This is a genomic window from Actinokineospora sp. NBRC 105648, from assembly GCF_030269645.1.
Lineage (GTDB): Bacteria > Actinomycetota > Actinomycetes > Mycobacteriales > Pseudonocardiaceae > Actinokineospora.
Genome location: NZ_BSTR01000005.1, coordinates 120,601 through 178,271 on the forward strand (window position 1 = coordinate 120,601; position 57,671 = coordinate 178,271).

Below are 57,671 nucleotides of genomic sequence, written 5' to 3' on the forward strand. Positions count from 1 at the left end.
AGTCGGCCCGCCAGACCGCCACGCTCCTGCCCGGCCAGCCGCGGACCCACCGGTCCCAGCGGCGTCCGGCACCTCGGGCTCAGCGGGCGATTCCGCCTCGGCCACCCACGCCTCGTCGGAGTTCGCCCACCGGGGCGAGCGCTCGGGAGCCCACGGCGGCACCCCCTCGGCATCCACCGCCGCTTCTCCCGCTGCCGTCCGATCCCCCGCTGCCTTCGGTTCCGCGTCCACCGCCGGTTCCGGCGCCCACCGCGACCTGCTCGCCGGTTCGGGGACCGCCTCGTCGGCGGTGTCCGCGTCGAGGGTCCACCCCGAGGCGGGCCCCGCGGACGCCTCGGCCTCCACCGTCCACCGGGCGGCTGGGCCGGAGGTCACCTCCGGCTCCCCCGTCCACCGGGAAGCCGGACCCGCGGTCACCTCGGGTTCAGCAGCCCATCTCGACCCGGAGAGGTCCGAATCGGACCACTCGCCATCAGCCAGCCGCCTGGCGAACGCGCTCGACCGCCGGTTCGCCGGCCGCACTACCGCCTTCTGCGGCCGCAACGCCTCAACGCGCGCGAGTTGAGCGCGCACCTCACCGTTGGTCGGGTCTAGGCGCAAGGCGTCGCCGAACGCCCTCTTAGCCAGCTTGTAGTCCCGCACCCTCTTAGCCGCCAAGCCCAAGATCTCGTGCACGCGCGGCTCTTCCGGCGCCGTGGCGACGGCCGTCTTGGCCGCGGTCAACGCCTCGTCGGGCGCGGTGTGGCCGAGCACCTCGGCCAGGGTGACCTGGGAGCGCCAGTCCTGCGGGTCCTTGCGGGCCGCCTCGCGGGCGGAGACGGTGGCCTCGTCGTAGCGGCCCATGTCGGCCAGCGACAGGCTCGCCAGCCGGTGCGCCCAGGAGCGCTCGCCCAGGGTGATCGCCCGTTTGGCGGCGTCCAGGCACAGCTGCGGGTCACCCGCGTCCAGCAGCGCGGCGGCCAGCCTGCACCACGCCTCGGAGTTGTCCGGGTGCACGACCAGCACCGGCCGCAGCAGCCCGATGGCGTCCTGCGGCCGCCCGGCCGCGGTGAGCTGCGCGGCCTCCACCAGCACCGCGTCGATCGGCTCGGCCATGGCACCCTCCCGCCCGTCTCGGCGTTCAGTGTGTCAAGCCCCTGATCAGGTCAGTAGCCGACCCGCGCGGGAAAACCCGTCCGGGGGAGGAAATGACCCAGTTGCCCGACACATAGCGAGGTGAGCCCCCAGTATGCCGCTTATCAGGTGATTGTGATCACCTCATTTCCGCACCGATCGCACTCTTTGGTGACCGCCAGGCACCGTCGCGCCCATCGCCGGTGGTCACCGGCCCGGGTGACCGAGCCGCCCGACACCGGTAGCCGACCACAACTGTTAAGTGATCGAGTGTCTTAGGTCCTATCGGCCTACGACGATGCCCTCCACAACATCATTTTCCCTAGACTGATCGGGTGTATCCCCCGTCCCGAGCCATGAAGCTGCGGCTCGCGCTCATCCTGGGTGGCCTCTCGGCGTTCGGTCCGCTGTCGATCGACATGTACCTGCCCGCCTTCCCCCAGCTGGCCGAGCAGTTGGCCACCGGCCCGGCGCAGATCCAGCTGACCCTCACCGCGTTCATGTTCGGGCTGGCCGCGGGCCAGGTCGTCGCCGGACCGCTGTCGGACTCCTTCGGCAGGCGCGGGCCGCTGCTGGTCGGCCTGGTGCTCTACACCGCCAGTTCACTGGCGTGCGCGATCGCGCCGTCGGTCTACGCGCTCGCGGCCATGCGGCTGGCCCAGGGGCTCAGCGCGGCCGCGGGCATCGTGATCGCCCGCGCGGCGGTGCGCGACCTGTTCTCCGGCGCCGCGATGGCCCGGTTCTTCTCGGTGCTGATGCTGGTCAACGGCCTGGGCCCGATGCTGGCGCCGGTGATCGGGGCGCAGGTGCTGCGCCGGACGTCCTGGTCGGGGATCTTCGTGGTGCTGGCCGGGTTCGGCGTGCTGCTGCTGATCGTCTGCCTGGTCGCGCTGCCCGAGACGCTGCCCGCCGCGCACCGCCGCCCGGCGCACCTGGGGCGGACGCTGAGCACGTTCGTCCGGATCGGCACCGACCGCGGCTTCGTCGCCTACGCCGCGGCCGCCGGGTTCGCCCTCGGCGCGATGTTCGCCTACATCGCCGGGTCGTCGTTCGTGCTGCAGGACATGTACGGGATGAGCCCGCAGCAGTACAGCCTGGTCTTCGGCACCAACGCGCTCGGGATCGTGCTGTTCTCGCAGCTCAACGCGCTGCTGTTGCGCTGGTTCAGCCCGCGGCGGCTGCTGGTGTGCGGGCTGCTGGCCTCCAGCGCGGGCGGGTTGGCGGTGCTCGCGGCGATCCTGTTCCAGCTGGGGCTGATTGCGCTGCTGGCGGGCTTGTTCGTGGTGGTCGCCAGCGTCGGGATGGTCACGCCGAACTCGACCGCGCTGGCGCTGGCCGACCACGCGCACCGGGCGGGCACCGCGGCGGCGCTGCTGGGCGTGCTGCAGTTCGTGGTGGGCGGCCTGGCCGCGCCGCTGGTCGGGGTCGGCGGGCAGGGCACGGCGCTGCCGATGGGGATCGTGATCGCCGCGCTCACCCTCGGCGGGCTGGCCGCGTTCGCGCTCACCCGACCCACCCAGGACCGCCCAGGCCGCTACGTGCGGCGCCGGGAGGCCACGACGGTCGAGGTGGAGTTCCACATCCCGCCCGAGCTGCTGTACCAGGGATCAGCGAAGACGGCGCCAGACGGGCCGGACGAGTGCGGTGGCGAGGACGGCGAGGGGGCGCTCAGCGCGAGTGCGTGCTTCCGGGGCCGATTCCGGGGTGACTCGATAGGCGATGTTGAGGACCTGTCGGGAGAGCCCAGGCGCGAAGACGCGGAGTAGCTCCATCGCGAACCCCTCCGGGCGCTGAACGACCTCCCGCCCGCCGGATAGCGCCTTGAGCACAAGAGCCGCTGCCTTCTCCGGTGACGTTGCCGGGATGCCCTTGTACACATCGGTAGCGCCGATCATGGGCGTGCGTACGAGCGGCATCCTTACCGAGCAGAAGGTCACGCCGTCGGCCAAGAGCTCGCGACCAGCCGCACGCCCGAACGCCTCAAGCGCTCCCTTCGACGCAAGATAGGCCGAGAACCTGGGTGTGTCGGTCTGCAAGCCCATGGTGGTCACGTTGACGATCCGACCGAAGCCGCGGGCGCGCATCCCGGGCAAGAGACCGAGGGTCAAGCGCAATGGGGCGAAGTAGTTGAGGGCCATCGTGCGCTCGTAGTCGTGCAAGCGGTCGACGGACAGGTGTACCGCACGACGGATAGAGCGGCCCGCGTTGTTGATCAACATGTCGACCACGCCGAGCTCCTTGACCAACGCGTCCACTGAGTCAGCGTCGGTCAGGTCGCACGTGTGCACGGATGCCGTTGCGCCTACCTGCTCGATCTCCGCACGCACGCTCTCCAACTCCGCCTGACGGCGGGCCACCAAGAGCACGACCGCGCCCCTCTTGCCAACTCCAAGCGCGGTAGCCCTACCAATGCCCGAGGACGCACCGGTCACCACGATTCGTCTACCGGTCAGGGAGTCTGCGTTGAGCCAAGAGCGTTCGGGATCGAGGTTCGCTGCCCAGTAGCGGACGAGCGCAGGTGCGTAAGAGGCAAAGGAAGGAAGCTCTATACCGGATCCGGCGAGGGCTGCCACCGTGGCTGACGAGTCGAAGACCGTCGGCAAGTCCATGTGTGGCAACACTTCAGCTGGAATGCCGAACTCCGCCAAGATCGCGCCCGGTAGCGGCGCAATCCTCCGGACGCGCGGTAGCGGTACCGGCAGTGTCGCTCGGATCTTAGGCGCGCCGACTGCCCCAGCGAGCGCGTTGAAAACGTCCACCACGCGCTGCCTGCCGTTCTCGGTCAGGTGGTAGACGGTGCCGGACGGGGCTTTGACGTGCATGAGGTGGGCCATGGCATCGACCACGTAGTCGACCGGGACCACATTGGTGCCGCCCAGGTCGGGCATGACCAAAGGCAACGCGGCGGGTAGCCGGGCGAGGCGGGTCAACGCGGGGAGGAAGTAGTACGGCCCGTCGATCTTGTCCATCTCGCCGGTCCGCGAATCGCCCACAACGGCGGCGGGCCGGTAGATGCGGTACGGCACCGCGTCTTGCGCGCGGACGTGCTTCTCCGCGGCGAACTTCGTCGCGTGGTACGGCGAGTGGTGGCCTTGACCGAGGTCAAAGTCCGCCTCGGTATAGCTACCGCGGTGATCGCCCGCGACAGCGATGGACGAAACATGGTGCAAGAGGCCCGCGTTGATCGCGGCGGCGAACTCGAGCACGTGCCGCGTGCCCTCGACGTTGGCCACGCGGTTGACCTCGTCGGACGCGGTGAAGTCGTAGACCGCGCCCAGGTGGACCACGTGGTCGACGACGCCGACCAGACCCGTCGGATCGACCCCCAGGCCGGGTTCGGTCAGATCACCGATCACCGGGACGACCCGCGCCCCGGGCCCGACCCAGCGGGCCGCGGCCGCGGCGAACCGCTCCATGGACTGCTGCCGGACCAGCACGTGCACTGTGGTGTGGTCCGGCCGGGCCACCAGCCGCTCGATGAGCCTGCGGCCCAGGAACCCCGTTGCCCCGGTGACGAAATACGTTGCCATCGCGTGCCTCCTCGGCACGGATCCTGCCACTACCTACTCGTCAGTAGGAAGAGCGGGCGCGACATTTCAGTGCTCTACCTCCACCGAGGCGTCCACCACGGCGTCGCGCAGGGCCGCCCGCAGCCTGCCGACGTCCAGCGGTGACAAGATCGCCGTCTCCCCCGGTGGAGCCACTAAGACGACTCTCCCCTGCCGCACGAACACCGTCACGTCGCGCTTGCGCCCCGCGATGTCGCGACAACTGACCGACCACTCCCTGTGGCTGTTCACCGCACCCGCCCTTCGACCGTCTGGTCGCTCCACGTCTTATGTGATGACGCGGACCGTAACGAGGCGTGACGGCGAAAGTGACGTGATCTCAAGATTTCCCGGGAGGGCGCCGGAACCCGTTGCCCACTAACGTTCGACTCACACCTGTCTCACCGGAGGTATGGCATGGCCGAGCCGCACCACGTCGTGATCGTCGGGACCGGACTGGCGGGCGCCTCGGCCGCCGGGGGCCTGCGCGAGCGGGGCTACCAGGGCGTGATCACCCTGATCGGGCAGGACGCGCACCGCCCGTACGAGCTACCCGCGCTGTCGAAGGCAGTGCTGCTCGGGGACGCGTCCGAACCGGACTGGGTGCACGACGAGGGTTACTACGAAGCGCAGCACATAGACCTGCGCACGGGCACAACCGCCACTGCGGTGCACCTCGGCGACCGGGCCGTGCTGGACGACACAGGCGCGCGGCACCCCTACGACCGACTTCTGCTGGCCACCGGGTCCTCCCCGCGCGCCCTGCCGGTCCCCGGCGGCGACCTCGCCGGCCTGCGAACCCTGCGCACCCTCGACGACGCGCTGGCACTGCGCGACACCTTCGCCGACGGCGTCCGCGTGGTGATCGTCGGCGGCGGCTGGATCGGCTGCGAGGCTGCTGCGGCGGCCCGGAAGCACGGCGCGTCCGTCACGGTGGTCGAGCCGCTTCCTTTGCCGCTGCACCGAACCCTGGGCCCCACCATCGCCGAGGTCTTCCGCGACCTGCACGCCGCGAACGGTGTCACCTGGCGCCTGGGCGTCGGGGTGGCGGGCTTCGAGGGCACCGAGGACGTGGTGTCCGGCGTCGCGCTGGCGGACGGCACCACGCTGGAGGCCGACGTGGTGCTCGTAGGCGTCGGCGCCGCCCCGCGAGTCGACTTGGCGCGCGCGGCAGGCCTGGAACTGGCAGACACCAGCGGAGTTGCCGTGGACGCGACCCTGCGGACGTCAGCACCGGACGTGTACGCGGCGGGGGACATCGCCGCGCACTTCCACCCGCGATACGGCAAGAGGATCCGGGTAGAGCACTGGGCAAACGCAAAGGATCAGGGCGCGTTGGTCGCGGGCAACCTCTTGGGCGAATCCACGCCGTACACCGCGAGCCCCTACTTCTTCTCAGACCAGTACGACCTGGGCATGGAGGTCCGCGGCCACTGGGACCCCTTCGAGGACGACCTGGTCATCCGCGGCGATCTGACCGCCCGCGAGTTCACCGCGTTCTGGACCCGCGCGGGACGCGTGCAAGCGGCGATGAACGTCAACCAGTGGGACGACGGTGAAGCACTGCAAGCGTTGGTGGACAACCAGACCGCGGTGTCCGCGGAGGATCTCCGCTCAAGAGACCTGGCAAGCCTGAGGTAGTACTTCCTGATCCAGGAGCAGTTCTCAGGTCGACAGGAAGGCGGTGACACGTTCGTCGACCTGGTGGGCGCCCACCTGCCTGGCGCGCCTGCGCAGAGCCTTCACCCGCTCCAGCGTCCGCTGCGACGACAGGCTGTCGACGGCGTTGAGCGCTGTGGCGATGGCGTGGTCAGCGGCGTCGAAGTCGCGGAGCTGGAGGTGCGCGGCGGCGATGTGGATCTGGGTCTTGGCGCGGGAGGTGACCCGATTGGCGGGCAATGCGGCGAGGGCTCGTTCGAGCATCACCAACCCCTGCCGAGGCCGCCCCGCGTCGCGGAGGCACTGGCCGATGTCGGAGGTGAGGTCGACCTCGGTGTAGTGCCCCAGCCACCCGGGTTCGTTCTGCGGTCCTCGGTCGAACGACCGGCGGGCCCGGTCCAGCGCCTCGATCGCCCCTTGCCCATCGCCCAGCAGGCCGAGTCCCCGCGCCTCGATGGCGTGGATGTAGGCACCGACCGCCGGGGTGGCCCGGCCGCCCATCATCTGCAGCGCCGACCTGGCCAGCGCGGCCGCGTGCTGGCCACCCTGCTCGACGGCGTCCGCGTCCGGCGCGTTCATCCCGATGTCGATGGTCACCCGGCTCATCTCGGCGAGCACGTTGGCGGCGAAGGAACTGTCACCCGCCCTGGTCGCCAGCCCGAGCGCCTGCGCGTAGTAGCGCTGGCCGAGCGCGGCTCGGCCGCTGTCGATCGTGGTGAGGCCCGCCAGGAACGCGGTCTCGGCCAAGGCGCCCGCCAGCTCCCTGCCCACGGCGTCGGTGTAGCCCACCTCGCTCATCGCGCGCGCCTGCTGGTGCAGCAGCTGGACGACCTGGCCCCGGACCAGGCCGCCGCCGTGCAGGCGGTGCAGGGACTCGTAGTGCCGCACCGTGGAGCGCAGCACGTCCACCTCGTGCTTGCCGACCCGCGACCCGCCCGCGCGAGCGAGATCGGGCGTGGGGCGCGCGTTGGTCACCAGCCATGCAGGTTCGGCGAAGGCGGATGCCGCGAAGGCGGAGCCGAGCATGAAGTTCCGCCGGTTCAGGTCCCGCCTCGACAGCTCAGCCACGGTAGCGATCGTCCCATCCACGGTCGGCGATATCCGGAACCCGTTGAACGTGTCCTCCGGATCTCCCCTCGGCGTGAAGCCGCAGTCTGCGACCGTCACCTCGTAGCCCAGCCGCCTGGCCAGCACCTTCGCCACCAACCGCGGCACCGGCGCGTACGGCTGGGTGCCCTGCAGCATCCGCCGGACCGAGGTGGCCGAGGTGGCCAGGTGGACACCCTCGGCGGCCGCCGCGCGCACCACCGCGCGGGCCAGCTCACCGTTGGTCATCCCCGAATCGTCGAGGCGGGCCCGCAGCGCGGGATTCCCGTCAAGCCCCATGGGTCCTCCCAGTAGTCGTTCAACCTCGGAACGTAGCGCACACAATCATCCGACCGCACCTCCAAGCCAAACCTGACACACCAAGTGACACACCTGTCACACACTCTGCACACATGGATGAAATCAGCCTCTCCCGCGAAGGGTGGCGTCCGGCTTCACTTGGGCCATGTGCACTCCGCCTGAGATCATCAGCGGTCGATCGCTGGTCTCCGACCGCCTCTTCGCCAAGCTGGTCGAGCACCACATGCGCGCACACAACGTGCGCCAGCCGAGGGCCGAGACCGTGATCGACCAGACCCTCGCCTTCCTCTGCACCCTCGCCACCACGCGCGGCGGCGAACCGCTCGAGCCAGGCCCAGTGGTCTACGCGGGCTGGCACACCTTCCTCGTCCACACCACCGACTACGCGGAGTTCTGCCGCGCCTTCGCGGGCCGCTTCCTGCACCACAAGCCCTGGTGCCTCCCGCAGTCGGGCGAGGCCGCACTGCGCCGAACCAGCCGAGCCATGGCGGCGGCAGGCTTCGTGATCAACCCAGGCCTGTGGCCATGACCCTGGGTTGGACAGACCTCCCCACCCCCGTCCGCTCCGCGATCACCGACCGCTGCGGCACGGTCGCCGGAGTCGGCTACCCGGGTTCCGGCAAGCCAGCGCACCTCACCGCGACCCTGCACACCCCGGACGGCACGGTCTTCTGCGAGGGCGCGCACCACACCAGTCCCCGCTACCGCGACGTCCAGCACGCGGTACTGGTCAGCGGCCAACTACCCTCGTGCGCGCCCACCCTGCACTGGACGGTAGCTGTCGACGGATGGTTGGTGGTCGGGCAAGAACACATCCCCGGACAACACGCGAACCTCTCCCCCGGCTCGGCAGATCTACCAGCCGTGGTCAAGACCGTCACCACCATGGCGCGTCAGTGCTCCCTAGCCATCCCACCCCTCGACGAACACTGGTCCCGCCTCTCCGCATGGCGACGCCTACAGCACGCAGGACTGGCTGGAGCAGCAACCGACCACTACCTCGAGTGGGAAGACCGAGCAGTCGAGGCTGTCGGGGGCAACTACCTGCTGCACACAGCACTAGACAGCCGGAACATCTTGGTGGACGAGCAAGTCCGGGTAGTCGGATGGACACAGGCCCGGCGAGGTGCTGCCTGGGTTGACCGAGCGTTCTTAGCGCTCAACCTGATCGCAGCCGGCCACCGCCCAGCCGAGGCTGAGGGGTTGGTCGGGCCGCTCCCCTCAGATAGCACTACCGCGTTCACCGTCGCCATCTTGGGCATTTCCACCTACCTAGAACACACCGACCCCCTCCCCCACCGCGTGGCTCTTACCGACGCAGCCCAAGCATGGGTGAACAGCCGGCTGGCGAGCCCATCTGTGCCCGAAGCCGATCGCCACTGCTATCCGCACCGCGACACCGGCTTCCGACGGGCGAACCCCACCGAACTTGTCTCGTTGCGCGCCCACCCGTTGTCTGTGGTCCCCGAGACGAACAGATCAGACGCGGGCACGCCGAGTTGGCTCGGCGCGACAATACCCCCGCTCGAAGGGGGTATTGTTTAAGTATCCGCTGGTGAGGAGGTGCGCGTGGTCGATCAGATCCCAGGCTGGATGTCGGTGCCGGAGGCTGCGGGCCACCTTCGGGTGTCTCCCGCCCAGGTGCGCGACCTGGCCAAGGCGGGCCAGTTGACGACGATCAAGCCCGGTAGGTCTCTGCTGGTCAGCTCCGACTCCGTCTTCCGCCGCGCCGCGGCGAACCCCGCGCCCGGCAGGCCGCTGGCGCCCAAGGCCGCGTGGACGGTGCTGCTGCTAGCCTCCGGGGAATCCCTGCCCTGGAAGATCCCTTCCTCCGAGAAGGTCCGCCTCGCGCGATTCGTCCAGCGTCCGCTGCAGGAGTGGCCGAGGCTGTTCGGCAGGCGCGCCGACATCATCAGGGCGCGCATTCCCGATGCGCTACGGCAACGCGTCCAGGCCCAGCCTGGAGTCGCACTCGGCGGAATCGGTGCCGGCTCCCGACACGGTGCGAATCTGGTCGTGTCCAGCGCGGACTCGGTGGAGTTGTACCTCACCTCCGATGCGCACGTGGCATTGCGCGAACGCGGGGGAATCGGCTGGGATTCCGCCTCACCCAACGCGGTACTGAGGGTAGTGGGCGTACCTCTCGATGAGGTCTTCTCCGCCGGGGTGGTTCCTCTCGCAGCCGCCGCCGCGGACTTGCTTGACCAAGGCGACGACCGATCCCAACGTGCCGCAGCCGAATTGTTGAAGCGGGACCGTTAGCCTGTTCGCCCATGACGATCAACCAATGGTCTGCGCTACCGGTTCTCGGCAGCGCAGACTTGCCCCTGGGCGATGACAGTACATCGACCAAGCGGGGCAATCGGTCGACGAACTCGCCCCTACTCTCGGGACAGACCACCGCCGGACCTGACAACCACTCCCCCTGGGGAAACGATCTGCGTATTCGGCGGCAAAGAGGCATTGGAGCATCGAGTGGTAGTTCATGCGTCATCTGGCACGCGAGCCGCGGATGTAGTGCTGCCCGACCTCGCCCGAGCACTCAAAATCAAGGCTGCCGCCTACTCCACCGAGCACAGGTCGAAGCCTGCGAAGGCTTTCCATTCCAGACACTTGAGCGACCTGACCTTCCTGGTTTCACTAGTCCGTGACCTCAATGGCGTAATGGACGATCTCGGACCCGCACCGGAGGAGGGCCATCTGGCACTGGCCAACGTGCTCGACGATCCTCATCATCACGCTTGGCTGGCGGCGGGACATGCGACGGAAGACGCTTTCCTGATCTGGGAAGTGCTGCGCACACGAGGCGGCCGGCGTTAGCAGGTACGACTGCACCGGCGGCTCGGGTCGCAGCTTCGGCACGCGAAGCTGGTTGGAACAACGACCGAACCACCACCCCGAGCAGGACAACTCAGTCGAGGCCGTCAGCAGCGACTGCCTGCTGCACACTGCGCTGAACAGGCGCAACGCTGGCAGGCTGGCGTTGGCCCGGTCGAGAGTGTGTCCGGCATTTACTTCTCCAGGCTGACGTCGGCGCATCCCCGACCAGGGCACACTGGGCTGGTGAGCGAGACGGAGTGGCGGTTGCGGGCGCCCGCGAACCTGGTCAGCAAGCGGGCGGTTCTGCAGTGGACACTGCAGGCGGCGATCTTCTGGGTGATCGTGGTGGTCGGTCAGCTGATCGCGGTCGTCCTCGCCGACGACCCGCCCGGGTGGCTGCGGGTAACGCTCGTGGTGTCGATCGTCGTGGGGGTCGTGCACGCGCTGGTGATGCCGCAGTGGCGCTACCGGGTCCACCGCTGGGAGACCACCGGTGACGCCGTGTTCACGCGCAGCGGGTGGATCACTCAAGAGTGGCGGTTGGCGCCGATCTCGCGGATACAGACCGTGGACACCGAGCGGGGGCCGTTGCAGCAGCTGTTGAAGCTGTCCACCGTCACCGTGACCACCGCGTCCGCGCAGGGTCCGGTGAAGATCGAGGGTCTGGACGCCGACGTTGCCGCGCGGGTCGTGGACACCCTCGCCGCCACCACGCAGGCCACGCCCGGGGACGCGACGTGAGTGCGCTGCCCGTCGCGCCGGAGCTCGTCGAGCCCGTGTCGGAGTGGGGCAGGCTGGACCCGCGCATGATCATCGTGCGGCCGCTCAACGAGCTGCTCGGCCTGCTGCCCGCGCTGTTCGCGCTGGTGTTCCTGGGCAACGTGGAGACCTGGCGGGTCGTGGCCAGCGTCGGCGCGGTCGTCTTCGTCGTCAGCTACGGCCTGTTCTCTTGGCTCACCACCAAATACCGCATCACGGACAACCGGGTCGAGTTGCACAAGGGCGTTGTCTTCCGCCAAAAGCGCTCTATCCCGCGTGACCGAATCCGCACGGTAGACCTAACAGCCAAGTTGGGGCACCGACTGTTCGGGCTGTCCGCAGTGCGGGTAGGGACTGGGCAACAAGAGCGCGGCGCGGGCGAGGGGGCCTTGGTACTCGATGCGGTCACCTCCGCTGAGGCAGACCGGTTGCGGCAAGTGCTCCTGCACCGGGCGCAAACCTCGGTAGTGCAAGAGCGTGACGACGGCACCACGATCGCCGCACTGGACAACCGTTGGTACCGGTACGCGCCTCTTACGCTGTCCGGACTGCTAAGCATCGGCGTGGTGGTCGGGTTCGGGATGAACCTGGCGCACGAGGTGAACCTGCGCTTCTCCGAGGTCGGGATCCTCCGCGCGGTGTTCGGGTGGTTGAGCACGGCTCCGCTGACCACGATCATCCCGGTGGTCGCGGGACTGATCATCGTGCTGTCGGTGATCGCGTCGCTGGTGGGCTACCTTTTGCAGAACCACGGGTACCGGCTGAGCAGGCACGCCAACGGGACCGTGCACGTGAGCCGCGGGTTGCTGACCACCCGGTCGGTGTCCATCGAGGAGAAGCGGCTTCGAGGGGTGTCGCTGTATGAGCCGATCCTGCTGCGCTCCGGTGGTGGCGCTCGGCTGAGCGCGGTGACTACGGGATTGACCAAGGGGAGCAACAGCAGCCTCTTACTCCCACCAGCCCCGCGCAGCGAGGCGGACCGGGTAGCAGCGGAGGTACTCGGCGACTCACCTATTACTGCTTCCCTTACCGCACATCCGGTGCGCGCGCGTTCCCGCCGCTTGACCCGTGCGATCGTGCCTACGGTGGCTCTTACCGGAATCCTGTTGATCCTGACTCTTACGGCTGGTTGGCCCGAATGGTTGTGGGTTCTCGCGGCGGTGCTGGTTCCGGCGTTCGTCCTGGTTGGACTGGATCGGTATCGGAATCTTGGGCACGCGCTGACTGATCGGTACCTGGTGGCCCGGTCCGGCTCACTCACCCGACGCACGGTGGCTTTGCAGCGGAGCGGGATCATCGGGTGGAAGCTGAGGCGAACGCTGTTCCAGCGGCGGGCGGGAGTGTTCACGCTCACCGCGATCACTGCGGCTGGGAGTGGGGGGTACCGGGTGCTGGACGTTGGAGAGGGGGCTGGGGTGGAGCTGGCCGACTTGGCTGTGCCTGGGTTGTTGGGGCAGTTCTTGGAGCGGTGACTGGGGGTTCCTGCCCTGCCCACCCGAGGGGTGACCGCGCCCCCCACCATCGTGCTGGATTGGGTGGAGTGGCTTTGTTTGGGGAGAAAAGAGGCGCTAGCCTGACCGAGGCGGTGGGTATCCCTTTCCCACCCGCTCTACCCACTGCGCCTCTTTTCTTAGGGGCCCCAAACAAAGCCACTCCACCCAATCCAGCCATCCGCTGGAACTGACCCGCGCCACAAATCCAGCAGGAACCCCAGCGGGACAGGGCAGGGCGGCCGGAGTTCGCAGGGTGCGCGAGGGCTTGCGGAGTCTGGGCTGGAAGAACAGCGGCGTTAGTCCACCGGCCAGGTGTGTACGGGTTCGTTGGTGTGCATGTGCTTGGTGTACTCGAGGACCATCGCCCGTAGGGCCTGCTCGCGGTTGACCGAGGTGGACTCCTCCAACGAGCGCACCGTCTCCACCTGCCAGGTGGCGCCGTTGCGGCCGGTGATGCACCTCTGCTCGATGATCCCCAGCAATCGGTCGCGGTCTGCCGCCGCTACTCCCCACGCGTCCAGGCCCTCGTACGCAAGGGGCAGCAGACGGCGCAAGACCAGTTCCGTGGCGGGGACCTCCCCCACACCCGGCCAATAAACGCGGGCCTCTATGCCGTTCCGGGAAGCGGCGTGGAAGTTGTCCTCGGCGGCGGAGAAGCTCATTTGCGTCCACAGCGGACGGTCCTGGTCGGCCAGGGCCCGGACCAGTCCGAAGTAGAGGGCGCCGTTGGCCATGGTGTCGACCACCGACGGGCCCGCGGGCAGCACGCGGTTCTCCACCCGTACGTGGGGCCTGCCGTTGACGACGTCGTAGATCGGGCGGTTCCAACGGTAGATCGTGCCGTTGTGCAGACGCAGTTCGTGCAGTTCCGGGATGTCGCCGCGCGCGTAGACCTCGGCTGGGTCCTCGTCGTCGGTCAGTGGGAGCAGCGCCGAGTAGTACTGCGCGTTCTCCTCGAACAGGTCGAAGATCGAGGTGATCCACCGGTCCCCGAACCACACCCGGGGCCGGACGCCCTGAGCCTTCAGCTCGTCCGGGCGCGTGTCCGTGGCCTGCTCGAACAGGGCCACCCGGGTCTCGGCCCACAGCTGCTTGCCGAACAGGTACGGCGCGTTCGCCCCCAGCGCGACCTGGATGCCCGCGATCACCTGGCTGGCGTTCCAGAACCGCGCGAACTCCTCGGGCGCGACCTGCAGGTGGTACTGCACGCTCGTGCAGGCGCTCTCCGGGGCGATGGAGTCGGCCGAGGTGACCAGGCGTTCGGCGCCGCCGATGTTGATCTCCAGGTCCTCGCCCCTGGCCGCCAGGACCTGCTCGTCGAGCAGCTTGTAGCGGGGGTTGGCCGACAGGGTGGCACTGGTGACGTGCTCGCGGCGCAGCGAGGGCAGGATGCCGACCATGGCGATGTGCGCGTCCACCTTGGCCGCCTTGGCCTCGGCCTCGTTCAGGTCGGCGCGGACCAGCTCCTCGAACCGGGCCAGGCCGTCCGGGCCGAGGCGCTGCGGGGGCAGGTTGATCTCGATGTTGAACCGGCCCAGCTCGGTCTGGAACGCCTCGTCGGAGATGGCGGCCAGGACCTGGGCGTTGCGCATCGCCGGGTCGCCCGCGGCGTCGATCAGGTTGAGCTCGATCTCCAGGCCCGCCATCGGGCGGTCGGCCTCGAACTTGGACTCGGCCAGCATCTGGGCGAAGACGTCCAGGCAGCGCCGGACCTTCTGCCGGAACCGCTGGCGGTCGGCCCGGGTGAACACCGTCGACTCCACGTCCTTGCCCATGTGGACAAGGGTGATCCATCGCGGACCGAACCGCCACAGGGCCTACTCCGACTGGCCCAAGCTCATCGCTTCCGGTTGCCGAAGACGCCCCGGGTGATCTCGCGGCCCAGCGCCGAGGCGGCCGAGCGGAAGAACGAGCGGACGGCGCTGTTGCCCATGACCTTCTCGAAGAACCCCGGCTCGTCCCGGTGCTCGGGCTCGCGCCGTTCTGGCTCGCGGTGCTCAGGCTCGGCGGGTGCCTGCACCGGGGCCTCGGCGGGCGGGGCGACCTTCTTGGCCATCAGCTCGTAGGCCGACTCCCGGTCGACGCTCTGCCCGTACTTGCCGTTGAGCTCCGACGAGCCCGCCGCCGCCTTGATCGCCTCGTCGCCGATGGTGTCCATCAGGGACCGCGGTGCCCGCAGCCGGGTCCAGGCCACCGGGGTCGGCGCGCCGCGCTCGCTGAGCACCGTGACGATCGCCTCGCCGATGCCCAACGACGTCAGCGCCTTGTCCAGCTCGTAGTGCGGGGTCGTCGGGTACGTCTTCACCGTCTGCGACAGCGCCTTCTGGTCGTCCGGGGTGAAGGCGCGCAGCGCGTGCTGCACCCGGGCGCCGAGCTGGGACAGCACCGCGTTGGGCACGTCGGTGGGCAGCTGCGTGCAGAAGAACACCCCGACGCCCTTGGACCGGATCAGCTTCACCGTCTGCTCGATCTGCTGCAGGAACGCCTTGGACGCGTCGGCGAAGAGCAGGTGGGCCTCGTCGAAGAAGAAGACCAGCTTGGGCGCGTCCAGGTCGCCCTCCTCGGGCAGCTCCTCGAACAGCTCGGCCAGCAGCCACATCAGGAAGGTGGAGAACAGCACCGGGTTGGCCGCGAGGTTGCCCAGCTCCAGCAGGCTGATGACGCCGTTGCCGTCGGTCTGGCGGAGCAGGTCGGCGACCTCGAGCTCGGGCTCGCCGAAGAACCGGTCGCCGCCCTGGGCGTCCAAGTTGGACAGTGCGCGCAGGATCACCCCGGCGGTGGCCGAGGAGACCCCGCCGATGCCCTTGAGGTCGGCCTTGCCCTCGTCGCTGGTGAGGTGCGCGATCACCGCGCGCAGGTCCTTGGTGTCCAGCAGCGGCAGGCCGCGCGAGTCGGCCCAGTGGAAGATCAGCCCGAGGGTGGACTCCTGGGTGTCGTTGAGGCCGAGCACCTTCGACAGCAGGATCGGCCCGAACCCGGTGACCGTCGCGCGGACCGGGACGCCGATGCCGCCGGTGCCCAGGGAGAGGAACTGCACGGGGAACGCCGTCGGCGCCCAGTCGTCGCCGGTGTCCTTCGCGCGCGCGAGCGTGCGGTCGCTCTGCTCGCCCTGGTGCGATAGTCCTGACAGGTCGCCCTTGACGTCGGCCATCACCACCGGCACCCCGGCGGCGGAGAGCTGCTCGGCGAGCCCTTGCAGCGTCTTGGTCTTGCCGGTGCCCGTGGCCCCCGCGACCAGGCCGTGCCGGTTCATCATCGCCAGCGGGATCCGCACCCGGGCCGACGGGTCGACCTGACCGTCCACCACGACCGATCCCAGCTCGACCGCGCGGCCCTCGGTGGCGTACCCGCCAGCGATCTCCTGAGCCGGACTCCCCTGCGCCACGTGCGTCTCCCTCACCCCGTTTGACCAGGCCGAAGCCTAGTCGAATCCGACACACGCGCAGGTTATGCGACCGGTCAGACTAAGCTCGCCCAGGTGACCGACCGCCTGGTATGGATCGACTGCGAGATGACGGGGCTCGATCTGGGCAAGGACGCCCTGATCGAGATCGCGGCCCTGGTCACCGACTCCGAGCTCAACATCCTCGGCGACGGCGTGGACCTGGTGATCCACGCGGGCGATCAGCAGCTCGCGGACATGCCCGAGGTCGTCCGCGAGATGCACGCCCGCTCCGGTCTCACCGAGGAGGTCCGCGCCTCCGCGCTGACCATCGCCGAGGCCGAGCAGCAGGTGCTGGACTACGTCCGCGCCTGGGTGCCCGAGGTCCGCACCGCGCCGCTGTGCGGCAACTCGATCGCCACCGACCGCGGCTTCATCGCCCGCGACATGCCCGCCCTCGACGGCCACCTGCACTACCGGATGGTCGACGTGTCCTCGATCAAGGAACTGTGCAGGCGCTGGTACCCGCGGATCTACTACGCGCAGCCGGACAAGGGCCTGGCCCACCGCGCGCTGGCCGACATCCGCGAGTCGATCCGGGAGCTGCGGTACTACCGGGGAACAGCGTTCGTCGCGCAGCCCGGCCCTAGCACTGAGCAGGCGAAAGCCGTCGCCGAGGCCGTGCTGCACCCCCCGACCGCCTAACCGGTTTCAGGTAGCCGACACCGACGCGCTACGATGTTCAAGCGCTGCGGGCCGAAACGCTCGCGGCGACGATGGTGGGTGTAGCTCAGCTGGTAGAGCACCTGGTTGTGGTCCAGGATGCCGCGGGTTCAAGTCCCGTCACTCACCCGGCCGAAGGCCGACCTGTGTTCGCGGAGTGCGCGAACCGGGTCGGCCTTCGTCATTCCCGGGGGGCCGAGCCCCTCGGACCCCCCACGGTGCGATCGGCTACGGACCCAGCGTGGCTGGGTGGGCTCGCTGGGCCTTCGGCCTTCGCACCGGGGGCTCGCTCACGGCTTCGCCGATCGCATCGGGCAGGGGCTATCGGGTCGGGTGGGGGCTGTTTTCTCGTTTTTTTCGTCGTGTTGGGTGTTGGGGTGTGTTCGGTCTGCGGGGCGGGGTGTCCGTTATATGGGCTGGTGGGCGTATCTGAAGGGGACAGGTGAGGGGTTTTCGGGCGTAGCGGGCGGGGTGGTCTGGTAAGTGGGGACGCTGGTTGACCCCTGTTCACCAGAGTCATGAACTCTTTACTTTTCGGGGGTCACCGGGTCGAGGGCCCCGGTGCGGAAGGAGAGTCCCGAATGAAGGTTCGCACCCTGCTCCTGGGCCTGTTGGCCGCGGCGGCCACCGCGGTCGTCGCCCCGTCGGCCGCCACCGCCGCGCCCGAGGGCGGCCCGGTCATGACGCCCGCGATCGTGGGCGGCGGCAACGCGACGCAGACCTACAGCTTCATGGCGTCGCTGCAAAGCACCTCCGGCGGCCACTTCTGCGGTGGCTCGCTGATCAAGCCGAACTGGATCGTCACCGCCGCGCACTGCGTGCAGGGCAAGTCGGCGGCCAGCGTCCAGGCCCGGATCGGCACCACCAACCGGACCAGCGGCGGCACCGTCGCCCGGGCGTCGCGGATCATCGTGCACCCGAGCTACCGGACCGCGAACGACATCGCGCTGATCCAGCTCAGCACCAGCGTCACCCAGGCACCGGTGCGGGTCTCGACCGCCTCCGGCGCCACCGGCACCGCCACCCGCATCATCGGCTGGGGCCAGACCTGCCCGCAGCCCGGCGGCTGCGGCGCCCCGGTCACCCTGCAGGAGCTCAACACCTCGATCGTCGCCGACGGCAGCTGCGGCGGGATCTCCGGCTCCATCGAGATCTGCACCAACAACCCCGGCGGCCGCGCGGGCGCCTGCTACGGCGACTCCGGTGGCCCGCAGATCAAGCAGGTCAGCGGCACGTGGGAACTGATCGGCGCCACCAGCCGCTCCGGCGGTGGCTCGCAGTGCGCCCAGGCCCCGTCGATCTACACCGACGTGGTCGCGCACAAGTCCTGGATCCAGGGCTACACGGGCGCGCTGTAGTCGCGGTAGTCAGTCCCAGTACCGCTTAGACCCAAGCACCGCTGGTCCTAGAACAGCGGCGGCCCCCACCCGGTCCCGGGTGGGGGCCGCCGCGCGTGCCGGGGATGATGGACCGATGCGCGACATCGAGATCCGAGACGACATGATCCGACTCGGCCAACTGCTCAAGCTCGCGGGCGTGGCCGAGGACGGCGCGCACGCCAAGGACCTCCTCGACGCGGGCGAGGTGGCGGTCAACGGCGAGCAAGAGTTCCGCCGCGGCAGGCAGGTACACCCCGGCGACCACGTGACGGTGGGCCGGGACGAGATCCGCGTCGCGACCCGCTGACGGAGTCGCTAACGGTTCCCTGGACAACCGCTCGGCAGGCCAGCCGCCGGCTCCCGGCTCCCGGCTCCCGGCTCCCGGCTCCCGGCTCCCGGCTCCCGGCTCCCGGCTCCCGGCTCCCGGCTCCCGGCGAGCATGCCCTGGGCCGCGGGCCGCTACCTGCGGTCACTCCACCTGCGACGCCGTTCGCACCCAAGTCCTAACGCGACCGCCACTCCCCAGCGGCACCAACGTGAACGGGGTCGACCACCGCGGTGGTCGACCCCGTTCCCGGACGTTTCGCCCTACTTCTTGCCGCCTGCCTTCCAGGTCTCCCACGGGACCTGCCAGACGCTCAGCCCGTCCCACGGCTCCAGGGCCGGGCCGCCGGAGTTCTGCACCACCACGATGTCGCCCTTGTTCGAGATGCTCTGCAACCAGGTGGCGTTCTCGGTGGACATGTTGATGCAGCCGTGGCTGACGTTGCGGACGCCCTGGTCGCGCACCGACCACGGGGCCGAGTGGTAGAAGATCCCGCTGTTGGACATCCGGCTCGCCACCGCGACCTTGGTGCGGTAGCCGCCCGCGGCGTCGGCGGGGACGCCGTAGGTGGAGGAGTCCATCACGTAGTTCGTGTGCTCGCTCATGATCGTGTACGTACCGTAGGGCGTCTCGTGGCCCTTCTTGCCCAGCGCGACCGGGATGGTGCGGGCGACGGCGCCGTTGACCGTGACGGTCATCTGGTGCGTCCCGCCGTCGGCGACCGCCACCACCGAGTCACCGATCGTGATGGTGGCCTTGCGGTCCTCCCGGCCGAAGACCCCGTTGCCGAAGTGCTTGCCGTAGACGGCCGCGTCGACCACGACCGAGGTGCCCGACTTCCAGTACTCCTTGGGCCGCCACTGCACCTCCTTGTCGCTGAACCAGTAGAACGCGCCCTCCGCCGCCGGGGTCGCGGTGATCGTGATGGCCTTCTCCACGGCCGCCTTGTCCCCGATCGAGGCGTCGAAGTAGAAGGCCAACGGCTGACCCACGCCGACCTTCTGCCCATCGAGCGGATTCATCGACAACGACGCCTGGCGCTTCGCCTTGGCGGTGGTGAACGTGGAGGAGGAGGTGGCGGGCTTGCCGCCGGAGTCCTGGCCCGTGGCCTTGGTGGTGTAGGTCTTGCCGTAGCCCAGCGCCTCAGTGTTCCGCCAGGTCGCGCCGTCGGCCGCGAGCGCGCCCGGAACAGCCTTGCCGTCCTGCCCGGTGACGACGACCTCGGTGAGCTTGCCGCCGGTAGCGGCCACCGTGACCGGCTCCCCCGGCGCCACCTCGGCCGCCTTGTCCGCCGGGGTCAACGCCAAGGCCAGCGGCTTCGGCGCGGGCGCCGAGCTCGTGCTGGTCGCCGTCGCCTCAGAACTCACCGCACCGCTCGACGGCGCCGACTCAGCGGAGTTGCTGGTGCACCCAGCCACCGCGACCGCCAGCACCCCGACCAGTCCAACCCACGCCCTCGCGCGTCCACCCCTGGACATAGCGACCCTGCCGTTCCTGCTCACACCCAAGCCCCGACCTGTACGAACAGTGTGCCCGACCAGACGACACGATGGAGTGGCACTGTCCAATCCGATATGCGGACCCCCCTGATTTCTGCCCGGCAGACACCCTGTGCTAACTTTTCTCCCGTCAGCGGGGAGAGCAAGACCCCGGCTAGCGCCGCTAGCTCAACTGGCAGAGCAGCTGGCTCTTAACCAGCGGGTTCGGGGTTCGAGTCCCTGGCGGCGCACCACAGATCCCCAGGTCAACTTCTACGTTGACCTGGGGATTTGCTGTTTCACAGGAATCTTGGTGTGTGTCCACTGTGGTCTGCTGCGGGCCCGAGGAGGGCCCGAGAAGACGCGCCGACGCCCGAGGGATGATCAACGCGGTCTTCTCGGCCGCGTCCCGGGCTACCTGGGTGAGCACGTTGGTGTAGAGATTGCTGGTCGTGGTGATCGAGGCGTGTCGCAGCATGGTCTGAACAATCTTCATCTCCACCCCCGCCGCCAGCGCGGTCGTCGCCGCACCGTGACGCAGGTCGTGCAGCCGGATCGGCGGTAGCCCGGCCTGGCGGGTCAGGAACTGGAACAGGGCGGTGACATCGGCGGGGTGCAGTGCGCTGCCGTCGACGTCGGTGAACACCAGTCCGGTCTCCACCCACGCATCCCTTGTGGCCTGCTTGTCCGCCGCCTGCTGCGCGAGATGAAGTTGCAGGACCAGGACGGTGCCCGCGTCGAGAGCGACGGTCGCGGCGGAGTCGTCCGTCTTGGGTCGGGCGTGGCCGGTCTCCCACCCGTACTGGACGATCTGGTTGAGCACGTCGATCGTGCCCGCCCGCAGATGCGTGTCGACCTTCCGCAGACCACACCCCTCACCACGGCGGAGACCGACGTGGGCGATGAGGTGGAACAGGGCGTAGAGCCGGTGCTGGGCGATGTGATCGAGGAACAAGCCGGTCAGGTCCGGGGTCCAGACCATCACCGGGGAGGGCACCTCACCGGTCTCCAGCCAGTGCTCGATGCGTTCCGGGGTCCAGATCATCGGCTTCGGGCGGTCCGAGGGCGGCATCTCGACCCACTTGGCCGGGTTGAACGTGATCAACTCCGCCCGAATCGCGTCATTGAGCGACTTGCGCAACGTCTCCCGGATGCGCTGCATCGACGTCACCCCCACAGGACGCTGATACCTCACCGCCGCGATCCGCGCCTGATCCTTGCTCGCGCGCGCATTGGTGATCTCGTCGTTGTGCTCGGCGATCTGCTCGAACATGTCCCCGACATGAGCCACCCGGATCTCGTTGATCCGCAAGCCCCCCAGGTACGGGATCAGGTAGAGACGGATGTGGGACTCGTAACTGCGATAGGTATTACGGGCCAGCCGCTTGCGCCCTGGCAACCACTGCAGCAGCCACTCCTCCAGCGTGGGGTGGACCAGTACCGGCAGGTTGGCCTTGAGGAGTTGGCGGATCTGGTCGACCGGGGGCAGCGCCCGCTTGGCCTTGATCGCCGTGGCGATCGCGTCCCCGACCCGCCGCAACGCCTCGACCGCGCCCGGTTTGGGCAAGGCCAGCAGCTCCCGGGCATGATCCAGCTCCGCCTGCGCCTCGGTCGCAGAGTCGAATCCGGCTCGGCGGCGAGGCCTGCGGGCACCACCGGCGTCGGCGGGCAGTTCGATGCGATAGGACCACTGCCCGTGGCCGCTGCGTTTGAGCTTGGGACAGGACGTGCCCAGCTCCTTGCCGTCGCTGCCGCGGCAGGAGCACCGTCGAAATACCGATCCCAGGGCCACCGGGACCACCTCCACTCTGTTCGGTGGTGTTTCGGGCCCGGGATCCTCGCGCTGCGCGCACCCAGCGGGTAGCCCGAGAGCCCGACACGCCCGAGGCGTGGAACAACCCCGTCAGGCCGCCCCGCGGGCGGGCTCCAGGCCGAGTAGCCGCAGCAACCCGGCGGTCGGCACCCGGTAGGAGCCGCCGACCCGGATCAACGGGCACGGGAACTCCTCCGCCCTGGCCATCGCGTAGGCGGTCGTGCGCCCGATCCCCAAGGTCCGCGCCGCGGTCATCAGATCCACCGTCACCGGCAACGCAGCGAGATCACCGAAGGTCAACACCGGCCGATCCGTGCCGGTCACCCCTGAACCTCCGGCCCCGCGAGACGGCACCAGGCGATCTCGTGGCACGCGGGATCGAGGTCGATCCCCACGAACCGGCGCCCCGACCTCACCGCGGCGACACCGGTCGTGCCACTACCCGAGAACGGGTCAAGCACCACACCACCCGATCGGCACCCCAGCCCGATGGCCCGCTCGGCCAACTCCACCGACCCCGTCGCGATGTGCCCCCACCGTGCCCGCGGCGCACGCATCGACCACACCCCACCCTCCGCGCTCCCCGAACCGTCACGGCTCGCCCCGAGGGCGAGGACGAAGAGCGTCTCGTAGGTCTGGGACAGTCGATCCCGCGTGCTCTCCGGGCGGGCGTTGGGCTTGCACCACACGATCGCCTCCCGCAACAACCAACCACGCTTCACCAGAGCGAACGCCACCCGCCACGGAACGCCCTGCAGGTCCTTCGGACGAGTGCGTGACTGCGGCGGCCTTCCCCTGCCCTGACTCAGCCCCGACCGACGGGTCGCCGTCACCGAGGTCGAGCCGGTGGCGATGTAGTTGCCCCACGATCCGCCGTAGGTGTCGCCCAAGTTCAGCCACACCGTGCCCGTATCGGTAAGCACACGCGCCACCTCGTCGAACACATCGGCCAGGGCATCCACATATTCATCCACTGTGGACTCTTTCCCGTACTGCCCGGCGACGTTGTAGTCCCGCTGCCCCCAGTACGGCGGCGAAGTCACCACACAATCCACCTGCCGATCCGGCAAGGTTCGCAGCACCCGCAGAGCGTCCCCGACGATCAACCGCACTGCCCCAGGTTTCTCCGACCGATCCGGTCCGGGCTTGCCCATCTCAGCCTCCCGCTGGTGCCGGGTGATCACGCGGCCCGAGCCTGCGGCACATTCCCGGGCGCGGGTCTGACCGGGAGTCCATGGAGTGCACGGGCCCGCTGACGGGGGTCGTGGACCCGCCAAGTGGCCAGGCGGCAGTAATCGGCGCTGGCGTCGATCGAGATGCCGTGCCGCCCGTGCACGGACGCGACCAACGCGGTAGTGCCAGTGCCGCCGAACGGATCGAGCACGACTGCCGGCCGCGTGGAGGCGGAGGTGTCGGGGCACTCGCAGGTCTCGGCGTAGTCGGTGGGGTTGGTCAGGAGGAGCTCACGGGCGTAACCGCCCAGCACGCCGCGGGCGTGCGCGGCCAAGCCGACGGTGTCGAAGGCGTTGCTGCCCGCACCGGACTGAGTCGCGCTACCCCGACGAGTGTCACTCAGACCGACCGCTCTCAAGGCCGCCAGATGCCGGGGCTCCAGACCTGCCTGCTCGGCCAACTCCAGCGCCCGGCGGGTCTGCGGACGCGAGAGGTCCAGAGCGTAGCCGAGCGGCACCCGACGTCGACCCTGACCGCTCCGCGTGCAGATCGCATGCGGGGACCAACCCAGGACCAGGCGCCGCGGCCACTCCACCGGGAACGACGCGAAGTGATCCACCCCCAATTCCCTTGGAATCCGCAACGCTTGCGGAGCGATCTCCCACACCGACCCGGGCAGCCGCCCACCCGGATGGCAGAACCGCGCCGGGTCCAGCGTGTTCGGGGAACCCGGGGTGAACCGGTCCCCGGCACGGTAGGCACGGGTCGCGCGAGCCAACGACGATGCCGCGTGCGGCTCGCGAAGCTCGTCGATCGCGGTGTAGTAGCGCGGCTGAAGGACGAAGTGGAACCACGTCTCGTGGCTGCGGCGCACCCGGTCCCGGACCGATTCGGGCATCCCCCGCGGCTTCGACCAGATGATCTCCGCGCGCAGGATCAGCCCGAGTTCATCGACACACCGCAGGGCGTAGCGCCAGGGGATACCGGTCAGCGACTTCACCGGCACGGCCCTCGTGGGCAAGGTGGCAGATCCGCGGGCGCCTCGGTTGCCGCGGCTCGTGCCGTTGTACTTGTCACCGAGATTGAGGAACAGCGAACCGGAAGGCTTGAGGACTCGCACCATCTCCCGGGTGCACGCCAACAGGGACTCGATGTACTCGTGCGGACTTGCCTCGGCGCCCAACTGGCCGGGGTACGGACGACCACCGTCCTGATAGGAGCGAAACCCGAAGTACGGGGGCGAGGTCACCACGAGGTCGACGCTGTCGTCTGCCAGCGGTAGTGCTCGGGCGTCGCCCTGCAGGATGGTCGGCTCCACGACACGGTCGTCTCGGGCCGGCGTGTGTTCGGGTTTGAACTTGGTCATGCCGCGGCCCTCGCATCCCCGTTGCTGCCGCTGTCAAGGCGGAGACGCCGGATCCCGATCCTGTGGTATTCGGGGTTCAGGTCGATTCCCACGTACTCGCGTCCGAGTCGGCGGGCGGCCATGCCTGTCGTGGCGGCCCCGGAGAAGGGGTCGAGAACCACTCCCTGTGGTGGACACCCGGCCGCGATGCACCGTAGCGGGATGTCGATCGGGAAGGCCGCGAAGTGCGCTTCGCGAAGCGGGCGGGTGGACATCGACCAGACGTCGCCGGGGTTCTTTCCGCTGGGGTGTCGTGCGTCGTGTTGGCGGCCGGTGGGTGCGAGTGAGTCTCCGCGCCACCTGGGCATGGCGGTGCGATTCGCGCCGTACCTGCCGGTGGCAGTGTGTCCTCGCCTGCGGGCAGTGGCATCGATCCCGGCATGGCGCCCCTTGTTGTTGCCGCCGATCACGATGTGCTGGCCGATAGCTTCCGGGCGGGCTAACGGCTCCCGGATGGCGTCGAGGTCGAAGTAGTACTTCCGCTGTCGGGTAAGCAGAAATATGGTCTCGTAGCGGTTCGACAACCGGTCCTGCACGGACTCCGGCATCGCGTTGGGCTTGTGCCAGATGATCGCGTTGCGGAGAATCCACCCGTCGGCCTGGAGGGCGAACGCAGTCCGCCACGGCATGCCCAGCAGGTTCTTTGGAGGCAGCGCACGAGTCCGGTCGACCGCAGCGGCGCGCACCGAGTCCCGCAGCGTCGTGGCCGCGGCGGCGCCGTGCAGGGTGCTGTTGGCCATCGGGTCGCGGGTGCGGCCCGGCGGTTGCGCGCTGTAGGAGTCGCCGAGGTTCAGCCAGACCGTCCCGTCCGGAACCAGCACACGGTGCAGTTGTGCGAACACATCACGCAGCCGGTTGATGTAGTCCTGGGGTGTGGCTTCGAGGCCGTGCTGTCGATCTTCACGGAGAGCACCGCACCGTTCGCATCGCCGATGCTGCAGCGCGGGATCGTCAGTCTCGGCTGCCGCGTGGCGAACCTTGCTGTGCTCGCAGTCCCGCGCGCCGCCGACCCATCGGCCGGTGCCGTAGTCGCGCAGCCCGTAGTAAGGCGGGCTTGTGACGACGCAGTGCACCGACGAGTCCGGCATGGCCGACAGGACGTCGGTGGCGTCGCCGCAATGCAGCGTGACACCGTCGGAGTCCCAAAATGGAATGGATGTCATGTTTCGAGTCCCCCGGTCAGGCTGCGGACAGTGCGGCGAGGTCGTCGCGCCGGACGGCCGGGACGACCACGGTGAACCGAGCTGGATTGGTGCGTCGGGTGGCGACCGTGGTTGCCGCGGTGGGCAGGGCGGGCTGGAAAACCAGCAGGTCTTGGTGTGCGTGCAGGGCCATGGGGTGTCCGGTGGTCCGACGGTGTCGTTCGGCGGCTCGGCGGTGGGCGAGAGAGGCGTGGGTGAGGACGCGGTGGCCGCGGAGTTCGGCGAGTAGTGCGACGCAGCGGTCGACGGCGACGAGTCCGTTGGCTCGGGCGGCGGTTGTCGCCAGGTCGGCCAGATCGACCAGGTGGCCGTGTCGTCGAACCCGCGGCAGGGCCAGGACGAGGTGCCCATCGGTTCGCAGGAGCTCACGGGCGCGGGCGAGGACTGCGGTGAGGTCGGCGGCCGGACCGGGGTCAACCAGGCGTGGGCGGGCGGCGGTGAGGACGAGGTCGACTCGGCCCGCGAGTCCGACGAGGTGGTTGACGTCGCCGCCAGCCGTGCTGGCGAGGACCATGCCGTCGGTGAACGCTCCGGTGCGCTTTGCGGCGGTGAGGTTGGCCCGCGCGGTTTCCCAGCTTCGGCGGTCGGCGGCGATGCCGACCGCGTGGCGGCCTGCGCGGAGAGCCTCGACGAGCGTGGTGCCGGTTCCGCAGTCGGGGTCAGCCACCAGCGCGCCCGGGCGGGTGTAGCGGGCGATCGCGTGGGCGGCCACGGCCGGGTTGATGCGGTGGAGCTCAGCGGCGGTCTCGGCGACGTAGGGACCGGCGGCCAGTTGGGTCTGGGGATCGGTCTGGCCGGTCACCCACACCGAGAGCGGGAGCCGGTCCTCAGTCCCCGACGACAGCGGACCTGCGGTGGTCGGGTCAGGCATCGCGGTCCTCCCCGCCGGTGGTCTCGTGGTCGGCAGCGGGTCCTGCCGGGCGGGCGAACAGCAGCAGGTCGTGGTGGACCCGCCGCGATCGCGCGAGAGCTGGTGTCGAGGTCTCGTGGTGCGGGGTGAGCAGCTTTTCGAGCAGGATCACGTGGTCGAGCCAGGCCCATCCGCACTCACTGAGTGTGCGCACCAGACGGGTTGTCGGGTCGATCAGGCGGTGTCCGGAGTTCTCACTGTGGGTGATGACGGCGGCGATCCCTCGTGGGGCCAGCAGGCCGGTCCAGTCGACGTGGCGCGTCCAGTCGGTGTGGTCCGGGGGTGCGGCGGTGATGACCACGTCGAAGGTGTCCGAGCACGACACCGACGACGAGGACGTGGCCGAGGAGTCCGACCCGGGCCTGGTGCGGTCGGGCAGGTGCGTGGGGTCGGTCTCGTGTCGGGGTCGGGACACCGACTGCGGACTTCGCGGACCGTGGTCGTCGTGGAAGTCGGTGATGGCGTCCGGGGTGTAGGCGGTCCGGGTTCGGACGCTGCGGCCGAGTCTGCTGACGGCCCAGGCGGCTTCGTGCAGTCCGTCGTACCGGCCGCGTCCTCTGCCGACTCGAGTCCGTCGGGCCGGTTCGTTGGCGGTCGATGGCGGGGCCAGCAACAGGACGCGGTCGCCGGGTCCGCTGTAGCCGGTGACGATCTTGACGATCGCCTTGAGCAGCCATCCTGACAGCAGGGTGGTGCCGTCGCAGGGATCGTCGCCACCGCACTGCCAGACCGTGGCCGGTCGGGTGGCTCGTCGCGCGTCATGGCGGCCGACGGAGCCTCGCATCCGGACGGTGCGAGCACCGGGTCGCGTCGCACTGCGACCTACGGACTCGGACGGGTCGTTCTCCGGCGGACATGGTGTCATTGGCCTGCTCTCCTTGTGAGATGGAGCGGCGGATGTCGCGCACTCAGACACCTCATAAGGCCGGATTCGGGGCCGTTTTTCCGCACCGCTGTCCGGACTTTCTTCCTCGCCGGGCTTCATTTCACAGCGAGCGATGCCAGACAGACAGGGTTCCACCATGGGTGGCCAATGCGGAATGACACCTCAAGGAACGACTTACCGAGAACGACGACACCGTTGCCGCACGAAGGATCGAGATTTATGAACATAATCTGTCAATCTTGACCCAGTCAGCCCGTGGCACCTGATGTCCGGCGATTACGATCCTACTAAGCTCAACATAAATTGCCTGCTCAAGAGCTACTAAGAGCGATCTTGCAACCCGCTCCCCGAACCGGCGGGGCGTCGAGGTCTGGATCGGTTCCGATCTCGGACTTTAGTAGCGTTGAAGCGCGACAAGATGATCGTCCTTGTTCTTGTCTTGGTCTTTTCTTGTTGAGCAACTGGCTTGCTTGCGGCGTCGATCTGCACCTTCTCGTCGCGAGGACTTCGCCATGACGTTCAACCGTGTCGACGGCCCTGATCGGGACCGTGAAAGACATGAATGGCTTCCCTTGGATACAGCCAGGGACACGTTCACCTGGCTGGTGACTGGGCCGAGCCCGTTGTCGGTCAATGGCCGCCGCTTCCGTGGTCTGCCGAACCGCCGTATCCCGTTGGACGAACTGCGGGACCGACTGCTGCGCAGGCAATGCACCCGCCAGACCCGCGACGCGGTCTGGGCGCATCTGGTGTCCCGGTCGCGCACCGAGGGAGCGACCTGGACGGTCGCGTGCGTCGGGATGGCGCTGCCCGCCCTGGCCAGCACCGCCCGGTGGTTGGCCGCCCGCTACCGCGGCGACCGCGCTGACGTACACGCCGCGGTCCTGTCCGGGTTCGTCGAAGCGCTCACGACTGTCGATCTCGCCGCGCCGGGAGTGATGGCGCGGTTGCGATGGACTGCACGCCGGGTCGGGCAGGCAGCGTTGGAGGAGTCGCTCGACGCGCCGAGACCGACCGCGGACGGGTTCGGTTCGACACGGCCGAGGACGCCGTGGGGCCACCCGGACCTGGTGCTCGCCCAGGCGGTCGCCCGGGGAGTGCTGACCCGGACCGAGGCCGACCTCATCGGTGCCACGCGTCTGGAAGGGGTGTCGGTCGCCGAGTGGGCGCAGGCACACGAGGCGAAGCTCAAGAGCACCTACAGCGCGCGGGAGCGGGCCGAGGACCGACTCGTCGAGCACTTGCGCCAACAGGCCCTCGACACCGACCCCACGGACACCCTCCTGCCCGTCGTGCTCGCGTCAATCACCCTCACCGAGGCCGCGCCGACGACCGACCCACCGGCAGGAACGTCACTGGCGGTGAGCGGACGTCGGCGCAACGGCGGCACCGGATCGCCCAAGAAACCGTCACGCTCGGTGCAGAAAGAGGACTCCGAATCCGGCCTTTTGCCTTGCGCGGAAACCCCGCCCACCTTCCCGCACACCCGCTCGTCCAGGCCGACTCCGGAGGTGCCGCCATGGGCCTGACCACCCATCACGACCGCGTCCCCACCCCGACCACACCGACCACCACGGAGTTCGCCGCCGCGCGCGCCCGAGGCCGCCTCGCCGCTCGTCTCGTGGTGACCACCGCGCTCGCGCTGCTGACGCTGGCGACCGCGGCGTCGGGCGCGCACGCCGAGACCACCCACGTGTTGGCCGTCGTGCAGTCGATCGATGAAGTCCTGACCAACATCCGCAACTGGATCATGGGGATTCTCGCGGGCATCGCCACCGTGTTCCTGTCCATCGGCGGGGTCCGGTACGTGATGGGCAGCGGCGACCCCGGGGAGATCGAGCGAGCCAAGACCTCGTTCAAGGCGGCGGCGATCGGCTACGGCCTCGCGGCCCTGGCACCGCTGATCGTCACGGTGCTCAAGGGCATCGTCGGGGGGCCGTAGTGCACCACGACCAGCGAGTGCGGCCCGATCGAGCCGAACTGGACAGTCAGCCGACCGCCGCTTCGGTCGTCGATGGCGGGTCCCCGAAAACGGGCGCCACCAGCCCTTCTTGCGTCCGCCGTTGGTGGCGGAGACCGTGGATGCTGGTGATCGGCCTGGTCCTCCTGCTGGGCGGCGCGATCGTGGTGAACGGCGCCGAGTCTCCACACGGGACCGGTGCGGTGGGTCTGGTCGCGGCGACCGAGCCCGGTTTGCCGCTGCCGACTGTGCAGCCCTGCGAGCCGGACTCCCCGCTGCCGGTGTGCACTCTGCCGACGCCGACGACCCTGCCGCCGGTGTCCGGCCTGCCGCTGCCGACCTCGGTGCTGCCCTGTGCGACGGACCTGCCTCTCCCGCAGAGCGGGTGCATCCCGGCCCCGACCACACCCACCACGTCGACGACGCCGTGCACAGGGTTCGGCTGCATCCCGCAGCCAGGCGCCACCACCACGCCAGGCATCCCTGGCACTCCCGGACAACCGGGCGGCGGTGGCAACGGCGACGCCGACTGCGGCATCAGCGACATCGGCGGCTGCATCACCAACGCGATCAACGGCTTCTTCCGCGGGATCGTCGAGTCCGCGCTCAACCCGCTGCTGGACTTGCTGTCCAAGACGCTGCTCACGACCCCGTCGCCCAATGACCTCCCGCGGATCGGGGAGCTGTGGAACCAGTCCTGGGGCATCGTGCTGGTCTGCTACTCGGTGCTGATCCTCATCGCCGGGATCGTCCTCATGGGCTACGAGACCGTGCAGACCCGGCACGGGGTCAAGGAGATCGCTCCGCGCATCGTCGTCGGATTCCTCGCCGGGGCGCTGTCGCTGTGGGTGGCGACGCGGGCGATCGAGCTGGCCAACGCCTTGGCGCAGGCGATCATGGGCGGCGGCGTCGAAGCCGTGTCCGCGGGCGAGACGCTGCGCAACCTGATCATGGGTTCGCTCAACGGTGGCATCTGGATCATCTTCATCGGCATCTTCATCGCGGGCACGCTGGTCGCCCTGCTGCTGACCTACGTCGTCCGCGTGGCCGTCACGGTCGTCCTAGTCGCCGGTGCGCCCCTAGCGTTGATGTTCCACGTGTTGCCCTCCACCGAGGGCATCGCCCGGTGGTGGTGGCGGACGTTCGGCGCTTGTCTGACCATCCAGCTGTGCCAGTCGCTGACGCTAGTCACCGCGATGCGCGTGTTCCTCGCTCCGGGTGGCTTCACGTTGTTCGGGCCGACCGCGTCCGGCCTGGTGAACCTGCTTGTCGCGCTGGCGTTAATGGTCATCCTGTTCCGGATTCCCTCCTGGCTGATGAAGGCCGCCCGCGGTGGCGGTGGGAGTCGGTCGCTGATCGGTTCGGCCATCCGGGGGTTCATCGCCTTCAAGACGTTGGGGTGGCTGCGCGGTGGGGCGGGGCGGGCAGCCGCCGCGGGCTCGGTCAAGCCGCGGCGTCCGGCACCGACCTCTGGTGGCTCCTCGACGGCGGGTCAGCAGAACTCGTGGTGGAACTGGCGCACCCGGCGGGCGCAGAAGTGGATCGCACCGCAGCCGGGGATGCTGCCGATGCGGCTGCGCCGCCCTACCGGCGACTCGACCGTAGGCCAGCATCGGCACACGCTGGCAGATGAGCTCAACGACCCGGCCCGAGTGATGCCCTGGCAGCAGCCCACTGACGCGGACCACCCGGACCTGTTCAGCCCTGCCGGGCAAGTGCGTCGCCACGCCCGACCGGTCCCGGTGGCTCGGCCCCTGATCAGGCCCGAGCCGGGAATGTTGCCGCTGGTGCTGCGCCGCACCGACCCGATCCGCGCCCGCCACACGGTGGCCGACGAGATCGAGAACCCGAACCGCGTGCCGCCCGGCCGCCGACGCCCGCGGTCCACCGCACCCGCCTTGATCACCCGCGGCGGGCAGGTCAACCCGGCAGCCCGGCCCAGACCTGTCACGCGCCCGCTGATCACGCCCGAGCCGGGAATGTTGCCGCTCACCGTGCGCCGCACCGACCCGGTCCAGGCACGCCACACCCTCGCCGACGAGCTCGACGATCCGAACCGCGTGCCACCCAGTCGATGGCCCAGTCCGCAGCGGGCTCCCGGACTGATCACCCCACAGGGACGCGTCAACCGGTTGGCCGTGCCGACGAAACCCGCTGCGCCCACGCCCGCGGTGCGCCGACCGCCCACCACCGACCCGACTCCGCCGAGCCCGAAGGAGCCGTCCTGATGACCACACCCGTTCGCATTCCCGCCGACGTCGAGATGGCCGACACCCTGCTCGGCCCGTTGACCGCGCGTCAGCTGGCAATCCTCGCCGTGACCGGTCTCGTGCTGTATGCGGGGTGGACGGTGACCCGCGGGTGGCTGCCGCTGCCGGTGTACCTGGCAGTCGCGATCCCGGTCGGCGCCACCGCGGCGATCCTCGCCCTCGGCCGCCGCGACGGTCTCAGCCTGGACCGACTGGTCCTCGCGGCGATCCGGCAACGCTTGGCACCGCGGCACCGGGTGTCCGCCCCCGAGGGAGTGCTGCCGCCACCGCAGTGGCTGAGCGCCCACGCCCTCACCGCGGCCGGTAGTCACGCGACAGCCGAGCCGGTGCCGACTCCCGCCGCGCTGCACCTGCCGGCAACCGGTGTCGGTGACACCGGCGTAGTCGACCTCGGGCCGGACGGGATGGCCGTGATCGCGGTCGCGTCGACGGTCAACTTCGCCCTCCGCACACCAGCGGAGCAAGAGAGCCTGGTCGCCGGGTTCGCCCGGTACCTGCATTCCCTCAGCGGTCCGGTGCAGGTGCTCGTCCGCACCGAGCGTCTCGACCTGTCGCAGCAGATCGCCGAACTCCGCGACCGCGCCAGCGCGCTGCCGCACGCGGCGCTGGAGGCGGCTGCCGTTGAACACGCCGACTACCTCGCTCAGCTCTCGGCCGACAACGACCTGCTCCGCCGCCAGGTCCTGTTGGTCCTGCGGGAGCCTATGCCTGCCGCAGCGGTCGACGGGCTGAGCGGCCCGACCCCGAGCGCGATGCTCAGCGCGCTGACTCGCCGTCGCAGTGCACGCGACGACCCGAGCGACAGCGCGGAGCGCCGGGCGGCCGAGACGCGGCTGGCGCGGCGACTCTCCGAGGCGGTCGAGCTGCTGGGCCCGGCCGGGATCACCGTCACCGCCCTCGACGCGGGGCAGGTCACCGCGGTCCTCGCCGCGGCGTGCAACCCGGATTCACTGCCGACACCTACGGCGGGCATGGCCGGAGCAGACGAGATCGTCACCACCTCGAGTGAGTCGTACTTCGACCCGTACCACCCCGGCCACTTCTCCACCGGCGAACCCGACCCGATCGAGGACCAGTGGGAGAACAGCGCCGACGACGATCAGCGGAGGCGAACCCGATGATCCGCAAGCACCGCCGCGCCCGTCGTCAGGCGCCGTCGGCATCGCGGTCGGCAGGGGCGTTCAACCCGGATGCCGTCACCGTCAGCGCCCGACACCTGCAGGTCGGCACCGACTGGGTGTCGTCGCTGGCGATCATCGGATTCCCCCGCGACGTCCACCCCGGCTGGTTGACCCCGCTGCTCACCTACCCGGGCCGACTCGATGTCGCCCTGCACGTCGAACCGATCGACCCCACGACCGCCGCCACGCGCCTGAAGAAGCAGTTGGCGAAACTGGAGAGCTCCCGCCAGCACACCGCCGAGCGGGGCCGCCTGCACAACCCACTGGTGGAAGCCGCGACCGAGGACGCCTACGACCTGTCGTCCAGAGTGGCCAGGGGCGAGGGGAAGCTGTTCAGGATCGGCCTCTACATCACCGTGCACGCCGGGTCGGAGCCGGAGCTAGCCGACGAGGTCACCGCCGTGCGGGCCCTGTGCGCGTCGCTGCTGATGGACGCCAAACACACCACCTACCGGTCGCTGCAGGGCTGGACCACGACCTTGCCGATGGGCCTGGACGCGATCGCGATGCGCCGGACGTTCGACACGGCCGCACTGGCGGCGGCGTTCCCGTTCACCAGCGCGGACCTGCCCGCCGCGGTCCCCACGTCGATCTCCGCCCCCAGCGGAGTCCTCTACGGACTCAACATGGGATCGCAGAGCCTCGTGCACTGGGACCGGTTTTCCCTCGACAACCACAACTCGGTGATACTCGGTCGAAGCGGCTCCGGGAAGTCGTATCTGGCGAAACTGGAACTGCTCCGATCGCTGTATCGGGGTATCGAGGTCAGCGTCGTGGACCCGGAGGACGAGTACCGCAGGCTGTGCGAATCCGTTGGCGGCACCTACATCCACGTGGGCGCACCGAACGTCCGGGTCAACCCGTTCGACCTGCCCATTCACTCCCGACCGGACGGACGACGCTCGGCGCCGAAGGACGCGCTCTTGCGCCGCTCGTTGTTCCTGCACACCGTGATCACGGTCCTGCTCGGTGCCGAGCTGGGCGCGGTCGAGCGCGCCGCGCTGGACCGCGGGATCAGCGCGACGTACCAGCGGGTCGGCATCACGTCCGACCCGCGCACCTGGAACCGACCCGCACCCCTGCTGCGAGACCTGCGGGACGTCCTGGCCGCCAGCGGCGAAGAGGCCGCGCACGAGATCGCCGCGCGCCTGCACCCCTATGTCGACGGAGCGTGGCGGCAACTGTTCGACGGTCCGACCACCGCCACGTTCGACGGACACCTGACCGTCTTCTCGCTGCGCGACCTGCCCGACGAAGCCAAGGCCATCGGCACGCTGCTCACCCTGGACACGATCTGGCGCCGGGTCAGCAACCCCTCGATCCGCAGACCGCGCATGGTCGTCGTCGACGAAGCCTGGCTGCTCATGCGCGAGCCCGCGGGCGCGCGATTCCTGTTCAGGATGGCGAAGGCATCGCGGAGGCACTGGGCCGGACTCACCGTCGCGACCCAGGACACCGCCGATGTCCTGAGCACCGACCTGGGCAAAGCCGTCATCGCGAACGCCGCGACACAGATCCTGCTGCGCCAGGCATCGCAAGCGATCAACGAGATCGCGAACACGTTCAACCTCTCCGCAGGCGCCCGACAGTTCCTGCTGTCCGCGGATCGAGGTCAGGGCTTGCTGTCCTCCGGTACCCAGCAGATCGCGTTCCAGACCATCGCCTCTCCCGTCGAGAACTACCTGGTCACCACCGACCCGGCTGAACTGTCCCAGTACGCAGACAATGCCGACTCCCCAGTCGACGACTCGCTGGTCGATCTCGGTGCACCGGATGCCGAGTACTTCGGCGACGAGTTCGAGGAAGGCCCTGCAGGCCACGTTCACCTCGACACCGCGGCCTGATCCCACCTCACCCGAACCTCCTTTCGCCCGAGGAGCCACCATGTCCTTACCCGAACCTTCTGAAATCGCGTCCGCTGCTCGTCCGACCAGGCTGCTGGCCCAGAACCGAGAAATGCGTTCCATCGGAGCGTGGAACTGGACACTGCCCGCATGGGCAGGTCGCTTCGACGACGGCCGCACCTACAACACGTGCCCATCAGCCGGGGTATGCCGAAGCGTTTGCTACGCGCGGAACGGCACGTACCTGTGGCCGACCGTGCGGGCGAAACACCAAGCGAACCTGAAGTTCGTCCTCGACGACCTCGACGGCTGGACCACCGCCATGCTCGCCGAGCTGAGCTCGGCGAAGTTCACCGGCGCCTGGGTGCGCATCCACGACTCAGGGGACTTCTTCTCCGACGACTACCTCGCCGCATGGCTGCGTATCTGCCGGAGCCGCCCAGCGGTCAACTTCTACTGCTACACCAAGGAAGTCGACCGGTTCCGCCGGCTCGTCGAACCAGACCCGCCGCCGAACCTCTTGTGGGTGTTCAGTTTCGGTGGCACCCAAGACGCAGCGCTGGACATCGACACCGACCGGGTGGCGGACGTCTTCCCCACCGAGGCGTCGATCGCGGAAGCAGGTTGGGCGTCACAGGAAGCATCGGACCTGCTCGCGGTGCTCGGTCCTCGACTGGTCGGCGTCCCGGCGAACCGCATCCCACACTACCTGCGGCGCCTTCGTGGCCGCCGCTTCTCCCAGTGGCAGGCCGAAGTCGATGCCGAACGCCGTCCCCACAACCAGAACTCCGCAGCCGACCTGACCGAGCGTCGTGCCGCATGACAGCTCGCGATCCGTACATCCGTTGTCATCAAGGGGAACTGCCGTGCACACGCCTGCTGCTGAATCGAACGTGGTGACCTCACCGATCGGCGACTACCTACGCGACCCGTGGGGAACGGTCCAGACCGTTCTGGACCACCTCAAGGGCTGGGCGATCACCTGGGGGCCGATCGTCGGCCCGACCGTGGTGCTCCTCGGTGCCGCCCTCCTGGCGGTGGGCCGATGGTGGAGTCGCCGATGCCACGCCGAGCTGCACCGCGGTGCCCGGGTGATCACCGTTCTGGCGCCGCCCTCGGTCGATCCCGATGGGGCCGCGGCGGTGTGGGCGAACCTGGTCGGGTTGCTTCGGCCGCGGTGGGCTCGCCGGGTCACCGGTCAGCCGCACGTGACGTGGGAGTACGTGTTCTCCGCCGACGGTGTGCGCATCCAACTGTGGGTTCCGGGCACGGTCCCGCCGGGCATGGTCGAACGAGCCGTCGAAGCCGCCTGGCCAGGCGCGCACACCAGCCTCGGCGCGGCCGTCGCGCTGCTGCCTGCTTCGATCGCTGGGGAGCGGCAGGTCGAGAGCGTGGGCGGGGAACTACGGTTGGCGCGGAGCGAGGCGCTTCCGCTCCGCTCGGACTTCCCCACCGACCCGATCCGGGGACTGCTCGGCGCTCCAGTCGGCCTCCACCCTCACGAGCGGGCGGTCGTGCAGATCCTGGCCCGGCCGGTGACGGGGTCGCGAGTCCGCAAGGCCCGTCGGGCTGCTCGTCGTGTACGAGCGGGGAAGTCGGTGCACGTCGTCGGCCGGTTGCTGGACCTGCTCACCCCGCACACGCCACCGTGGCGCAGGACAGGCGCGCGAGTCGTGCTCGACCACCAGACTCAACTGGAAGCCTCGGCGCAGGACCGGGTGATCGTGGCCAAGCACCGCGGTCCGCAATACGAGACGCTCGTCCGATACGCGGTCACAGCCGAGATCACCCCACCCGAGGACCCTGGACCGGTACGTGATCACCTGCGTGGTCGCGGCCACGCGATCGCTTCTGCGTTCGCCGCGTACTCCGAGCACAACTACTACCGGCGGGCCCGGCTGCGCCACCCAGCGCGCGCCCTCACCGACCGCCGCTTACGCCGCGGTGACCTGCTCTCGATTCCGGAACTGGCCGCCCTCGCCCACCTGCCAACCGACGAGGCAGTCCCCGGGCTCCAGCGTGCCGGGGCGAAAGCAGTACCCCCGCCCTCCGGTGTCCCCACGGCCGGAGACCAGATCAGGCCTCTGGGCATCACCGACTCCGGCCACCCGAGGCCGGTCGGGTTGCGTGTCCCGGACGCACGTCATCACCTGCACATCCTCGGCGCCACCGGCAGCGGCAAGTCCGAGCTCATGGCCCGGATGATCCTGGCCGACGCCGAGATGGGCCGCGGCGTGGTGGTCGTGGACCCCAAGGGGGACCTGGTATCCGACATCCTCACCCGCCTGCCGGAACACCTCGGCGAGAAGGTCGTGCTATTCGACGCCGACTCCAAGGCACGCCCGCCGATCCTCAACCCCCTGGAGGGACCGGACACCGACCGGGTCGTGGACAACCTCGTCGGCATCTTTAGCCGCGTCTACGAATCGGCGTGGGGACCACGCACGGACGACATCTTCCGCGCCGGACTACTCACCCTGCGCGCCCAACCAGGCGTGCCCACACTCATCGACCTGCCCAAGCTGTTGACGGTCTCCGCGTTCCGCGACCGCGCGATGGCCCACGTCCACGACGAGGTGTTGCGTGGCTTCTGGCGCTGGTACGAGGAGTTGTCCGACTCCCACCGCGCCCACGTCGTCGCACCGCTGATGAACAAGCTCCGCGGATTCCTCCTGCGCCCCTTCGTCCGCACCGCCATTGCCGGCGGAACATCCACTGTGGACATGAACACAGTGCTCGACGGCGGGATCTGCCTCGTGCGGATCGCCCGTGACGCCCTCGGGATGGACACCGCGCGCCTGATCGGGTCCATTGTGGTCGCCCGCACCTGGCAGGCCGCCAGTGGCCGAGCCCGGCTCCCGCAACGCGACCGCCGCGACTGCTCTCTCTACGTTGACGAGTGCCACAACTTCCTCACCATGCCCACTCCCCTGGAGGACATGCTCGCCGAGTCCCGCGGCTACCGGCTCTCGATCACCCTCGCCCACCAGTACCTCGCACAACTCACCAAGGAACTCGAAGAGGGCATCTCCACCAACGCCCGATCCAAGGTGATCTTCTCGGCCTCACCCGAGGACGCCAAGCGACTGGCCCGCCACACCCAGCCCCGGGTCTCCGACCACGACCTCGCCCACCTCGGCGTTTTTCACGCCGCGGTCCGGCTCGTGGTCAACGGCGAGGAAGCCCAGCCGTTCACGATCAAGACCGAGAAGCTGCCGCTGGCGGTGCCCGGCCGTGCCAAGCGCATCCGCATCGCCGCGCGGATCAACACCCAGCCACCCGCACCCAGCCAGGCTGACTCTCCCCGAACACAACCTTCTGCCGACCCCCGACGGGCGGCGTGACCCACGTCGGCGACCTGGGTCGCGAAGTGCCGAGCCCTCCTTCCACCGCGTCCTCGTGGAGATCCGCATGATCACCAACCCCCCGAACCAACGCAGCCTCCGCGGCCACATGCCCCAGCGAACGAGTCCACGCGCCGCCACCAGCGCCGAACACCACGCCAACCTCGCGCGACACCTGCAACCGCGCGACCTGTGGCTGGCCCGGATGCTCCACGAGCACAAGGTCCTGACCAGCCACCAGATCGCGGCCCTCGCCTGGCCCTCGGTCAGAGCAGCTAACCTGCGCCTGCTGCAGCTCTACCGCTGGCGAATGGTCGACCGGTGGCAACCGTTCGTCACCTCCGGCTCTGCACCCATGCACTACGTCCTCGACACCGCGGGCGCCGTCGCCGTCGCCCGGGAGGCCGGACTCGATCCCGCAGACCTCGACTACCGCCGCGACCGGGAGATGGGCCGCGCCTACTCCCTGCGCTTGGCGCACACCACCGGCGTCAACAGCGTGTTCGCCGCCCTGGTCAACCGCGCCCGCCACCACCACGACCTGACCGTCGCCGCCTGGTGGTCCGAAACCCGATGCAACCGCCTCTTCGGCGACGTAGTCCGCCCCGACGGCTACGGCCGAGTCACCAGCCGCGGACACGACGCCGAGTGGTTCCTCGAGTTCGACTTCGGAACCGAAACCCTCACCACCCTCGCGAACAAACTCGCCCGCTACGAGAAGCTGGCCACCACCACCGGCATCGCCACCCCCGTCCTCGTGTGGCTGCCCTCCACCCGCCGCGAAACCGGCGCCCGCGCCGCGTTGCTCCGTGCCCTGCAAGCGCTCGACCAACCGCACCTGGTCCCGGTCGCCACCACCGCCACCGACGTCGTCGCCCCGGACCGAGCCCTCGACCCCAGTGCCACGCGCTGGCAAGCACTCACCCCAGCGACCTCCGCGCGCCTAGACCTGATCGACCTCACCCTCGGATGGCCCACGTCGTCCCCTGCGACCACGCCGACGTCATCTACCCCGCCGGCACCACCCGGCCCTTTGGCAGCACCACCACCCATGCCGCCACCACAACCGAACTACCCGCTCAGCAGAAGCGGCACCAGATGATCAAAGCCGCCGCCCTGGGGCTGGCGGCCTGCCTCGCGCTCGTCTCCCTGATCGGCGGCGCCATCGACGGAGTCGCCCAAGTCCTCTTCGGCGACCTCGACAGCCCGCTCGGCAGCCTGACGTGCACTGGAACATCCCTGTCATCCAGGCCCGCGGGCTACAGGCCAAACCAGCTAGCCAACGCCGCAACCATCGTCGCCGTCGGCAAGCAGCTGAACGTCCCGGAGCTGGGATGGGTGATCGCTATCGCCACCGCCATGCAGGAGTCCACGCTGAACAACCTCGACCACGGCGACCGCGACAGCCTCGGCCTCTTCCAACAACGCCCCAGTCAAGGCTGGGGCACCCCGGCCCAGATCCTCAACCCCACCTACGCCGCCACCCAGTTCTACCGTCACCTGCTCGCCATACCCGGCTGGCAGCAGATGACCGTCACCGACGCAGCCCAAGCCGTCCAACGCTCAGCAACCCCCAACGCCTACGCACGACACGAACAAGCCGCCCGCCAAGTTCTCATCGCCGTACAAAACGCCACCTGCACCACCACGACCATCGGCACCGGCGACTGCAACTTAGTCCAGGCCCCCAACCCCATCGCCCTCACCGCGATCAACTACGCCTGCGGCCAACGCGGCCTGCCCTACCTCTGGGGCGGCAACGGCCCACAACTCACCGAACTCCCAGACGGCCGAGTACACGTCAACGGCGGGTTCGACTGCTCAGGACTGACCAAGGCATCATTCGCCGCCGCCGGAGTCCAACTCCCTCGCACCGCACACACCCAGTACCAGGCGACCACCCGCGTGGCCGAGGCCGAGCTAGCCCCCGGCGACCTGGTCTTCTACGGCAACCCACGCACAAAGATCCACCACGTCGGCCTCTACATCGGCGCAGGCAAAATGATCGACGCCCCAACTTTCGGCCAGCCAGTCGGCATCCACCCTGTGCGATACCCCGGTGACGATTTTGCCAGCGGAGGCCGTGTCACACGGTGACCCAGTCAAGCCTCGAAGTTGGCAGTCACCAAGTCACGGTGGTCGAGGCAGCGACATCAACAACGCCCGCACCTCGGACGCGTGACGATGATAGTCACACTTATCTTTCCTCAAGAAGTTCGCGGTTCGAGTACGGGCGCCGATGTCGACTACCGACATGTATGGCAGGATCTACCCAATGAACAAGCCTAAGCGCCATCACTTCGTGCCCCGTGCGTACCTGGCGAGATTTGGCCGCGACGACCGAGTCGCAGTGCGGTGGCGAGATCGACACGGCATCGTCGTTACCAAAACTCAGAATGTTGCAGTCGAGTCCGGCTTCTACACTACCGACGAGCCGGACGGCAGCTTCTCAGTCGCACTCGAATATGACTTGGCCGACATCGACGGAAAAGCAAATGCTGCCATAAACGCAATAGTCTCGAACAATATTCTGCCAGAGCTCGATTCTGCCAACCGCGTGACGTTGGCATACTACTTGGCCATTCAGAAGTTGCGAACACCCGAAAGTCGCGCCTTCACGTCATTCCCTCACGAAGTCTTGAAGTACGCCGGAGACCGCAGTGTAACTTCAGCACTAATGGCCGAATACCTTGAGCAGGTGCATCTCGGATTTAAGCCCATCCCCAGCGAGGTAGCTGGCGCCCTAACTTTTTTTGAGGTTCATTCAGATCTCTTGACTCCCGCGACGAGAAACGAAATCGTTACTATTCCATTTAATTCGACTCAACCGGTCACCGAACTTCTGCTGAATATGCACTGGAGCCTTGAGATTGCCCGTAAGGCTCGTTTGATCACCTCAGATACTCCTATGACAATTTGGCACCGCCCTTCGCGAGCAGATCGCTACCGCGGAACGGGGATCGTTGACGCTGAGGAAGTCCGATTCCCCCTTAGCCCCGGACACCTGCTCGTTTTGACTCCTGAGCCTAGGCCCGCGGTTGAACGCGTAGAACCGAAACGGGTCCGACAGTGCAACCTCGACCAGGCTGCAGGTTGTCACAGATTCATTGTTGGACACCCCGATCGACAGCGCATCCTTGCAGAATCGCCGTTGGCATTGAAGCGGCCAGCAATACGCTTCAATGAGGCCCCGGGTTTTATCGAGGTCCAGAAGGTCAGATCACCCCTATGGAAGGCAGCATCCTGCATACTTGGGTACAGCGATTTGCTCGGAACCCCGGAGACTCTCGAAAACGACGATAGGAAGTGAATATGCTTCTACTTTCGGCTTCGGTTCTCAACGGAGCAAAGCTAAGTAGGCCGCAGCTTGCAGTAGTAGAGCCGCTTCCACCTCGCCAGGCTGGTCAAGAAAACCATGCGCCAGTTCATTGCGAATATTCCAGCCAACCGAATGCGCGCACAGCACAAGGATAAAGCGATGCCACGAAGGGTCCATACCTCGATCACGCAACTTGTCGAGTAGGAATCTGAGTCCCGGGTATTGACCAGGGGTCTGATTCCGCTGCACGCGATAAATTCCTTCATCGTTCTCGATCAACAGGTTCCGAGCAAGCGCCTCAATGCGCGGAGTTATAGTGAATGCCGCAGCTTCAGCATCGCCCACCCAGAATCGCAGGAAAGCACGGGCCACGGCGCGAGCTAGGCCAGGTGGGATGATTGGGTTCGACGCGAAGTGCCGTGCCAACTCATCAACTGCGGGGAGTGGATGCCTTGCAATTACCCGGATCAGAGCCTCTAGAGCCACCGTTGCGTACAACTGAAGCGAATGCAATTCTTGCTTAACTAGGTGATACTCGTCCTGCTCTTCAACCGATGTCGCCTTGAAGCGAGGAAGGTTGTCGCCTCCAAGCTGCATTGGCGGGAAGAGTCGACTAAAAACAAACTCTCGGGCCAGTTCGTCCCTCCGCTGGCGATTGTCGGCAACATCTCCAGTAAACGGGCCGAGATTCGCAAAGTGCAGCAGAGCAGTTTGCCAGTCATCGGCCTCTGTAATTGGCTTCAACATACGCTCCAGGCCACCCTGCGGAAGAGTTGTTGAGACCGAGAAGCTTGTAAGTCCCAGACTTTCAAGTCGAATATCTTGGAAAGTGGCGGTTGTCCTTTCGATCAAGGCTTTTTGGCCACTTGCCCTAGCATGTTCGACCGCCTTCTGTAGATAGGCAACTCGCACCAGCGGCTCGACTGCTTTACCAGCCGTTATCCAGAGTTCAACTCGATCGACCCAGAGCTCCCGGATCGTTTCTGGGTTTCCTTGAGCGCGTTTCAACTGGTTTGCGACTACTGAGTCCTCCTGATGAGGCTCCCCGCGATACTTCAGCCTCGCCTGACTTAGGAAAGTGTCGATATCATGAATCGACCGGCCGTGCTGAACTAATAGGTCGATGAATCCAAGCAAGACCCCTGGAGCTGGTCGGTCCCTATTCAGCGCTTCATTGGCCAACGCTGTCGCACGTTCCACCGCTTCTTGGACTATGTCCACCTGGCGCGTTCTCAGCGCAAGGTCAAGTGCTGTTTGGACTGTTTCTACTGCGTAAATGTCCGGCTTCTTGGCTAGGGCTAGATAGCCTCCGGCGGCTCGCCTGGCGCGATGCCCTACGTTGCCATGGCGTCGTGCTACCAACAGATGCTGAAGTCGCGCTGTAGCCCTCGGATGGGTCACGAAATCTACGATTTGCGCCCACCAAGACACGCAATCGTCGGGCATCTCTCGAAGAAACGGCATGACGGCCGTCCCATCCCCGAATACCATCCAAGGTGTGAACTGCTCCGATTTGGTCATGTCGCGCTGAGCATGCAGCTCAAACGCCCAGATCGTCCACTGCGCGGTAGGCGGCTGGCCAGCTTGGGCCTGCTGCGTTAACGCCGAAGCAAGGGTCTCACGAAGCTTGGTGCCGATGTCACTGCAATCATCTGCCTCAACGGCAGCTTCGTTTATCAACTTTCCAGTAGCGTCGGCTGTCAGCACGCCATGCGAGTCACTCGCCACGAGCCCCCCTCGTTACATTCGGGACAATTCCTAGGTTCCTTGATGCGAACATGCACCTAAACAGCACCCGGGTAGTCGGCTCCAAATTTTTCGATCAACTGATAGAGTCTGGACTTGCTCAATTTTCCGGCTTCGAGAAGTTCCGATATCTCAATCCTGGCTTTCCATCCCGCGATGAGGTTCTTTTGATGGGACTCTATTGCCTCGCGATGGGCCACCCCCATAGCAAGCCGCCTCTTGACGGCTTCCATCTCATCCACCTTTGCTTGCTCAAAAGCATCCTTAGCATCTCTAACAGCTTGGGCCGACTCTAGAATCCGTCGAATATGACGGCCCTTTTCGTTTAGCTCGTCCACGCCCTGACACACCTCCGCAGCGTCGCTAGCATACAGGGCATCGTTTCATAGATGATGCCGACAAGCTAACGCGGAGAAGTTGGGCTGATGCATCCGCAATGGCCAATTGAAGATCGTCTTCGTTACCCTGTGGACGACGACATGGGCCATGCCCGATTGGCCACCGTTGGGATGCCGAGGTCCAAGCAGGTGATCGGCGCGCGTCGTTGTGTGAGGACGTCAGTGCGGTGCTTGGTTGGGTACGTCAGGCTCGTGGGCCGTCGAAGGGCCGACGAGCTCAAGAAGTCGTAGTGCCTTACTCGTTGCGTCCAGGGTTCGAGCGGTGCTGATGGCGTTGTTGCGTTCCGTCAGGGCGCGGTCCGTCCAGTCGTCGATGAGGCTGTCCGCGACGCCGAGGATCACCTTTGGTCCCAGTTCCCAGAGGACGGCGTTGACGGCAAGGCAGGCGATGGCGAGGTCGTCGATGTCGACCGCCCACCAGCTGACCGTGGCCGGGTCGCGGCCGGCTGCGCGCATGGCCTCGGCCGTCGAGCGGAGGAAGCCGCCAGTTCCGGCGGTTGGCTCGAGGACGGACTCACCCTCCTGCGGCGGGCCGAGCAGTTGGACCATCAGGTCGGTGACTGAGCGCGGGGTGTAGTACTGGCCGCGGGCCGCTGTTGCCCGGCCTGAGCGCAGGGTGGTGAGAACGACGCCGAACAGGTCGGTCTCGCGTCGGCGGCGATTGCCGGTGAGGTGGAGTTGACCCGATCGGACGGCGGCGTCTGAGACTTGCTTGGCAGCTTCCAAGACCGGGCCGTCGATAGGGTCCTTGCCGTGCCACGGTTCGATCAGGGGCCATGCGCGAGGGGCTAGATCGGGCCTTGCCCGCACGAAAATCGCCCATTGCAGCCGGGCGAACTCGACGAACTTCTGCGCGTCGCCCTTCAGGAGGTGTGCCTCGGCGAAGGCGAGAGCCTCGTCGCCGTCGGGTGCGATGAGGGCCAGAATCGCCAGTACCGAGACCGCGATCTCGATGCGTTCGGAGCCGTAGGCACGGTGCCATGCTTCGGCCACCGCCTCGGCGATCTTCTGGGAGTGCTCGGCCGGATCGGTCGGGAAGACCGCGGCCTTCCGCTTGTGTGGTTGCTTTTGCGAATTCATGATGGAGTTCCTCCGAGGGGGTATGAGTCGACGGGAGAGGCTGACGACCGCGGCCTGGATCGTCAGGGTTGGTGGCACTCGCCCATCCAGGCGCGGTGGCCTGCGATGGCGAGGTCGGCTTGGCGGTCGCGCCAGTCGGGCATGAACGCTGCTACCTGCCACCTCCAGGTCGGTCCGTGTGGCCGTCCACCAGGGCGAGTGGCGTGAGCGAGTTCGTGGACGAGGACGTACTCGATGACCTCGATCGGCAGCCCGAACAGGGGCCAGTGGAGGGTGACCAGGTGCTTGGCGTGGTTGTAGATGCCCCACCGGCGGCGGCCTAGGTCGCGGACCTCGTACCGGAGCTGCTGGATGCCACCACGCAGCTCGTAGGGAAGGCCGTGTTCACGAGCCCAGGCCAGGCCGTGCTCGCGGTAGAGGCCGATGACTGCCCGCCGCATCACCTCCGGCTGGGCGCGCCGTACCTGGAGGCTCTGCCTGCCAGAAGGCAGGGGATCCCGCTGGATGCAGGCGGCCGGTCCACCTTCCACCAGGCGGAGGTCGTACTGGGTGCCGAGTAGATCGAACCGTTCGCCGTCGACCCACCGCTTCACGGTGAAGGCTGGGGCGAGGTGGGCGGCGCGGTCGACGTTGGTCGTGAGCCAGGCGCGTTGCCTGCGGACGTAGTCGGCGACCTTGCCCGGGTCGGTGCCGGGCGGGATAAGGACCGTGACTACGCCACCGGGCTGGACTTCGATGGCCAGCAGGCGGCGCCGGGGCCGGATGGCCACCGTGATGGTCCACTCGGCGGGTAGGCCGAGCTCGGCGATGGCGACCTCGTAGACGTCCTGTTCAGTCATCGTGGACCTCGTGCTCTATCCAAGGTCGTCACTGACCATACGGTCGACGCACGGGCGGTCATCGGATGCCCGACCCGTACTCGATCTGTGCGACGGCGCTGATGGCGCGTGCCTCGCCTGTGCGAAGCAGTTCGTTGGTCCCGGCCGACTGCGTGGAGGTAATCGGACCGGGGACGGCGTAAACCCGTCTGCCCAACACGCGACCAACGCGCGCAACGGCTAGTGCACCGCTGCGTGATGCTGCTTCGACAACGACGTTGGCGGCGCCGAGAGCTGCCAAAAGCCTGCCTCGGGCAACAATTCGAGCACGGGTCGCGATAGCGCCGATCGGGTACTCGCTGATGAGCAGACCACCGGCCTGGACGATCTGGTCGAACAGCCCGCTATGTGACATCGGAAAAGCCATATCGACTCCGCTGGGTAAGACCGCGATCGTCGGCCCGTCCGCGGCCACCGCACCCCGGTGGGCGGAACCGTCGACACCGTGGCTGCCGCCGCTGATCACGGTCACGCCTGCGCGAGTCAGGTCGTAGGCGAAGTCGGCGGCCACGGTCTCTCCGTAGCTGGTGGAGGACCGCGCGCCAACAATGGACACGGTTGCCGGGGTGAGTGCGGCCAGTGGGGTCCTGCCGCGGATCCAGAGGCCGAGAGGTGCACCTACACCAACCTGAGACAGTCCGGCAAGGAGCCCGTGCGGCCAGTCGGGATCTTCCGGGGTCAACAAGGCGGCGGCTCCGGTGTCGAGCGCGTCCAAGTCGAGGTCCAGGCGGGGATCGGGCCGGACGATCTCAGCGAGCACTGCGGGCGGTGCGGCTCCGGCTCGGATGCGTTCGACAGCCGTCACGGGGCCGTGAGCCGTGACGAAGGCGTGGACCGCCGGGGCGGGAGGTTCAGCCGCACGGAGCAGGTAGATGCGGGCGCGGCGGTCATCGGTGATGGGGTTGGTCATGGCGTGATCCAGTTCAGTGAGAGTGACGGGGATGGATTCGCGTAGCGCGAAGCCGCCGAGACGGGAGCTCGAACGCGGACGGCGGTCGTATGGATGGGCGGCCGTACGTTGGGACGCAGGGGTTCAAGTGGACAGAGGCGGGGGCTGCTACCAGCGGCCGTATTCCCGCTTCCATCTCCTGTCGACGCTCCCGGCGAGCTCCGCGCGCACGTCCTCGACGCTCTGGGCGTGCTTGGCTGCCAACGCGGCAAGGATGAGTTCGGCGTCGTGCTCGCACTCGGCGATCAACGCTTGACGGTCGGTACTCCCGGTCGCTCGCAGGTAACGGGCGTAGGCGACGACGTCGGCATACGCGCGGCGCGCGGACACCTCGGTGCGGATCGTCCCGTCACGCTTGGTCCGCAGGGGACCGCCATCGGGCGCGGTGATGGCTTTGACTGCGTTGGCCGTCGCGCGAGCGGCCTTCTCGGCGAGCCGGGCGACCTGTTCCGGGGTCTTGATCCGAGTGGGACGGCGCAGCACGTCAACCGGTGCGCTGGGGTAGCACTCAGTGCAAGCCTTCTCCCCGGCTTCACCGACGATGTAGTCCTCGTCTGCTCCCGAGAGGTCGGTAATCCAGTAGAATTCGGTGGTCGGGTAGCACGTGCGGCACTGCATTGTCCTGTGGACATGGCCGTTCGTGTTGTTCACCAGGTATGCGCGGGTCCATCCGCCTCGCCGCGTGAACTCGGCTTCGAGCGGTTCGGACTCCTTGAGGCACCTTGCGATGGTGGCTTTCGCGGCCACAACGTCGGGATCAGCCTTGCCGGGTTCGTCGGCGTAGCCCAGTTTTGCCCGACGCTTACGTCGCGTTTGCACACGGGCAATCGCGGCGAAAGCCTCGTCGACCAGCTTGAGGATACGTGCTAGTTCGGTGTCGATCTCGGTTGGAGTGGCGGAGATCAAGTCGTTGGCGTCGAGCATTGCACAACCTTCTGACATGTTGATACGGACAGGGTATCGATCGAGGGGCAAATCGTGAAACACGTTCCGACGGCCCGCTGATGACATTGCATATTTGACCCGCCTACGTAGCCAATTGGGTCAACGCCACCGCACGGACGACACCAACGCGCTCCACAGGCGGTCAGTGAACCCGGGCCCCGCGTGAACTGTCGTCCAGGTCACGGTGTCGTGGTAGGGATGCACCCACGGGTCGACGTCACTCAGCCAAACCGACAGCGAAAAGGGTCCGCGATCACTGGAAGGACTTTGCAGGCCATTCTTTTCCAGCCAGTCGGCAGCATCCCGCAGGGTGCGAAACTGAAGAGTCTCGGAGTCTTCTGCATCGGTCGGCCGCTCATCGCCGATGATGCAACCATCATCGGCGGTTTCCCAAGGGCCGTACACGGTGGTGTAGGTTTCGATCGTATACGGGCCGTACTCTGCAACCGCCCAGGTCAGAAGTGCCGCCAACTCTGCGATCGCGTCCGGTGCGTAGGTGCCCGACGTTGACTCTCGGCGGAGTTGGGCGATCAGTCGCGACGGACTGAGCACACAGCCGGTCTGAGCGAAGTAGGTCATACAGTCGTCCGCGGGTGATGGTGAGATGTACCCGGCCATAGCGCGCCGAGCGTGATCGCGAGTCATGACGTTCATCCGGGCCTCCTGACAACGCGCGGGATGCAAGAATTGAGGAACGAAAGGGTGGTTGCCGAATCGATCAGGACAGACCGGGAAGGGTTGCGCTGTCAACCCAGAGGGAAAATGCGTCCTGAATCGCCATTCGACTGGCGTTGCGTCGGGTGTATTCGAGCCACGCCCAGGCCCAGCCGTCCGGCACCGGTGCGGAACGCCCACCGGCCGCACGTGTGGCATCGACGTACCCCCACTGGTACGCCACGGCATTGGCGAAAGAGATGATCTCTTGATTTGTTGTCGGTGACGCGACCGCGTACAGGCGAGTAGTCACGGGATTGCCTTCCTGAGTGATATCACCCGAGTACGGGCGCCGATGCGAGATTCTGATGTCGTCTAGTACGGCAGCAGCCATTTGCTAGCTGACCTGGGTGATCTCGATGTTGCGGGCGAGTCTGGCACGTTTGTGGAACCAGCGTGATCGTGCTTGGTGTGTGCGGCGCCAGTTGACCCAGTGGTCGGTATGGCCGGGTGGTCGGAGTGTGGTGGTGTCGTCGATCAGGCGTTTGATCTCGGGGACGGTGAAGGGGATCTGTCCGGGATCGGTGGGTGGGGGTTGGTCCGGGTGGACTGGTTCGGGTGCTTGATTGTCGGTGCGGTCGCGCAGCAGTGCGGCCGTGACGGCGCAGACCGCGAGGGCTGCGCAGACGAGCACGGTGTGCCGCGCGATCGCGGTGTAGAGCCGGACCTGGGACTGATCCAGGCCGAAGCAGTCCTTGCCGAACTCGAATCCTTCCTCGACGGGCCAGCGCAGCCCCGCGGCGCGGATCAGCCGCGTCTTGGTCAGCGGTCGACCTTCGGGCACGAAGCAGTGGTGGAAGGCCAACTCGTTGGTGCGTAGATGTTTGCGGATGAGAAGGTGGTGTCGGGGTGAGGCGGTGGCGATCCATGCCCACGCGTACCACCGGTCGCCTTTGGAGCCCTTGCCGGCAGAGCGGATCTCCCACTGCCGCTCGTGTTTGAGCAGCGTCTTCACGGCCTCGGCCGCCGAGAGCACCGTGCCGCCGGGCAGGGTGATCGGGAAGTTCTTCGCCACCCGCAGCACGTATGCCTGCTCGTCGGCCTCGAAGTGGGCCCGCAATTCGGGGCAGCTGCCGTACACCTCGTCCCCGCAGTAGAAATCAGGCCGGATCCCGTCGGCGGCCGCGGTCACGCAGATGTCGATGGCCAGCTGTCCCTTGGTGCGGAACTCCAGATCCGCAGGCAGGCCCGAGCGCAGTGACCGCACCGGGTCGGTGACGTGCTCCTCGGGGATCCACTGCCGGAACCCGATCAACGCGTGCCCGGTGCCTTCACGCACGTAGGACAGGTGCACCGTGTTGATCCCGTTCTCCACCCGCCCCGCGCAGCCCATATGCTGCCGTTTGACACCCGTCGTGGCGTCACCTTTCTTCTGCTGTCCGGTCTCGTCCAGCGCCCCGATCACCAGCTTCCCGCGCTGGCGCCCGCCCTTGCGAGCAGCCTCCGCCAGCCCGGACACCGCGAATCGCCGGACCTCGGCCATCGCCTCGCTCTCATCCCACACCGCCCGGTTCAGCAGCCGCTGCGTCCGGTTCGGTGTGCGGTCCCCGACATGTTCGGCAACGGTCCAGCCATTCCGCTTCGGCAGCTCGCTCATCATCGCCCGCATGTACTTACGGGCCTGCACGAACGGCTCGATCCGACGGAAACACCGCCGCAACCGCTCGGTCAACTCACCCAAGTTCCGCTCAGCCAACCCAGCACCTATCCTGACATCGGCAGCCGCCCGCGATCCTGTAGTTCTCACAAGCACATGATCAACAGGCGGCTGCCCCGCCTCGAACACCGACCCCCAGCCACACATCCCCGCAGGTCACAACCCGAATGGCTGCTGCCGTACTAGACGGTGTTCGTGGTGGCGACTTGCACAGACATCATTGATGCGAGATCGAAAACGGCGAGCTGGTTGTATCGGACCGCGAGCGACCAAGCTTCAGCTAGCGTGGACACCACAGCCGACACGTCCAGGTAGACCGAACCGCTGTCAGGGTCACGCCAGCCGCCCAAAACTCGACCCGGTCGAGCGAGCGTGTCCGCGACGTCCGCCACGTACTCGATCAGATCACCGGCGGTGACCCGATTCGTGAAGATGCGTTCGTGTTCAGGGTGGATCGCTACCGCGTACCCGATGCGAAGGTCCGCACCAGTGCGGGGGTCAATGGAGAACCCTCCGTCGGGGACGGATAGGGCATCCGACAAAGAGAGCAGTCGGACTGACCATTCAGTGATCAGCATCATGGTTCCTTGCCAATCGTCGTACTCGTACAAGGGGGGCACGCCGCTACTGCCCATCGGGCACTCCGGCATCACATTGCTACTGTCGCGCGTAGCTCTAGCTACTGCCCGAACTATGCAGGGCCTCGAGTTTGGCGATACTCAGACCGTTTGTCTGTCAACGTTCGCGGGGCCAACGTGCTCTGACCCCACTATCGGCCTCGAACTTCTGACCTCTTGTTCGCTGAGTCTAGTCTAGCAGTCTAGACTAGACTTTCTCTATAGACTGCAATGGTTTACCGATTCAGAAGAGCGCAAAATGAAATCCCGACTTGTTGACGTCGCGCAACAACTCGACCGGGATGCTGAAGACTCCGCCAATCAGCATTTCGCCAGGTCGTCATTCCATTAGAGAAGCTCGAAGAGGTGAGCGACAAAAGGGATTGGAAATGTTCAGAGTCAAGAATGCAAACACGCAAAGGTTTCGGACAGACGAATATCAGACGCATGGATCTACCAGAGTAGACGCGATTTGCAATTCAAATGACTTGGAGACTGGCCGGGCCAGACCGTCTGCTATATCTGCCTGTCGGCAGGCCAGTCGGAGCTGCCGCGGGTAGGTCTCCCTCGCGTGCTGAGCTGGGACAACGCCGGGATCGCCTTGTACTCGTCTAGCGAGCAGATGGGCAGGTAGCGGGATCGGTAGGTAGGCAGGCAGGTGGGCGGGAGGACGCAAGGACGGCCGCCCACACGCCACACTTGTTCACTCGAAGGAGTTGAGTTGCGTGCGTTGGCCACGGATGGAGGGGCACCGGCACCGCGTCGCTGTTAAGGGTGGTCTGGTGAGATCTACAATCGCTCTCTTCGACCGCAACGGGGAGGACAGTGTGCTTGACCGACCGCACCCATGAAAGATCGGTGTTTGCAGCATAGTCTTGACCGGCCAGAACGCTAGAGGGGATTCATGGCGGGCGTGATCACGACCGGGGATGACAACGACCTTCAACACCTACGGGACCTACTCCACTGGGTGAGTCAGGAGTGGGAGCCGGACGTCTTGGTGGCATTGTCGGGAGGGCCATTGCGTTACGTGGCTTTGCTGGATGCTATCCGGTCGCGCACGATTGTCGATGGTTGGAATGGGCGTCACCGACGAGTCATAGCCGACAGCACCTTGAATCGCACCCTGCGGAGGATGGAGCGAGACAGCCTGGTCGGCAGGACGCGCGATGAAAGTGTCTTCCCGCCGATGGCGTCGTATCACCTGACACCGATCGCGCAGCAACTCCTGGAGGTGCTCCGTCCGGCTATCAACTGGATCGGTCAGAACCACGGCATGATCGAACGGGTGCAGCGAAGTCGGCGGGAGGGCACGTCGCAGGCGCCGTCGGACGATGCGTAGCCAAGTCGTAGATCAGGATGCCGTCATGAGGGGTGCCCACGAGTCTGGGGGCGGGTTAGCCGGAGGGACTCTTCCAAGGCCACTGTGGAGCGTGATGGCACTTCGCCGATCTCGGCGAGCGTGGTGGTGAGAAGTGCCAGTGTGCGCGGGATGGCGTGATGGTGACCGGTTTGAGCTTGGACTCGCATGATGTCCTCGTAGACCGCCTCGTTGTAGGGGTCCATGCCGCGGATCTGCTCAAGCACAACCAGCTTCTGGTCCTCGTGGACGGTGCCTTCGTTCGCCACCAAGGCGCCAAGGGCGTCCAGAACGTCGCGGCGCAGTTTCTCCCGCGGCGCATCCAGCCAAGTGCTGATCAGACCGTCGCCCAGCTCGAAGCCACGGTGGATGGTGGTGATCGCGCGCAGTGCCTCCTGTTGGTTGTGGCTGCGTCGGACATCCTGCAGCGCGTCTTCGAGCTGCCAGAGGTCGACCGATACCAAGTCGGGGTTGAGGCCGTAGTGCCCATCAACGTTGACCACCAAGTCGCCGACGGCGTCTCCGGCGGCTCTGCGAACGGCGCGGCGCAGTTGCGACAGCGTGGCGTGGAAGGAGTTATAGGGGCGGTCAGGCGGGGCGTCCGGCCAGATCGCCGCAGCGAGCGTTTCGCGCCGTGCTCCGCCACGCTTCAGGGCCAGGTAGACGAGGACTTCCCGTTGCTTCGGAGCGATGCCATCGATGAGGTCGATCTGCCCGTCCGGACCGCGGTGGTGAAGGTGCGCTCGGCCCAGGACAGCTAGCTCCAGTGGGAGGACCTCGCGAGGACTCTTGTCGGAGTCGTTGGTTGGTGGTTGCTCCAGTTCAGTGGGCGCCGATGGCTCATTGGGTGCGATGGCAGGCGGTGCATGCGGAATGTCAACGTGGACCTTCGGGGGGTGGGTCACCGCGTCGGCAGGTACTCGGCGCCCAGGGTCGTTGACGTTGTGCCCAGGGAGCTCGAACCCTTCCGGGTCAACTGCGGCGGTGATGTGCTCGTCATCGACTAGGGGGCTGCTCGTGGTGCCGTGGGTGTCGGGGTGAGGTGGGAAGACTCGGTCGGCCGGGTCGGTGGCTTCGCCGAGCAGGGCGAGCAGGCCGGCCGCATCGTCGGCAGGAAGGGTGAACAGTCGGGTGCCCGCGAGCATGTCGGCCAAGTCCGGGCTGGTGGCGCTGACGGTGCCGTCGGCTCGGACACGTACCGTGCCGCCTGCCCTCCACTGTCCGAACAGAACTCCGGCCAGACCAAGTGCGGAGCCGTTGTCGATGATCGCCTGCAACCGACGGTCCGCGTGCGGTGTCGGAGTCGCGACCAACACCATGGCGGTCGGTGCAGAGGATGTGTCGAACTGGCGGGCACGGGTGAGCAGTTCGGCCTCCAGCACGTCGAGAGCGGAGTCGAGGTCCTCGGTCACACGCAGTTCGCTGGGCCACCTCTCGGGAGCCGTGTGCCGACCGAACAAGGCGAGGGCATCGGCCCTTGGTACGACGACCACGGTGTCGTTGTGCTGGTTGGCCGCAAGCAGACCCACCACGAGGGCGCGGCCTGCGGTCACAGCCCCGGGACCGACTAGGCCGAGGCCACGCGCGCGGGCCAGATCAACCGCGACCGCGTCGCTCTGGCGAACTCCGACGATGGTGCTCGCGTCGCTGGGCAGCAGCCTGGTCGCGGTCACACCGGCGCGGCGTCGTAGGTCGTCGGCCGGAGAGGTGACTCGATCGGGGTAGATGAGATCGCCGTCGTCGTCGCGCGGGAGAGTGGCGTGGTCGTAGGCGATCCGCAGCGAGCGCACGATCGGGGCGATAGTGTGTTCATCTCGGATCCCGCTGCCGGGGCGGTACTGGCGGCGTCGGCGAAGTCGCACGGTGACCAGGGTCGTGGTGATCAGCGCAGCGAGGGCCAGCCCGACGTGGGCGCCCGTTTCGACTGAGATTCCCGTGCCCGGGTGCGGGACACCCGGTCGAATGGCAACCGGCTGCTGGTGTTCGGTGGACCTAGGCGCATTCGACTCCGAGGTGCTCCGCGGACTCGTCGTGGGCGCCGGCGGGGTGCTCGGCGGTGCCGTGGTTGGGGTGGGCGGCTGATCGGTGTGCTGCCCCTGCTCCTCTGGTTCGGGGTCAGTCGCCGCCGGTGGTGGATCAGAAGGCGCCGGTAGCTCGAACGTCCATCCAGGACGGATGTGGTTGGGATTGTGAAAAACCCGTCCGTCGACCTGGGTATGACCGCGGTTGCGCTCCCAGATCTCTGGCCAGCGGGCGCCGTTGCCCAGCTCGCGGGCGGCGATGCGCCACAGGCTGTCGTACACCCCACCGGAGGGCGCACGAACAACCGCGGTGCCCGGCGCCGCGACAAGCGGTCTCGGCTCGGCCTCCGGCACCTTCTGGCTGGCGAAGGCTAGGGGGCGCACCGATGGTCCGGGTACGAGCGAGACCGCCGCGGCCGTCGACGCGACAGGGCGATCGCTGGTAGGGGCCGCCGGGGCAAACACCGGCGTGCGGTGGCCGATGACCGAGAACACGATCGCGCCGACCAACACTCCTGCCACAGCACGCAGCGGGCCGGTGTGGATCTCGGGCCACTGCGCCAGCCTTGCGGCGTCGACCCCCGACGCCACGACGTCCCAGGTGAATCTGGCCCAGACCGGCCACAAGACGCAGGTCAGGACGTTGAGGAGGAACGAGGTGCTCATCGGGCTCAGCAACGTTGCCTGGATCTCGTCCCAGCGTGGCACGTGGTCGGGCAGTGGCCACCCGATGTAGTGGATCAGGCCCCACGGGATCCCGACGACGAGCGTGGCCAACACGGCGGTGGCGCCAAGCCCTTGGACCAGACGGCCGAGCACGCGTGCCAGCACCGCGACGGCGCCTAGCGGCCACGAGCGGATCGAGTTTGGGTCTGCAGCGAGACGTCCCATCGCGCATCGGCCTCTACGGTGCCGACGCGGCGATGCCGCGCGCAGGTTGGGCGCTGCCGGTGCTGCTCACCTGGATGGTGTCGACACCGACGAGGCGCAGCAGCTGGGTGGACTCGGTGGCCGTGACGGTGACGGTGACCGTGGTGTCGTCAACTGCGACGGTGCCTGATGCGCCAGCCGCGTTCAGGTAGTCGAAGGCCAGTTGGCGTGCCTGGTCTGGCACAAGACGCACTCTGCCGTCCGCGCGGTACGCGGTCAGGTCCAGTGCTTGCGCACCGGCACGCGCCGCCTCTTGCGCCTGACCCAGTGCTCGGGACTTCGCGCTGAGGGCAAGGCCACCATCCAGTACGAGGCCCCCGAACATCAGCACCGCGGTCGCGATCACCACGACGAAGACCGTGACCTGGCCGCGCTCGTCATCGGCCGCGCCGCGTGCCCGGGCACCGGCTCGCCGCAGTGCAGCGGCCAACGCTGAGGTGGACGAGGTGTTCATGGCACCTGCCCTTCCGCGACGATCGGCGGGCCACCTCGGTGGACGTCGACCACGCTGGAGAAGCTGTCGCGCAGGTCAGTGCTGCCGGGGAGTCCGAGCAAGGACAGGTCCGAGAGGCCGACCGTGCAGGTGATCGTGACGGTGACAGTCGAGCCGGGCTGCAGGCCCAGGGTGTCGACGTTCACCGCGAGGGATTGGCAGGTCACGCCGGCGTTGGCCAGCGCGGTCTGTGCGGTGGAGCGGGCGTCGCTGGCTGCGGCGGCCGGTGTGCGGGCCAAGGATGCGGCGCGGGCGGCTTGATGGGCAGCGTCGGTGATCTGCTGGCTGGTGGAGGCCATCCGACCGCAGAACACCACGAAAAGCAGCATCGCGATCAGCAAGGGCGCGATGATCACCAACTCGACCGTGGCCGATCCTCGTTCGTCACGAACGAGGGAGCCGACTTGCCCGACGGCAGGGGTCGATGTCCGCCACCGAAGAGGTGCGGAGGCCTTCACGGTCCACCTCCTGAAGCCGCAGGGCGGAATACCTCCACTGGTCCAGCGGCCTCCGCGCGCACCGACAGGTGCAAGAACGGCACCACGGGGCTAGCGGTGCCGGTTACGGCCACCGACACACCGTTGGCGCCGCGACGTACCTCGACCTGGATGTCGTGCAGCGGTCCGCGGCCGAGGTGATCGAGCACTTGGTCCGCTTCGGTCTGCCCGGCGTGGGCAGTGCCGCCTTGGACTCGCGCTGCGGAAAGCGCCTCCGCCGCCGCGGCTTGGGCGATGTGGTTCGCGTGGGACCAGACTGCGAACTGCGCGATCGACAGGACGATCATCAGCAGGAACGGCATGATCACGACCAACTCGACCGTGGTCGAACCGCGCTTATCGCGCAACAGCTCTCGGACTCGATCCAGGGCTGGATGCGGGGCGCCCGCTGGTACCTGGGTCGTCCGAACCACAGGTTGTCTTACGGGCTGAACTTCACCTTGCTGATCGCCGTCATGATGTTGGGCCCCCAGATGGCGATCACCGCGATCGCGATCGCGGCCAGTCCGGCGATCCAGATGATGTTCTCGGTGGTGGTGCCGCGCTCGTCGCGGGCCAAGACCCGCAACTTGTCCTGGGCGGTCGACCACAGACTGAACAGCAGTGTCAACACGGATGATCTCCTCCTCGTACGCCACACTTTCCCGATGTGTCCCGGGTAGACGGTTGGTTGTCATAGCGATGCCGTGATCTGAGCCATCGCCGGATAGAAGACGAAGACGACGAAGCCCAGCGCCATGACCGCGGCGGGCAGGCTCATCCGCTCGGTTGCCGAGTTGGCCTCGGCCTCAGCCTCTGCACCGCCTTTCGATCGCAGTGCCGCGGCTTTGGCCGCCAGGCTGGCGCGAACCTTGGCGCCCTCGGTACCGGCAAGGGACAGGGCCGCGGCGAGTTCAGTGAGCTCGGCGATGTCGAGCTCCTCGCCGAGCTGGGCGAGGGTCGACCAAGGCGTGGTCTTGGTGAGCCGCGCGACGTTGAGTGCCCGGCGCAGCTGCGCGAACGACCATCCCGTCCCGACTGCCGCTGCATCCGACAGGGCGCCGTCCACACCGGCGCCTCCGGCGAGGAAGATGTCGATGAGGTCCAGGAATGCCGACAGGGAGTGCCGGAAGGTCGCTCGTCTGCGCGCTGCCTCGCGGCGGACGACGAGGTCGAAGCCGATGAATGCCACTACAGCCAGCCCCAGGCTGCTGAGCAGGGACATCATCCAGGGCAGTGGCCTGCCGCCCAGCGTCAGCACCAAGTCGAGTCCGAGGGGCAGAAACAGCCCGGTCAAGGCGAGAGCGGCCTGGTCGGCGAGATGGGCGTCGGTCGCCCGCCCGGTGACGGCGAGATCCTTGCGCACCGCAGCGGTGGGTAGTCCTGTTAGCCGAAGGACGCTGACGAAAGGGCGGCCGAGTCGTGTTGCCCAGCCTCGTTCCTCGGTGGCCAGGATCGGAGGCGGGGCAGGTCGGCTGTCGAGGTGGGTGAGCAGAGTTGCCAGTGGTGGCCGCCGCGGCACGGCGTACACGGCCAGCGCCCACAGGCCGAAGCCTGCACCGGCCGACAGCAGGACGATGATGGTTACGTCGTTCATGTCCGGCCTTCCTCGTGGGCGGCGAGATCGCGGGTGGCGTCGAAGTTGGTCAGAATCCGTTCTGGTTCCTCGATGTGTGCCATGCGGCGCAGCCATCCGAACGCGACGACGAACAACGCGCCGATGAGCAGCAGGACCACTTGGCCGCCCGCGGTGCTGTAGGGGGCGAGGAACTTCGGGTTGAACACGATCAAGCCACCGGCGAAGACGGCGAAGGTGATCACGACGACTCGTAGGGTGGTGCGGGTTCGAGCACGACCGGTCTCCACCCTGCGGCGCATCTCGACCCGGTCGCGGGCGATGTCGGCCAGACGACCCAGTAGCGCCGCCAGTTGGCGGGCTTGGCGTTCGGCTGCGGCGATCAGGGCATTGATCACCAAGTCGGCGGTCGGGTCGTTGAGGTCGTCGGCAAGCCGG

50 protein-coding genes, 2 tRNA genes and 2 pseudogenes (1 of these 54 running past the window's edge) are annotated in these 57,671 nt (G+C 67.5%); 23 read left to right on the plus strand and 31 right to left on the minus strand.

What is annotated here, in order from left to right:
- The coding region (locus QSK30_RS07165; protein ID WP_285500600.1) for a tetratricopeptide repeat protein at positions 1–1,095 on the minus strand (1,095 nt) is incomplete at its 3' end.
- A 374-nt stretch (positions 1,096–1,469) separates the two neighbouring features.
- Between QSK30_RS07165 and QSK30_RS07170 the strand changes: the two are divergent.
- Positions 1,470–2,594: pseudogene (locus QSK30_RS07170) on the plus strand (multidrug effflux MFS transporter); the annotation flags it as partial.
- Between the two features lie 126 nt (positions 2,595–2,720).
- Here the strand turns inward: QSK30_RS07170 and QSK30_RS07175 are convergent.
- A complete protein-coding gene (locus QSK30_RS07175) occupies positions 2,721–4,643 on the minus strand; it encodes an SDR family oxidoreductase (protein WP_285500603.1) in 1,923 nt (640 codons plus the stop codon).
- 66 nt (positions 4,644–4,709) lie between these two features.
- Positions 4,710–4,913, minus strand: a complete 204-nt coding sequence (locus QSK30_RS07180; protein WP_285500605.1) for a hypothetical protein — start codon at positions 4,911–4,913, stop codon at positions 4,710–4,712.
- A gap of 165 nt (positions 4,914–5,078) precedes the next feature.
- Between QSK30_RS07180 and QSK30_RS07185 the strand changes: the two genes are divergently transcribed.
- Positions 5,079–6,302 carry an NAD(P)/FAD-dependent oxidoreductase gene (locus QSK30_RS07185; protein WP_285500606.1) on the plus strand — a complete coding sequence of 408 codons (1,224 nt, stop codon included), beginning with the start codon at positions 5,079–5,081 and terminating at the stop codon, positions 6,300–6,302.
- Positions 6,303–6,326: 24 nt separating this feature from the next.
- On the opposite strand, the gene QSK30_RS07190 is transcribed toward QSK30_RS07185, so the two are convergent.
- The gene (locus QSK30_RS07190) at positions 6,327–7,706 is read right to left on the minus strand and encodes an NsdA family TPR-like regulatory protein (protein ID WP_285500607.1); all 1,380 of its coding nucleotides are present in this window, start codon (positions 7,704–7,706) and stop codon (positions 6,327–6,329) included.
- 166 nt (positions 7,707–7,872) lie between these two features.
- Between QSK30_RS07190 and QSK30_RS07195 the strand changes: the two genes are divergently transcribed.
- From QSK30_RS07195 to QSK30_RS07215, 5 genes are all read left to right on the plus strand, one after another.
- Positions 7,873–8,256 (plus strand): UCP032817 domain-containing protein, encoded by a 384-nt coding sequence (locus QSK30_RS07195; protein WP_285500609.1) that lies wholly within the window; start codon positions 7,873–7,875, stop codon positions 8,254–8,256.
- A gap of 1,040 nt (positions 8,257–9,296) precedes the next feature.
- Positions 9,297–9,989 carry a helix-turn-helix domain-containing protein gene (locus QSK30_RS07200; RefSeq protein WP_285500611.1) on the plus strand — a complete coding sequence of 231 codons (693 nt, stop codon included), beginning with the start codon at positions 9,297–9,299 and terminating at the stop codon, positions 9,987–9,989.
- A 351-nt stretch (positions 9,990–10,340) separates the two neighbouring features.
- Positions 10,341–10,547: a hypothetical protein gene (locus tag QSK30_RS07205; protein ID WP_285500612.1), complete on the plus strand. Its 207-nt coding sequence runs from the start codon at positions 10,341–10,343 to the stop codon at positions 10,545–10,547.
- Positions 10,548–10,787: 240 nt separating this feature from the next.
- Positions 10,788–11,288, plus strand: coding sequence for a PH domain-containing protein (locus QSK30_RS07210; RefSeq protein ID WP_285500797.1), 501 nt, complete (start codon positions 10,788–10,790; stop codon positions 11,286–11,288).
- A complete protein-coding gene (locus QSK30_RS07215; RefSeq protein ID WP_285500614.1) occupies positions 11,285–12,778 on the plus strand; it encodes a PH domain-containing protein in 1,494 nt (497 codons plus the stop codon). Before QSK30_RS07210 ends, QSK30_RS07215 begins: the two co-directional genes overlap by 4 nt.
- A 317-nt stretch (positions 12,779–13,095) precedes the next feature.
- Here the strand turns inward: QSK30_RS07215 and QSK30_RS07220 are convergent, their stop codons facing one another.
- A complete protein-coding gene (locus QSK30_RS07220; protein WP_285500616.1) occupies positions 13,096–14,574 on the minus strand; it encodes a glutamate-cysteine ligase family protein in 1,479 nt (492 codons plus the stop codon).
- 62 nt (positions 14,575–14,636) lie between these two features.
- Positions 14,637–16,184, minus strand: coding sequence for a helicase HerA-like domain-containing protein (locus QSK30_RS07225; RefSeq protein WP_285500617.1), 1,548 nt, complete (start codon positions 16,182–16,184; stop codon positions 14,637–14,639).
- A 93-nt stretch (positions 16,185–16,277) separates the two neighbouring features.
- Between QSK30_RS07225 and orn the strand changes: the two genes are divergently transcribed.
- The 4 genes from orn to QSK30_RS07245 all read left to right on the plus strand — a co-directional run bounded on the left by orn (position 16,278) and on the right by QSK30_RS07245 (position 18,590).
- On the plus strand, positions 16,278–16,886 hold the full coding sequence (gene orn / locus QSK30_RS07230; protein ID WP_285500618.1) for an oligoribonuclease: 609 nt from the start codon (positions 16,278–16,280) through the stop codon (positions 16,884–16,886).
- 74 nt (positions 16,887–16,960) lie between these two features.
- Positions 16,961–17,033 (plus strand) — tRNA-His (locus tag QSK30_RS07235).
- 452 nt (positions 17,034–17,485) lie between these two features.
- Complete coding sequence (locus QSK30_RS07240) at positions 17,486–18,262, plus strand: S1 family peptidase (protein ID WP_285500620.1); 777 nt, start codon at positions 17,486–17,488, stop codon at positions 18,260–18,262.
- A gap of 115 nt (positions 18,263–18,377) precedes the next feature.
- Positions 18,378–18,590, plus strand: coding sequence for an RNA-binding S4 domain-containing protein (locus QSK30_RS07245; RefSeq protein ID WP_285500621.1), 213 nt, complete (start codon positions 18,378–18,380; stop codon positions 18,588–18,590).
- Between the two features lie 281 nt (positions 18,591–18,871).
- On the opposite strand, the gene QSK30_RS07250 is transcribed toward QSK30_RS07245, so the two are convergent.
- Positions 18,872–19,975, minus strand: coding sequence for a L,D-transpeptidase (locus QSK30_RS07250; protein WP_285500623.1), 1,104 nt, complete (start codon positions 19,973–19,975; stop codon positions 18,872–18,874).
- 289 nt (positions 19,976–20,264) lie between these two features.
- Here QSK30_RS07250 and QSK30_RS07255 point away from each other — a divergent pair.
- Positions 20,265–20,340: transfer RNA gene (locus QSK30_RS07255), tRNA-Lys, on the plus strand.
- A 230-nt stretch (positions 20,341–20,570) separates the two neighbouring features.
- Here QSK30_RS07255 and QSK30_RS36795 read toward each other — a convergent pair.
- The 7 genes and pseudogenes from QSK30_RS36795 to QSK30_RS07290 form a co-directional block, all read right to left on the minus strand.
- A pseudogene (locus tag QSK30_RS36795) lies at positions 20,571–21,893 on the minus strand (site-specific integrase); the annotation flags it as partial.
- 96 nt (positions 21,894–21,989) lie between these two features.
- On the minus strand, positions 21,990–22,223 hold the full coding sequence (locus tag QSK30_RS07265) for a helix-turn-helix domain-containing protein (protein WP_285500626.1): 234 nt from the start codon (positions 22,221–22,223) through the stop codon (positions 21,990–21,992).
- On the minus strand, positions 22,220–22,942 hold the full coding sequence (locus tag QSK30_RS07270) for a DNA-methyltransferase (protein ID WP_285500627.1): 723 nt from the start codon (positions 22,940–22,942) through the stop codon (positions 22,220–22,222). The genes QSK30_RS07265 and QSK30_RS07270 overlap by 4 nt, the downstream gene beginning before the upstream one ends.
- Before the next feature lie 137 nt (positions 22,943–23,079).
- A complete protein-coding gene (locus QSK30_RS07275; protein WP_285500629.1) occupies positions 23,080–24,438 on the minus strand; it encodes a DNA-methyltransferase in 1,359 nt (452 codons plus the stop codon).
- The gene (locus tag QSK30_RS07280; RefSeq protein ID WP_285500631.1) at positions 24,435–25,640 is read right to left on the minus strand and encodes a DNA-methyltransferase; all 1,206 of its coding nucleotides are present in this window, start codon (positions 25,638–25,640) and stop codon (positions 24,435–24,437) included. The genes QSK30_RS07275 and QSK30_RS07280 overlap by 4 nt, the downstream gene beginning before the upstream one ends.
- A gap of 16 nt (positions 25,641–25,656) precedes the next feature.
- Positions 25,657–26,550: a TRM11 family SAM-dependent methyltransferase gene (locus tag QSK30_RS07285; RefSeq protein WP_285500632.1), complete on the minus strand. Its 894-nt coding sequence runs from the start codon at positions 26,548–26,550 to the stop codon at positions 25,657–25,659.
- A complete protein-coding gene (locus QSK30_RS07290; RefSeq protein ID WP_285500633.1) occupies positions 26,543–27,373 on the minus strand; it encodes a hypothetical protein in 831 nt (276 codons plus the stop codon). The genes QSK30_RS07285 and QSK30_RS07290 overlap by 8 nt, the downstream gene beginning before the upstream one ends.
- Positions 27,374–28,149: 776 nt before the next feature.
- On the opposite strand from QSK30_RS07290, the gene QSK30_RS07295 reads away from it, so the two are divergent.
- The 10 genes from QSK30_RS07295 (at position 28,150) to QSK30_RS07340 (ending at position 41,384) form a co-directional block, all read left to right on the plus strand.
- A complete protein-coding gene (locus QSK30_RS07295) occupies positions 28,150–29,004 on the plus strand; it encodes a hypothetical protein (RefSeq protein WP_285500635.1) in 855 nt (284 codons plus the stop codon).
- Positions 28,995–29,417: a pilin gene (locus QSK30_RS07300; protein ID WP_352231552.1), complete on the plus strand. Its 423-nt coding sequence runs from the start codon at positions 28,995–28,997 to the stop codon at positions 29,415–29,417. Before QSK30_RS07295 ends, QSK30_RS07300 begins: the two co-directional genes overlap by 10 nt.
- Positions 29,418–29,557: 140 nt before the next feature.
- On the plus strand, positions 29,558–31,663 hold the full coding sequence (locus QSK30_RS07305) for a TrbL/VirB6 family protein (protein WP_285500636.1): 2,106 nt from the start codon (positions 29,558–29,560) through the stop codon (positions 31,661–31,663).
- Entirely contained in the window at positions 31,663–32,826 is a 1,164-nt protein-coding gene (locus QSK30_RS07310; protein WP_285500638.1) for a PrgI family protein, read from the plus strand. Before QSK30_RS07305 ends, QSK30_RS07310 begins: the two co-directional genes overlap by 1 nt.
- Positions 32,823–34,730 (plus strand): VirB4 family type IV secretion system protein, encoded by a 1,908-nt coding sequence (locus QSK30_RS07315; protein ID WP_285500640.1) that lies wholly within the window; start codon positions 32,823–32,825, stop codon positions 34,728–34,730. Before QSK30_RS07310 ends, QSK30_RS07315 begins: the two co-directional genes overlap by 4 nt.
- Positions 34,731–34,770: 40 nt before the next feature.
- A complete protein-coding gene (locus QSK30_RS07320; protein WP_285500641.1) occupies positions 34,771–35,553 on the plus strand; it encodes a GP88 family protein in 783 nt (260 codons plus the stop codon).
- A 73-nt stretch (positions 35,554–35,626) separates the two neighbouring features.
- Entirely contained in the window at positions 35,627–38,074 is a 2,448-nt protein-coding gene (locus tag QSK30_RS07325; RefSeq protein WP_285500643.1) for a type IV secretory system conjugative DNA transfer family protein, read from the plus strand.
- 67 nt (positions 38,075–38,141) lie between these two features.
- Positions 38,142–39,176 (plus strand): replication-relaxation family protein, encoded by a 1,035-nt coding sequence (locus tag QSK30_RS07330; protein ID WP_285500645.1) that lies wholly within the window; start codon positions 38,142–38,144, stop codon positions 39,174–39,176.
- Positions 39,173–40,171 carry a C40 family peptidase gene (locus tag QSK30_RS07335; protein WP_285500647.1) on the plus strand — a complete coding sequence of 333 codons (999 nt, stop codon included), beginning with the start codon at positions 39,173–39,175 and terminating at the stop codon, positions 40,169–40,171. Before QSK30_RS07330 ends, QSK30_RS07335 begins: the two co-directional genes overlap by 4 nt.
- A 157-nt stretch (positions 40,172–40,328) precedes the next feature.
- Positions 40,329–41,384, plus strand: a complete 1,056-nt coding sequence (locus tag QSK30_RS07340; protein WP_285500649.1) for a DUF4238 domain-containing protein — start codon at positions 40,329–40,331, stop codon at positions 41,382–41,384.
- Positions 41,385–41,411: 27 nt separating this feature from the next.
- Here QSK30_RS07340 and QSK30_RS07345 read toward each other — a convergent pair whose 3' ends face one another.
- The 10 genes from QSK30_RS07345 to QSK30_RS07390 all read right to left on the minus strand — a co-directional run bounded on the left by QSK30_RS07345 (position 41,412) and on the right by QSK30_RS07390 (position 50,371).
- The gene (locus tag QSK30_RS07345; RefSeq protein ID WP_285500651.1) at positions 41,412–43,121 is read right to left on the minus strand and encodes a DUF4209 domain-containing protein; all 1,710 of its coding nucleotides are present in this window, start codon (positions 43,119–43,121) and stop codon (positions 41,412–41,414) included.
- Between the two features lie 56 nt (positions 43,122–43,177).
- Entirely contained in the window at positions 43,178–43,477 is a 300-nt protein-coding gene (locus tag QSK30_RS07350) for a hypothetical protein (protein WP_285500652.1), read from the minus strand.
- 219 nt (positions 43,478–43,696) lie between these two features.
- A complete protein-coding gene (locus QSK30_RS07355) occupies positions 43,697–44,617 on the minus strand; it encodes an N-6 DNA methylase (RefSeq protein ID WP_285500653.1) in 921 nt (306 codons plus the stop codon).
- A 62-nt stretch (positions 44,618–44,679) separates the two neighbouring features.
- Complete coding sequence (locus QSK30_RS07360) at positions 44,680–45,456, minus strand: M48 family metallopeptidase (RefSeq protein ID WP_285500654.1); 777 nt, start codon at positions 45,454–45,456, stop codon at positions 44,680–44,682.
- A gap of 58 nt (positions 45,457–45,514) precedes the next feature.
- The gene (locus tag QSK30_RS07365; RefSeq protein WP_285500655.1) at positions 45,515–46,405 is read right to left on the minus strand and encodes a DNA-processing protein DprA; all 891 of its coding nucleotides are present in this window, start codon (positions 46,403–46,405) and stop codon (positions 45,515–45,517) included.
- Between the two features lie 147 nt (positions 46,406–46,552).
- Positions 46,553–47,368: a hypothetical protein gene (locus QSK30_RS07370; protein ID WP_285500657.1), complete on the minus strand. Its 816-nt coding sequence runs from the start codon at positions 47,366–47,368 to the stop codon at positions 46,553–46,555.
- Between the two features lie 120 nt (positions 47,369–47,488).
- Complete coding sequence (locus tag QSK30_RS07375) at positions 47,489–47,968, minus strand: hypothetical protein (protein WP_285500658.1); 480 nt, start codon at positions 47,966–47,968, stop codon at positions 47,489–47,491.
- Positions 47,969–48,107: 139 nt separating this feature from the next.
- Entirely contained in the window at positions 48,108–48,437 is a 330-nt protein-coding gene (locus QSK30_RS07380; RefSeq protein ID WP_285500660.1) for a hypothetical protein, read from the minus strand.
- A gap of 3 nt (positions 48,438–48,440) precedes the next feature.
- Positions 48,441–49,784: an IS701 family transposase gene (locus QSK30_RS07385; RefSeq protein WP_502871804.1), complete on the minus strand. Its 1,344-nt coding sequence runs from the start codon at positions 49,782–49,784 to the stop codon at positions 48,441–48,443.
- Positions 49,785–49,942: 158 nt separating this feature from the next.
- Entirely contained in the window at positions 49,943–50,371 is a 429-nt protein-coding gene (locus QSK30_RS07390; RefSeq protein WP_285500664.1) for a hypothetical protein, read from the minus strand.
- A gap of 910 nt (positions 50,372–51,281) precedes the next feature.
- Between QSK30_RS07390 and QSK30_RS07395 the strand changes: the two genes are divergently transcribed.
- The gene (locus QSK30_RS07395) at positions 51,282–51,719 is read left to right on the plus strand and encodes a winged helix-turn-helix transcriptional regulator (protein WP_285500666.1); all 438 of its coding nucleotides are present in this window, start codon (positions 51,282–51,284) and stop codon (positions 51,717–51,719) included.
- 23 nt (positions 51,720–51,742) lie between these two features.
- Here the strand turns inward: QSK30_RS07395 and QSK30_RS07400 are convergent, their stop codons facing one another.
- From QSK30_RS07400 to QSK30_RS07430, 7 genes are all read right to left on the minus strand, one after another.
- Positions 51,743–54,589 (minus strand): AfsR/SARP family transcriptional regulator, encoded by a 2,847-nt coding sequence (locus QSK30_RS07400; RefSeq protein ID WP_285500668.1) that lies wholly within the window; start codon positions 54,587–54,589, stop codon positions 51,743–51,745.
- A gap of 73 nt (positions 54,590–54,662) precedes the next feature.
- Complete coding sequence (locus tag QSK30_RS07405) at positions 54,663–55,142, minus strand: TadE/TadG family type IV pilus assembly protein (RefSeq protein ID WP_285500670.1); 480 nt, start codon at positions 55,140–55,142, stop codon at positions 54,663–54,665.
- Complete coding sequence (locus tag QSK30_RS07410) at positions 55,139–55,639, minus strand: TadE/TadG family type IV pilus assembly protein (protein ID WP_285500672.1); 501 nt, start codon at positions 55,637–55,639, stop codon at positions 55,139–55,141. Before QSK30_RS07410 ends, QSK30_RS07405 begins: the two co-directional genes overlap by 4 nt.
- The gene (locus tag QSK30_RS07415; protein WP_285500674.1) at positions 55,636–56,091 is read right to left on the minus strand and encodes a TadE/TadG family type IV pilus assembly protein; all 456 of its coding nucleotides are present in this window, start codon (positions 56,089–56,091) and stop codon (positions 55,636–55,638) included. Before QSK30_RS07415 ends, QSK30_RS07410 begins: the two co-directional genes overlap by 4 nt.
- Positions 56,092–56,099: 8 nt before the next feature.
- Positions 56,100–56,291 carry a hypothetical protein gene (locus QSK30_RS07420; protein ID WP_285500676.1) on the minus strand — a complete coding sequence of 64 codons (192 nt, stop codon included), beginning with the start codon at positions 56,289–56,291 and terminating at the stop codon, positions 56,100–56,102.
- A gap of 60 nt (positions 56,292–56,351) precedes the next feature.
- On the minus strand, positions 56,352–57,254 hold the full coding sequence (locus QSK30_RS07425; protein WP_285500679.1) for a type II secretion system F family protein: 903 nt from the start codon (positions 57,252–57,254) through the stop codon (positions 56,352–56,354).
- Positions 57,251–57,671, minus strand: partial view of a type II secretion system F family protein gene (locus QSK30_RS07430; protein ID WP_285500682.1) — the 3' end only. The gene runs 494 nt beyond the window's last position; 421 of the gene's 915 nt are visible here — the last part of the coding sequence; its start codon lies beyond the right edge, outside the window — the gene reads right to left on this strand; its stop codon occupies positions 57,251–57,253. Before QSK30_RS07430 ends, QSK30_RS07425 begins: the two co-directional genes overlap by 4 nt.

Excerpts from the sequence above, each read along its gene's own strand:
- QSK30_RS07425 (WP_285500679.1), bottom strand. The coding sequence starts at position 57,254 with ATGAACGACGTAACCATCATCGTCCTGCTGTCGGCCGGTGCAGGCTTC.
- QSK30_RS07315 (WP_285500640.1), top strand. The coding sequence starts at position 32,823 with ATGATCCGCAAGCACCGCCGCGCCCGTCGTCAGGCGCCGTCGGCATCG.
- QSK30_RS07185 (WP_285500606.1), top strand. The coding sequence starts at position 5,079 with ATGGCCGAGCCGCACCACGTCGTGATCGTCGGGACCGGACTGGCGGGC.
- QSK30_RS07360 (WP_285500654.1), bottom strand. The coding sequence starts at position 45,456 with ATGACTGAACAGGACGTCTACGAGGTCGCCATCGCCGAGCTCGGCCTA.
- QSK30_RS07305 (WP_285500636.1), top strand. The coding sequence starts at position 29,558 with ATGCTGGTGATCGGCCTGGTCCTCCTGCTGGGCGGCGCGATCGTGGTG.
- QSK30_RS07240 (WP_285500620.1), top strand. The coding sequence starts at position 17,486 with ATGAAGGTTCGCACCCTGCTCCTGGGCCTGTTGGCCGCGGCGGCCACC.
- QSK30_RS07330 (WP_285500645.1), top strand. The coding sequence starts at position 38,142 with ATGATCACCAACCCCCCGAACCAACGCAGCCTCCGCGGCCACATGCCC.
- QSK30_RS07245 (WP_285500621.1), top strand. The coding sequence starts at position 18,378 with ATGCGCGACATCGAGATCCGAGACGACATGATCCGACTCGGCCAACTG.
- QSK30_RS07320 (WP_285500641.1), top strand. The coding sequence starts at position 34,771 with ATGTCCTTACCCGAACCTTCTGAAATCGCGTCCGCTGCTCGTCCGACC.
- QSK30_RS07340 (WP_285500649.1), top strand. The coding sequence starts at position 40,329 with ATGTATGGCAGGATCTACCCAATGAACAAGCCTAAGCGCCATCACTTC.
- QSK30_RS07285 (WP_285500632.1), bottom strand. The coding sequence starts at position 26,550 with ATGCCTGACCCGACCACCGCAGGTCCGCTGTCGTCGGGGACTGAGGAC.
- QSK30_RS07300 (WP_352231552.1), top strand. The coding sequence starts at position 28,995 with ATGGGCCTGACCACCCATCACGACCGCGTCCCCACCCCGACCACACCG.
- QSK30_RS07375 (WP_285500658.1), bottom strand. The coding sequence starts at position 47,968 with ATGACCTACTTCGCTCAGACCGGCTGTGTGCTCAGTCCGTCGCGACTG.
- QSK30_RS07280 (WP_285500631.1), bottom strand. The coding sequence starts at position 25,640 with ATGACATCCATTCCATTTTGGGACTCCGACGGTGTCACGCTGCATTGC.
- QSK30_RS07275 (WP_285500629.1), bottom strand. The coding sequence starts at position 24,438 with ATGACCAAGTTCAAACCCGAACACACGCCGGCCCGAGACGACCGTGTC.
- QSK30_RS07175 (WP_285500603.1), bottom strand. The coding sequence starts at position 4,643 with ATGGCAACGTATTTCGTCACCGGGGCAACGGGGTTCCTGGGCCGCAGG.
- QSK30_RS07335 (WP_285500647.1), top strand. The coding sequence starts at position 39,173 with ATGATCAAAGCCGCCGCCCTGGGGCTGGCGGCCTGCCTCGCGCTCGTC.
- QSK30_RS07405 (WP_285500670.1), bottom strand. The coding sequence starts at position 55,142 with ATGAACACCTCGTCCACCTCAGCGTTGGCCGCTGCACTGCGGCGAGCC.
- QSK30_RS07355 (WP_285500653.1), bottom strand. The coding sequence starts at position 44,617 with ATGAATTCGCAAAAGCAACCACACAAGCGGAAGGCCGCGGTCTTCCCG.
- QSK30_RS07395 (WP_285500666.1), top strand. The coding sequence starts at position 51,282 with ATGGCGGGCGTGATCACGACCGGGGATGACAACGACCTTCAACACCTA.
- QSK30_RS07195 (WP_285500609.1), top strand. The coding sequence starts at position 7,873 with ATGTGCACTCCGCCTGAGATCATCAGCGGTCGATCGCTGGTCTCCGAC.
- QSK30_RS07220 (WP_285500616.1), bottom strand. The coding sequence starts at position 14,574 with ATGGGCAAGGACGTGGAGTCGACGGTGTTCACCCGGGCCGACCGCCAG.
- QSK30_RS07190 (WP_285500607.1), bottom strand. The coding sequence starts at position 7,706 with ATGGGGCTTGACGGGAATCCCGCGCTGCGGGCCCGCCTCGACGATTCG.
- QSK30_RS07310 (WP_285500638.1), top strand. The coding sequence starts at position 31,663 with ATGACCACACCCGTTCGCATTCCCGCCGACGTCGAGATGGCCGACACC.
- QSK30_RS07380 (WP_285500660.1), bottom strand. The coding sequence starts at position 48,437 with ATGGCTGCTGCCGTACTAGACGACATCAGAATCTCGCATCGGCGCCCG.
- QSK30_RS07290 (WP_285500633.1), bottom strand. The coding sequence starts at position 27,373 with ATGCGAGGCTCCGTCGGCCGCCATGACGCGCGACGAGCCACCCGACCG.
- QSK30_RS07370 (WP_285500657.1), bottom strand. The coding sequence starts at position 47,368 with ATGCTCGACGCCAACGACTTGATCTCCGCCACTCCAACCGAGATCGAC.
- QSK30_RS07365 (WP_285500655.1), bottom strand. The coding sequence starts at position 46,405 with ATGACCAACCCCATCACCGATGACCGCCGCGCCCGCATCTACCTGCTC.